This is a genomic window from Nocardiopsis sp. RV163 (genome assembly GCF_001029525.1).
GTDB classification, from domain to species: Bacteria; Actinomycetota; Actinomycetes; order Streptosporangiales; family Streptosporangiaceae; genus Nocardiopsis; species Nocardiopsis dassonvillei.
Window position 1 is genome coordinate 1 of sequence record NZ_LEKI01000021.1, and the last position, 53,031, is coordinate 53,031.

A 53,031-nucleotide genomic window follows, 5' to 3' on the forward strand; every position below is an offset into this window, starting at 1 on the left:
CCTACGTCCCCACCCGCGAGGCCGGAGCCATCCCGCCCGAGGTGCGCGACTACGACCCCGCCCCCGCGCTGTGGTCCGGTGAGGACGGCCTGGACATGATCCGCGCGTTGGAGGCGGTCGGCCGCAGGCTGCTGCGCCCCGGCGGCGCGATGGCCGTGGAGCACCACGACGGCCAGGGCATCGACATCCCCCGGCTCTTCCCCGAGGACAGGGGCTGGCGCGACGTCCTCAACCGCAAGGACCTGGCCCGGCGCGACCGTTTCGTGGTCATGCGCCGCGCCGACGGGGACGGCTGATCGCGTTGCCCGGTTCGCTTCGCTCACGCGCTCGGACGCCCGAAGGGCGGGAACGGGTCGCGGGAAAGACGGCGTCGTCCCCCGTGCCGGGCCCCTCCGCCGCCTCCAGAACCCCGCCGGCGCCCGAACGTCGCTGGCCCCCTATCCCGGGTCCGACCGCGAACCCGGTGGACTCCGTCAAAGATTGAGGTGAACGCAGGTGAGCCGCATCTACGACTGCGCGGACGAGACCGCCCGCAAGGACGGCATCGCCGACGCCGCGTCCGCGGTACGCCGAGGCGACCTTGTGGTGCTGCCCACGGACACCGTGTACGGCATCGGTACCGACGCCTTCAGCCCGACCGCCGTGGCCAGGCTGCTCGCCACCAAGGGCCGGGGCCGCGAGATGCCCCCGCCGGTACTGGTCGGCTCGATGCGCGCCGCCAACGCCCTCGTCGACGACCTGGGCAACCACGGCCGCGACCTCATGGAGGAGTTCTGGCCCGGCCCGCTCACCCTGGTCTGCACCGCCACCCCCAGCCTGTCCTGGGATCTGGGCGACACCAAGGGCACCGTGGGCGTGCGCATGCCGATGGACCCGGTCGCCCTGGACCTGCTCAAGGAGGTCGGGCCGATGGCGGTGAGCAGCGCGAACAAGTCCGGCCAGCCCTCCGCGACCCGCGTGGAGGAGGCCGTCGAGCAGCTCGGTGACGAGGACATCGCCGTCTACCTGGACGGCGGCGAGACGGAGTCCCGCGTCTCGTCCACCATCGTCGACCTGACCTACGCGGTTCCGCGAGTGCTGCGCGCGGGCGCCGTCTCCATCGAACAGCTGCGCGCGGTGTGCGGCACCGTGATCGGCGAGCTGCGCAGGGGGCCCCGCAAACCCGCGCGGTCGGAGGGCGCCGAGGCCGAGGACGCGGGGGAGGCCACGGATCCGGAGCCGCGGGCCCCGCGCGAGGAGGACCGGGGCGCTCCCGGGACCGCCCCCGACGGCGACAAGAACTAGAGGGGCCAGGACGTGCGTGAGTACGCGCTCACCTTCGTCATCGCCGCTGCGGTGACCTACCTGCTCGTTCCGCTGGTGCGCCGGTTCGCCATCGCCTTCGGCGCCACGCCGCCGGTGCGCGACCGCGACGTGCACACCGAGCCCATCCCGCGGCTGGGCGGGCTGGCCATCTACGGGGGGTTCGCCGCCGCCCTGCTGATCTCGGCCCAGCTACCCCACCTCCAGGACGTCTTCCTCGCCGACACCTGGATGGGCCTGCTGCTCGCGGGCGGGCTCATCACCATCGTCGGCGTCATCGACGACCGCTGGGGCATGGACGCGCTGAGCAAGCTCGCCGGGCAGACCGCCGCCGCGGGCATCCTGGTCTGGCAGGGGGTGCAGCTGCTGTGGCTGCCGCTGCCCGGCACCCAGCTCTCCCTCGGGCCGTGGCTGGGCGCGATGATCTCGATCCTGCTGATCGTGGTGACCATCAACGCGGTCAACTTCGCCGACGGCCTCGACGGCCTGGCGGCGGGCATCGTCGCCGTCTCCTCCCTGGCCTTCTTCGCCTACTACTACGTCGTCGCGGTGGAGCAGGGCTTCGTGCGCCAGTCCTATCCGGCGATGATCGCGATCATCCTCGCGGGCACGTGCGCCGGGTTCCTCTGCCACAACTTCCACCCGGCCAAGGTGTTCATGGGCGACACCGGGGCCATGCTGCTGGGCCTGCTGCTGACCTCGATCACCATCACGGTGACCGGGCAGTTCGACGCCAACACCGCGCGCGAGGGGTTCAACTCCGGCCTGGTGGTGTTCCTGCCGATCGCGCTGCCGCTGCTGGTCATCGCCCTTCCGCTGGCCGACCTGGTGCTGGCCGTCGTGCGCCGGACCCTGGCGGGCAAGTCCCCGTTCGCGCCGGACCGGGGCCACCTGCACCACCGCCTGCTGGACATGGGCCACAGCCACGTGCGCGCGGTCCTGCTGATGTACCTGTGGGCGGGGATCGTCGCCTTCGCCGCGGTCGCCCTGTCGGTGTTCGACTCCTGGGTCATCGTGCTCGCGGTGACCGCGCTGGTGGCCACGTGTGCGGTTGGCCTCATCGCACTGCCCCGCCTGCGGCGGCGCGGGCTGCTGTTCCCGCGGCGCAAGGAAAGCGTTAAGACGGCCCCAGGTCACGATTCGCCAACTGATGACTGACCGGGTACTCGCGTGCCGTGCTTTGGTGACGGAAGAAGGCGCTTCTGAACTGCGGATACGGTGGTCGGTCAGGTGTGGCGAAGGTGACACGGGCGCGGAAGGCCGCCTGGATCGGGTACTTCGCGGACCGTTAAGGTCGCGTTAAGGAACCCCCGGATTCAGCACCAAAAACCTTGTGATAGCTTTCACGAGCAGGCAACCACGACCCCAGACGGAGCTTCGCCATGCAGGAAAACGACGCCTGGAGGGCCTTCCGCGGTGCCGCGCTTCCGGGTGTGGCGTGCGCCCTTCTGGCCTTGGCGGTATCGGCGCTTCTCGCCGGCACGCCGGGCCTGGCCGGCTCCGCGCTGGCCTCGGTGGTCGTTCTCGGCTGCTTCGGTCTGGGACAGGCGGGCGTCATCCTCGTCACCCGCCGGAACAAGGACCTCTTCCTCGCGGCGAACCTCGTGGGCTTCGTGCTCAAGATGGCGGTGCTCGGCGTTGTCCTGGTCACCCTGGGCAACAGCTCGTTCGTGGCCAGCCTGAACAGCTCGGCCTTCGTGTACAGCGCGTTGGCCGTCGTCCTGGCCTGGCTGGGCGGCCAGACCTGGACGATCTCCAGGACGAGGACGCTCCACGTCGACCCGGTCGAGAGCGCGGAGAACGGGTGATGGAGTCCCCCCGCCGTGCCCCTCGAAGCGGGCGTAATACGATGCTCCCCGACGGCTGGGACTCAGAGTCCCCGTCCGAGCTCACATGCTATATTCCGGAGCGAGATGAGCAGCGAACCGACCAGGAAGACAGACGCGCACGAGGATTCGGTGCCGCGTCAGTCCGACGGGTGGGCCCTCTTCTCCACTCTGCTCTCGGGCGTGCTCGTCTGGAGCGCGATCGGCTGGGCCGCGGACGAGCTGTTGGGTTTCCAGGCACTGTTCCTGCCCATCGGGGCGGTTCTGGGAATGGCGGGCGCGATCTACCTGATCGTCGCCAAGTCCCGTCGCTCCTGAGTCCCCCAACCAGTCCGGCGTCGCGGTTCGCGCGACAACGCTCCGCAACAACCATCAACGAGGCTTTCTTGCGTCACGACGAAAGGATTCGCCGTGAGTGCTGACGTGCGCATTCTCGCGGCCGAACCGAATTGCCACTTGTTCGGTGACAACGGGTGCGGTTTCACGCCGCCCACTATCGGGATGTTCTTCCCCGAGCCGTGGTACACCAACGTTCCCGGCAGCGCGGGTATCGACCTCTACCTGGTCCTGCTGCTCGTCGCGGTCGGTGCCGTCCTGCTTCTGTGGTCGTGGTTCAGCCGCAAGCTGAGCCTCGTCCCCGGGCGCAGGCAGAGCGTCGGAGAGATGCTGGTCCTCTTCGTGCGCGACCAGATCACCCGGCCCACGATGGGCGCCAAGGGCGACCGGTTCCTGCCGTTCATGACGGCGGTGTTCACGCTCATCCTGGCCATGAACTTCACCGGCCTGATCCCCGGTATGTTGCCGGTCAACAGCAACCTGGCCTTCACGGCCATGCTGGCGGCGGTCATCTACGTCATGACCATCGTGATCGGCGTCCGCAACCAGGGCGGCTGGGGCTACTTCCGCAACCAGATCTTCCCCCCGGGGATGCCCAAGGTGATCTACATCCTGGTCACCCCCATCGAAATCCTCTCGGTGTTCCTCATCCGGCCGGTGACGCACGCCCTCCGTCTCTTCGCGACCATGTTCGCGGGCAGCCTGCTGCTCGCCGTGTTCGCCTACGGCGGCTGGTACATGCTGAACCTGACGGCCGGACCGGTCCTGAGTACGGTTTCGGTGCTCTTCTCCGGTGCCGCTCTGCTCGGCTACCTGGCCTTCTTCCTCTTCGAGATCCTGATCATGGCCGTCCAGGCGTTCATCTTCACGCTCCTGGCCAGCCTGTACATCAACCAGTCCCTCGAAGCGGCCCACTGATCCCCGCACACCCCCCGGTCCCCCCGGGCCGGACAGGGGTGCGGGAAGCCACAGATCCGTCCACACCGGCGAACTGACCCACTTGCGAAGCGCAACGCCGGACGTCGAGTAAAAGGAAACATCAATGGACATCGCTGCGATCACCGGCAACATCAACACCATCGGTTACGGCATCAGCGTCATCGGCGCCGGTATCGGTGTCGGTATCGTCTTCGGTCTCGGCATGCAGGCCATCGCCCGCCAGCCCGAGGCGCGCGGTCCGCTCCAGACCAACATCTACCTGGGCTTCGCCCTGATCGAGGCCCTGGCCATCCTGGGCTTCGTTCTCGCCTTCGCCGCCCCCACCGGTTCCTGACCCAGGTTCGCCGGCGGAATCTGATGGCAACTGACGCGAAGGAGGGCTGACCATGTTGGTGGAGTTGGCAGCCGATTACAACATTCTGCGGATCGACTGGGTGAAGTTCACCTTCGGTGCGATCGCGCTCGCCGTGGTCTACTTCTTTGTCGCCCGTAAGGCGGTGCCGAAGGTCATGGCGGTCCTCGACGAGCGTCACGACGCCATCGAGGGCGGCATCGAGCGCGCCAAGAAGGCCGAGGCCGAGGCCGAGGGGATCCGCCAGCAGTACCGGGAGAAGCTCGAGGAGGCGCACCGCGAGTACGCCCAGGAGCTGGAGAAGGCCAAGGAGCAGCGGGCCGCGATCGTCGCCGAGGCGCGCGAGGAGGCCCAGGCCGAGGCGCGTCGCATCGTCGAGGCGGCCCACGTCCAGATCGAGGCCGACCGCCAGCAGGCCCTGGTGCAGCTGCGCAACGAGGTCGGTGCGCTCTCCACCGAGCTGGCGAGCCGCATCGTCGGTGAGACCCTCAGCGACAGCGCCGCCCAGAACCGTGTCATCGACCGGTTCCTGGACGAGCTGGAGCAGAGCAACAGCACGCAGCAGGCAGAGGTGCGCTGATGCGTGGTATCAGCCGCACGTCGCTGGCCGAGGTGACCCGGCGCCTGGACGAGAACGTCCTGGCGTCGGCGGGCACCCCGCAGAGCGGCGTCTCCCTGGGCAGCGAGCTCTTCGAGGTCGTCGCCCTGCTGGGAGGCGAGCACTCGCTGCGCCGCTGGCTCGCCGACCAGGCGAACCCGGCCGGGGCCAAGACCGGCCTCATCGGGCAGCTCCTGGAGACCAGGGTGTCCCCGTCCGCGGTCATCGTGGCCGGTGACGTGGTCGCGGCCAAGTGGTCGGGCCCGCGCGACCTGATGGACGCGATGGAGCGGATGGCGGTCTACGCGACCGCCGCTCAGCTCCAGAGCGCCTCGGGGCTCGGCGAGCTGGAGGACGAGCTCTTCCGCTTCCAGCGGATCGTCATCGCCCAGCCCGAGCTCCGCGAGGCCCTCACCCGTGACGGGGCCGCCCCCGAGCTGCGCCTCTCCCTCGTGGAGAACCTGCTCTCGGGCAAGGTTCACCCCGCGACTCTGGTGCTGGTCGGCGAAGCGGTCGCCCGCCCCAGGGGCCGTACCCTGGAGCAGGCGCTGGACAACTACGGACAGCTCGTCGCCGAGCGCGCCAAGCGCTACGTCGCCGTGGTCCGCAGCGCCGTCGCCCTGAGCGAGCAACAGCAGTCCCGGCTCGGAGCCGCGCTCTCGCGCGCCTACGGCCGCGACATCCACCTCAACATCGAGGTCGCCCCCGAGATCGTGGGTGGCCTGTCCATCCAGGTGGGTGACGAGGTCATCGACGGGACCATCGCCGGGCGTATCGCCGAGGCCCAGCGCCGCCTGGCCGGCTGACAGAACGCAAGGCAAGCACGCACGGCGCCAGCCCGGCGCCATTTGAGAGCAAGGACAACGTAGAGATGGCGGAGCTGACGATCCGGCCGGACGAGATCCGGGACGCGCTACAGCGCTTCGTCCAGTCGTACGAGCCTGAAGCCACCCGCGCGGAAGAGGTCGGTACCGTCACCTACTCCGGTGACGGCATCGCCCGCGTCGGTGGCCTTCCCTCGGCGATGGCGAACGAGCTGCTCCAGTTCGAGGACGGCACCCTGGGCCTGGCCCAGAACCTCGAGATCGGTGAGATCGGTGTCGTCGTGCTGGGTGACTTCACCAGCATCGAGGAGGGCCAGAAGGTGCGCCGCACCGGCCAGCTCCTCTCGGTGCCGGTGGGCAACAACTTCCTCGGCCGCGTGGTGGACCCCCTGGGCGCCCCCATCGACGGCAAGGGCGAGATCGAGTCCACCGAACGCCGTGAGCTGGAGCTCCAGGCGGCGACCGTGATGGAGCGCAAGCCCGTCCACGAGCCGCTCCAGACGGGCATCAAGGCGATCGACTCGATGACCCCGGTCGGCCGCGGCCAGCGCCAGCTGGTCATCGGCGACCGCCAGACCGGCAAGACCGCGGTCTGCATCGACGCGATCATCAACCAGAAGGCCAACTGGGAGACGGGCGACCCCGACAAGCAGGTGCGCTGCATCTACGTCGCGATCGGCCAGAAGGGCTCGACCATCGCCGGTGTGCGTGGCGCCCTCGAAGAGGCCGGCGCGATGGAGTACACCACCATCGTCGCCGCCCCGGCGTCCGAGGCGGCCGGCTTCAAGTACCTGGCCCCCTACACCGGTTCGGCCCTGGGCCAGCACTGGATGTACGAGGGCAAGCACGTCCTCATCGTCTTCGACGACCTCACCAAGCAGGCCGAGGCCTACCGTGCGGTGTCGCTGCTGCTGCGCCGCCCGCCGGGCCGCGAGGCCTACCCCGGTGACGTCTTCTACCTGCACTCCCGGCTGCTGGAGCGCTGCGCCAAGCTCTCCGACGAGATGGGCAAGGGGTCGATGACCGCCCTGCCGATCATCGAGACCAAGGCGGGCGACGTCTCGGCGTACATCCCCACCAACGTCATCTCCATCACCGACGGCCAGGTCTTCCTGGAGGCCGACCTGTTCAACCAGGGCCAGCGCCCGGCGATCAACGTCGGTGTGTCGGTCTCCCGTGTCGGCGGCGCCGCGCAGACCAAGGCCATGAAGAAGGTCTCGGGCACCCTGCGGCTGGGCCTGGCCCAGTACCGCGAGCTGGAGGCGTTCTCCGCCTTCGGTTCGGACCTGGACGCCGTCTCCAAGCAGCAACTGGAGCGCGGTGCCCGCCTGATGGAGCTCCTCAAGCAGGGCCAGTACTCGCCGTTCTCCATGGAGAAGCAGGTCGTCTCGATCTGGGCCGGCACCACCGGCCGCGTCGACGACGTCCCGGTCGAGGACGTGCGCCGCTTCGAGGAGGACTTCCTGGACCACCTGAGCCGCGAGCACTCGGGCATCCTCGACACCATCCGCGAGAGCGGCAAGTTCGAGAGCGAGACCGAGAAGTCCCTCGACTCGGCGCTGGAGAAGTTCAAGCAGGGCTTCCAGACCTCCGCCGGAACCCTCCTGGGCACCGAGGCCGAGGCCGAGGCGCTGGACGAGGAGAAGGTCGGCCAGGAGACCATCAAGGTCGCCAAGGGCGGGAAGTAACCCATGGGTGCACAGCTTCGCGTCTATCGCCGGAGGATCCGCTCGACGAAGTCGATGGCGAAGATCACCCGAGCGATGGAGCTCATCGCCACGACGCGCATCACCAAGGCGCAGCGTGCGGCGGAGGCTGCTGGGCCCTACGCGCGGGAGATCACCCGGGCGGTCTCGGCCCTGGCCAGCCGGGTGACCGATCACCCGCTGCTGACCGAGGCCGAGAACCCCACCCGCGCCGCCGTCCTGGTCATCACCAGCGACAAGGGCCTGGCGGGCGCCTTCTCGACCAACGTGCTCAAGGAGGCGGACTCCCTCACCCAGCTCCTGCGCGAGCAGGGCAAGGAGGTCCTCACCTACATGGTGGGCCGCAAGGGCGTGGGCTTCTACAAGTTCCGCGACCGCCCCCTGGAGGCGCAGTGGGAGGGCTTCACCGAGCGCCCCACCTACGCGCACGCCCAGGAGATCGGCTCCGCCCTCATGGAGAAGTTCTCCGCCGACGCCGCCGACGGCGGCGTCGACGAGATCCACGTGGTCTCCACGGAGTTCGTCTCGATGCTGACCCAGCGCGCGGGGGCCGTCCGGGCCCTGCCGCTGGAGGTGGAGGAGGTCGACAGCTCCGAGCTGGAGGCCGTGCACGGGGGCGAACCGCTGCCGCTGTACGAGTTCGAGCCCTCGGCGGAGGAGGTCCTGGACCAGCTGCTGCCGCAGTACGTCGTCAACAGGATCTACTTCTCGCTCCTGGAGTCGTCCGCCTCCCAGCAGGCCTCCCGCCGCGCCGCCATGAAGGCGGCCACGGACAACGCCGAGGAACTCGCCAAGAACCTGACCCGTCTGGCCAACCAGGCACGTCAGGCTGAGATCACCAATGAGCTCAGTGAGATTGTCGGCGGTGCCGACGCGCTCGCTGCTGCCAGCGCGGGAAGTGAGTAACAAAAGTGACTGCGACAGTTGAAGGGACGGCTGGGGCCGGCACCGCCACCGGCCGGATCTCCCGGGTCACCGGCCCGGTCGTCGACGTGGAGTTCCCCGTCGGCTCCCTGCCTGCCATCTACAACGCCCTGCACACCGACGTGACCATCGGCGGCAAGGCCAAGACCATCACGTTGGAGGTCGCCCAGCACCTGGGTGACAACCTCGTGCGCACGGTCTCCCTGGCCCCCCAGGACGGCCTCGTCCGCGGCGCCGAGGTGCGCGACACCGGCGAGCCCATCAGCGTGCCCGTCGGCGACGTCGTCAAGGGCCACGTGTTCAACACTCTGGGCGAGTCCCTGGACGTGCCGACCGCGGAGCTGGGCGTCACCGAGCGCTGGCCGATCCACCGCAAGGCCCCGGCCTTCGACCAGCTCGAGTCCAAGACCGAGATGATGGTCACGGGCATCAAGGTCATCGACCTGCTCACCCCGTACGTGCGCGGTGGCAAGATCGGCCTGTTCGGCGGCGCCGGTGTGGGCAAGACCGTGCTCATCCAGGAGATGATCACGCGTATCGCCCGCAACTTCGGTGGTGTGTCCGTGTTCGCCGGTGTCGGCGAGCGCACCCGTGAGGGTACGGACCTCTTCCTGGAGATGGACGAGATGGAGGTCCTCCAGGACACCGCCCTCGTCTTCGGCCAGATGGACGAGCCCCCGGGCACCCGTCTGCGGGTGGCCCTGTCCGCTCTGACGATGGCGGAGTACTTCCGCGACGTCCAGAAGCAGGACGTGCTGCTCTTCATCGACAACATCTTCCGTTTCACCCAGGCGGGTTCGGAGGTCTCCACGCTGCTGGGCCGTATGCCCTCGGCCGTGGGCTACCAGCCCAACCTGGCGGACGAGATGGGCCAGCTCCAGGAGCGGATCACCTCGACCCGCGGCCACTCGATCACCTCGATGCAGGCGATCTACGTGCCCGCGGACGACTACACCGACCCGGCTCCGGCGACGACCTTCGCCCACCTGGACGCGACGACCGAGCTCTCCCGCCCGATCTCGCAGAAGGGCATCTACCCGGCGGTCGACCCGCTGACCTCCACCTCCCGTATCCTCGACCCGCAGTACGTGGGCGAGGAGCACTACCAGGTGGCCCAGCGCGTCAAGGAGATCCTCCAGCGCAACAACGACCTCCAGGACCAGATCGCCATCCTCGGTATGGACGAGCTGTCCGAGGAGGACAAGATCGTCGTCAACCGGGCGCGCCGGATCGAGCGCTTCCTGTCGCAGAACATGTTCGTGGCCGAGAAGTTCACCGGTACCCCGGGCGTGTTCGTTCCCCTGGAGGAGACCATCGCCTCCTTCAAGGGCCTGTGCGACGGTGAGTACGACCACCTGCCCGAGCAGGCTTTCCTCGACGTCGGCAACATCGACATGGCCGTCGAGAAGGCCAAGAAGCTACAGGGTTAGAACCGCGCGTAGCGTCCGTTGAGGGTGGTGGCGGGCGACGGGCGGGCTAGTTCTCCGGCCGGGCCGGTCCCCGACAGCGGTCGGGGACCGGCCCGGCCGAATCACCCGCTAGCCGAGGAGTTTGTGGCAGTGTCGAAGAAGCTTTTCGTCGAGATCGTCTCGCCCGAACGTGAGATTTGGGCGGGCGAGGGCGACATGGTCATCGCGAAGACCGTCGAGGGTGAGATGGGCGTCCAGCCCGGGCACGTCCCGGTGCTGTCGCTGCTCGCCCACGACGCGGTCGTCCGCGTGCTGGGCGGGCGCGAGACCGGCGAGGTCCGGGCCGCCGCGCACGGCGGGTTCGTCTCGGTCTCGGGTGAGGGACGCGTCTCCATCCTCGCCGAGACCGCCGAGCTCGCCGAGGACATCGATGTGGACCGCGCGCGCACGGCGCTGAAGGGCGCGGCCGAGTCCGGCGACAACGTCGCCCTGGGCCGTGCCCGCAGCCGTCTGCGGGCCGCGGGCGAGGAAGTCGCCTAGCGTAGGACGGCGGGACGAGTGGTGGGCATGCAAAGGCTCCGGCCCGGAGCACCCTGGTGGGATTCCGCGCTGTGGGTGTTCCTCGCCCTGCTCGTCGTCCTCCTGGCGCTGGCGCTCGCCGTCACCCTGCGCCGCTGGGTCCTGGTACGGCGCGGCGGCGCGGTGGAGTGCTACCTGCGCGCCGTCGGGGCGAAGGGCCGCCGGGGGTCCTGGCGCATCGGCTTCGGCCGGTACGGCACGGAGAACCTGGGCTGGTTCCCGATCTTCTCCCTCAGACCGCGGCCGACAGCGAAGCTGTCGCGCCGCGGTCTCGTCGTCGTCGGGCGGCGCGCCCCCGCCGGGGGCGAGGACCTGCCAGCCGACCTCACCGTGCTCCAGGTGGGCTGGCTGCTCGCCGACGGCTCCGATCCCCGCGACGCGGCCTACGAGATCGCGATGGGCGAGGGCGCCCAGACCGGCTTCCTGTCGTGGCTGGAGTCGATGCCCCCCGGAACGCACTGGGAGAGCTGAGATTCCGCGTGGGTGGTTCCCCGCGCGCCCCCTGTGTGCCTAGCATGGCCGACATGAGTACGATCGTCGCTTTCTCCGTCTCCCCTCTCGGAACCGGTGAGTCCGTCGCCCCCGCTGTCGCCCGCGCGGTGCGGGTGGTCCGGGAGAGCGGGCTGCCCAACGAGACCTCCGCCATGTTCACCAGCGTCGAGGGCGAGTGGGACGAGGTCATGGACGTCGTCAAGCGCGCAGTGCAGGCTGCGGGGGAGGGCGCCGCGCGCGTCAGCCTCACCCTCAAGGCCGACGTCCGCGAAGGCGTCACCGACGGCCTGCGCAGCAAGGTCGAGGCCGTCGAACGCGAACTCGGCGACGCCTGAGACCCGACCTTCCGCGGGGTGCGGCGCGACCGTGCCCCGTGTCCCCTTCCCCTGGGCGGCCGGACACGGCAGGATGCGGTTCCATGCTCGCCTCGCGACTTCCCCGGCTCCTGGGCACCGCCCTCCTCACACCCCTGCTCGCCGCCTGCCAACTCTCGGGCGGCCACGTCGGCGCCGTGGCCACCGGCCACTTCACCGCCGCGCACGAGTTCCCCGTGCTGCTCGTGGCCTGGTGCGGCGACGCCTCCCCGCGCCAGATCGACCTGACCGGCGGCGGACAGCGGATCCACCTGATCGCCACCCGCGACTTCGACGGCAACCGGACCGAGGTGGACCTGGCCGCCCCAGGCGACGCCTGGCGGCTCACCGACGGCGACGGACGGCAGGTCTACCGCCTGGTCCCCGAGTCCGAGCGCGAGGAGTACACCGCCGGGATCGGCTCGCGGGAGGCCCCGCCCGGGGAGGAGACCGAGCACGACATCGGCACGGTCGCTTTCACGACCGCGGTGCTGGCCGAGGAGGAGGGCGTATACGCCGCCTCCGGGGGATCGGCCGAGGCCGAGTTCGTCCCGCAGGAGGAGTTCCCGCCCGGTTGCTGAGGGGCCCGCGCCGTCGCCCCGCGGCCCCGGCCGCGAGCGCGACGCGTGTGGGCCTCCCCTGCCCGCGCGGCTGCCGCCGTGCCGACCGAGCGGTGCGGACAGGGGCGCGCCCGGCCCGTGGGAGGGTGCCGGGCCGGGCGCGGTCAGGGGGCGGTCAGCCGACCTGCGGGTGGGCGTGTCCGGACGGGACCGCGGCGCCGGAGAAGTACTCCCTGGCGGTCGCGGTGTTGGCCAGGGCAGCCACGGTGACGGCGAAGAGCGCCGCGACGACCTCTGGGACCCCGCTGACCGGGGTGGGCAGCAGGGCCAGGATCACGACGGCGTAGACCGCGTTGACCGCGGTCACCGAGGTGCGGACACCGCCGCGGTTCCGGTTGACCATGAGGGCGAGGCCGGCCGACAGCGCGCCGTAGGCCAGGCCGACGGCCGCGCCGGTCAGCACGGCCCAGGCGGGCACCCGCGCGCTCTCGGCGACCATCGGGACGGTGGCCATGGCGGTGGCGCCGGCGAGGGCCAGCAGGCTCATGACGATCTGGTAGACCGCGATCGGGACCAGCAGCACGAAGACCGCCTTGACGGTCGCCGGTCTGGTTCCGGTGGTCATCTGCGTTCCTTCCCTCGTCCGTTCCCGTGTCCGGAACCCATAACCCCAGTGCCGCGGAAGACACGCGTCCCAGCGGACGTTTTCCGTCCGCGCAGGTCGCGAACGCCCACTGGGACGGCGTTCCGGGGCGCGGGCGGTCCCGGGGAGGCTCAGGGGCGCGGAGGGGTCCCGCTCACGCGGAGCGGGACCCCTCGAAGGTGCGCACGGGCGACCGGACGCGGGCAGGGACCGCGGCGGGCTGGGGGCGCTAGCGTTCGCCGCCGGGCTTCCACAGGACCTCGTCGCCCTCCCGGGCGACGTACCGGCCGAGGATGAACAGCAGGTCGGAGAGCCGGTTGAGGTACTGGGCGGTGAGCGGGTTGACGGTCTGGCCGTGTTCCTCGACGGCCGCCCACACACTGCGCTCGGCCCGCCGGACCACGATCCGGGCGGTGTGCATGAGTGCCACGGTGGGGGAGCCTCCGGGCAGGATGAAGCTGCGCAGGGTGGGCAAGTCGGCGTTGTAGGCGTCGCAGGCCTCTTCCAGCCGTGTGACGTACTCGGGCAGGACCCGCAGCGGTGGGTACTCCGGGTCGGGCGCGATCGGCGTGGACAGGTCGGCGCCCAGATCGAACAGTTCGTTCTGGACCCGTCCGAGCAGGTCCCGGACGTCGTCGGGGAGTTCGCCCAGCGCCAAGGCGGTGCCGATCGCGGCGTTGGCCTCCTCGGTGTCGGCGTAGCCCACCAGGCGCGTGTCGTTCTTGCCGGTCCGGCTCATGTCGCCGAGCGCCGTCGTCCCGGCGTCGCCGGTGCGCGTATAGATCTTCGACAGCACGACCGGCTTGTCGGTGTCCCGTTTGGTCATGCCCTCCACCCTAGGGTTCGGCCGCGCTCCGGCGGATGCGGCGGTGGCCCGGAACACCAATCATGACGGAGGATAACTGTTCCATATCAGCGTGTGAAGGTGGCGCAGCTCACTGATACATTGGGGAATCAGGAGGCTACCGAAAGTAGTTCCCCGCGGTGTCCATGTGCGGTACCCGGATGCGAGAGGGGGGCATCCGGGAACCGCGGAGGGGAGACGCCGCGGCGGGCGGCGTGGAACCGGGGGGTTCACGCCGCCCGCTCTGTCGTAGGGCGGGACGCCCCTCATACGGACCGTGCGCGGACTATCTCAGCCAGCCGTCGCCCAGGCGCGGGAAGTCGGGCGCGGCCGTCGTTCGCAGCACCCCGTTCACCGGCAGGGTGCTCTCGGCGAAGAACTCCACACCGTGCGCACCGGCCGCCGACAGCTCGGCCACCGAGTCCCAGTCGACGTGCTCCATGGTGTCGTCGGCGGTGTGGTAGTACGGGTCGAACTGCTCACCCGCGGTACCGCCGTACCACTCGACCTGCTCCTCGGTCTTGACGCCGTCGGCGCCGCTGAACAGGCCGCCCGACGGGATGCCCTCGGTCATGAAGGCCTGGTAGTCGCTGCGCCCGCTCAGCACACCGGGCTCGCTGACCTGGTCCTGGGAGGCGAAGTAGTCCTCGAAGACCTTCGCGATCGCGCCGGAGCCCGACGGGGCGGCCACGGACCCGGGCAGCTCCATCCGGCCGTCCAGCACGAACCGGCCGTAGTTGTGCGAGCCGATCATGTCGAAGTTGAGGTAGAGGGCGATGTCCTCGACCTCCTGTGCGGTCAGGTCCTCCACGTACCGGGTGGAGCCGACCAGGCCCTCCTCCTCGGTACCCCAGAAGGCGAAACGCACCTTGTTGTTGGGCTCCTCCTGCTCGGCCAACTGGATCGCGGTCTCCAGCAGGAAGGCCGTGCCGCTGCCGTTGTCGTTGATGCCGGGGCCGTCCTCGACGCTGTCGAGGTGACCGCCCACGACCACCACGTTGTCGTCCCGGCCGCCCGGCGTCTCGGCCAGCACGCTGTAGGAGGTCTCGTTGCTGACCTCGGCGTCCACGCTCACCCGCAGTTCCAGGCCCTCGGCGGCCAGCAGCCCGGCGCCCAGCGTCCCGGACACGCCCAGGGCGGGGATGGCCGAGTGCTCGCCCACGGTGCCGAGGAAGACCTCGTCCTCGTTGTTGACCACCAGGGCGGCAGCGGCCCCCGCGGCGGCTGCGTTGTCCACCTTGTCCGAGAACGGGCAGGTGCCGCGCAGGGTGATCGCGATCGCGCCCTCGGGGAAGCCGGCGAAGTCGTCGGCGGAGCAGCCGCTCGCGGCGCTGTCGGCGTTGACGGCCACCGCCGGAGCGGTGACGTCGCCCGATCCGGAGTAGCTCATGGTCGAGTAGTCGGTCTCGGCCTCGTAGGCGACCTCCTCCGGGGCGGTCTGGGCGAGGACGGCCGGGGAGTTCTCCCGCCACAGCTCGTACTCGTACTCGTGCCGGTAGGGCTCGTACCCGGCGCGCTCAAGCTGGTCCTCGACGTACAGGGCGGCGACGTCGTAGCCGGGGGTGTTCGTGGCCCGGTTGCCGCCGTTGTACTCGGCGATGGTGTCGAGGTTCTCCAGGTGTTCGCGGATGGCCTCCGCGTCCACCCGCTCCGACAGCGGCGGGTCCTCGCTCGGCCTGCCCGCGTGCGCGGGCGCACCCGCGTGCTCGGGGGCCCCGGAGCGGTCCGGGGGGCCGGCGTGCCCGGGCTCGGCGTGGGCGGGGGAGGACGCCAGAGCGGCCACGGTCATCAGTACGGCCGCGGCGCCGGCCGTGGCGGCGCGGTGCCAGGAGGCGGGGGCGGCCGCTCCGCGCGGCGGTTTCCCTTCGTAACTGGTGCGCAAGGATCTTCCTCCGGAGTGCGGGGGTCCACCACTCCTGGGAGTCGGGGGATGGACACCTTGGGTAGGCGAAGTACCGGTGCAGCCTGACACCGCGGAGGCACTCCCGGCAAGGACCGATGACCACAATTGCCACAATCAGCCACAGACCTTACGCATAGGGTGGCAGTGTGGTTCCATGGACGGCCCCGCGCGAGCAGAACGTCTCGTCGGGGGACCCGTGTCCGACCGGGGAGGCGGGGCTACTCCTCGTCCTGGTGCTTGCGCGGCTTGTACTCGATGCCCACACCGCCCATCACGGCGATGCCCCGCACGTGCACGATCGGCGCGTCCGGCTCCACCACGCTGGGGGTGTTCTCGGAGATGCCGAAACCGCCCATGAGCGGCAGACCGTGCACCCGCACCTGCACGTCGTCGGGCACGATGATGCCCACCCCGCCCATGAGGGCGCAGACCCAGACGGTGGTCTCGCGCTGGGTGAACCGGGCCTCGCGCAGGTCCAGGTCGATCCCGCCCAGCGCCGCGAAGGCGGTGAAGGCGCCCGGCACGACCCAGTTGCCCGACCTGCTCGCACCGCCCAGGAGGACGACCGCGGCCCGGCTGGTGGGTTCCTGGTCCACGATCCGGCCGCCGCCGTAGAGCGGCCGGGGCGAACGGAAGTCGGTGGGGGCCACGGAGGCGCCGGGGCCGTTCGGCGCCGGGAGGTCCTCGGTGAGGGGGAGCAGTTCGCCGACGGTCTTGGCCCGGTACACCGCGTCGAGCCGCTCGCTGTGCTCGTCCGGGTCCAGGCGCCCCTCGGCGAGGGCTTCACGCAGGCGGTGCGCGACGGAGTCACGGTCGGCGTCGGAGGCGCGCATCCGACCGCGCTCGGGGGGAGTGATCTCGCTCATTGCTTCCACCATAGGACCATTCTTCCGGCGCCGCGCGGTGCGCCGCATCGGGGAGAACCCCCGATAGGTCCCTGAGACCCGCCCCCGCGGCCCGGGGTCAGCCCCCGGGGAGCGGCCCGCGGCGGGCTCTCCGCACCGGCGCACGCCGGTGAACGGCCTGCCCGACAACCGCCCGGCGGACAGGTAGTACACGGCCGCCACCGCGGCCATGAGCCCCACGAGCGGCCAACGCCGGGAGGGGGCGCCGGTGACCAGCGCGATGGCCGCCATCACGGAGGTGAAGTACACGTCCCACCACACGCCCAGGTCCCGGGCGTGCCTTGCGTCGCGCCCCTTCCCACCCGTTGGTCCGCCTTCGCCGGACGGGGAGCCGCCGGGCCCGGGGGACGGCGCGGGCGGGGCGGGGCCGCCCCGGAGCCCCTGCGGTCACGGCGATCACCCGTCCTTCCGCGTCTTCCACCGGAACGTCAGCACCACCAGCGCCAAGCCCACCACACACCACACGCCCAGCGCGAGGGCGACCGAGGGCAGGTCCCACGAACCACCGGGTTCGAGGGCGGCCATCTCGGTGGGGAAGAACGCCGCGCGCAGGCCCTGCGCCATCCACATCAGCGGGAAGAGCGCGGCGGCGTCGAGCACCCAGCCGGGCAGGGCGATGACCGGTACGAAGACGCCCGAGATGAACTGCAGGATCAGGAAGGGCACGACCACGACGCCGGAGGCGGAGCGGACGTTGCGGGCCAGGGAGCTGATCGCGATGCCCAGCAGTGAGCAGGATACGGTGCCCAGCGCGAACACCCAGGCCAGCGTCGCCCAGGCGGCGGGTTCGTCGGGCATGCGCGCGCCGAAGGCCAGGGCGCCCACCCCCAGCAGCAGGACCAGTTGGCCCAGGGCCAGGAACAGCACCACCACGGTCTTGCCCACGAAGTAGGCGGTCGGCGGCATCGGGGTGCCGCGCAGGCGGCGCAGACCGCCCCGCTCGCGCTCGTTGGCGATGTGCAGGCCCAGTTGCTGGAAGCTGACCGACATCAGGCCCATCGCCACCACGCCAGGCAGGTAGTAGTCCACTGCGGGCACGCCCATGTCGAACATGCCGTCGAAGATCGACGAGAACATGACCAGGATCAGCGCGGGCAGGGAGAAGGTGAAGATCACGCTCTCCCACTCGTGCGCGAACTCGCGGATCTCCAGCCAGCCCCGGGACAGCCCGACACGCAGCGCGCCCGGCGGACGTCCGCTTGAGGCCGGTGCGGCGGGGGAGCCGGGGGTGCTTTCGGGCTCGGTGCTCACGCGGACACCTCCCTCTCGACGGGACGGTCGTCCCCGTCTTCGCCTTCCCGGCCCTCCTCGTCCTGCCCGCCGATCAGGCCCAGGTAGACGTCTTCCAGCGTGGGACGGTGCACGCTCAGCCCCGGCACCTCACCGGAGAACAGGGCGGACAGCTCGCCCACCACCCGGGCGGGCTCGTCGGTGCGGGTCTCGCGGCGCCGCCCGTCGACCGTCCAACCGACGGTGGCCCGGGCCGAGGCGCGTCCGCCCAGGGTGGCGGGGGACCCCAGCGCGCGTACCCTGCCGCGCGCGACCACGCACACCCGGTCGGCGAGCGCCTCGGCCTCCTCCAGGTAGTGCGTGGTCAGGACGATGGTCGTGCCGCCCCGGGCCAGGTCGCCGACCAGCGTCCAGAAGTCGCGCCGGGCCCCGGGGTCGAAGCCGGTGGTGGGCTCGTCCAGGAACAGCAGTTCCGGCCTGCCGATGATGCCCAGGGCCACGTCCAGTCGGCGGCGCTGACCGCCGGACAGGGATGTGATCCGCGCCCGGGACTTCTCACCCAGGCCGACCAGGTCGACCACCGCGTCGGGGTCGCGCGGGTCGGGGTAGTAGCCCGCGAAGTGGCGGACAACAGCGCGCACGGACAACTGGGGGATCAGCGTCTCCCCCTGCCATACCACCCCGATGCGCGAGCGCCACCGGCGGTCGGCGGCGCCGGGGTCCTCGCCCAGCACGCGGACGGCGCCCCCGTCGCGGCGGCGGAAGCCCTCCAGGATCTCGACCGCGGTGGACTTGCCCGCGCCGTTGGGACCGAGGAGGGCGAAGACCTCGCCCCTCCGGACGCTCAGGTCGACTCCGGCGAGGGCCTCGTTGCCGCCGTACTTCTTGCGGAGGCCGTGGACCTCGATCGCTGTCTCGCTCATGCCAACGACTCTCCCGCGAGCGGGGCTCCCGGTGCATCGGCCGCCGGGCCGCACCAGTGTCCCCGCACGGAGGACGCCACCCCGACCAAAGGAGGGGGTGCCTCCGGGCGCGGGGACCCCAACGCGGACGCGGACCGGCCCCGGGCGCGCGCCCGGGGCCGGACGGGAGGGGGCCGTTCAGAACAGGCGGAGCACGTCCGGCTCGATCCCGCGCAGCTCGTCGTAGTCCAGCACCACACAGGCGATGCCGCGGTCCTCGGCGAGCACACGGGCCTGCGGTTTGATCTCCTGGGCGGCGAACACGCCGCGCACCGGCGCGAGCTGCGGGTCCCGGTTGAGCAGCTCCAGGTAGCGGGTGAGCTGTTCGACGCCGTCGATGTCGCCGCGGCGTTTGAGCTCCACCGCGACGGTGGCGTTGGCACCGTCCCGGCACAGGATGTCCACCGGGCCGATCGCCGTGGGGTACTCGCGGCGGATGAGGGTGTAGCCGTCGCCGAGGGTGGTGATGTGCTCGGCCAGCAGCTCCTGGAGGTGGGACTCCACGCCGTCCTTCTGCAGGCCGGGGTCCTTGCCCAGCTCGTGCGAGGAGTCGTGCAGCACCTCCTCCACGGTCAGCACCAGCTTCTCACCGGACTTGCCGTGGGTGACCGTCCACACGTCGGGCCCGTCGGCGACGGTCTCCTCGCGCAGTTTGCAGGGCGGGTTCATCCAGTTCAGCGGTTTGAACGCCCGGTCGTCGGCGTGGATGGACACGCTCCCGTCGGCCTTGATGAGGATCAGGCGGGGAGCCATGGGCAGGTGGGCGGTGAGGCGGCCGACGTAGTCGACACTGCACCGAGCGATGACGAGACGCACGAAACGTCACGTTACCGCCTCCGCCGGACGCGCGGGGCGCGACCGCGTATCGCCCGCCCGCCCCGTTCGGCGTTGACGACCGCGTCCACAGGGGTGTGCCTCCGGGGGCGGACAGGCGTGTCCCCCCGGTGCCATGACGGGGCGCGGACCGGCCCCTAACGTCGCCGGGGGCGCGCGGATGCGCGAACCCCCGGCGGCGAAGGGACTTCCATGCCGCTGACGCTCTCTCCCGACCTGTTGGGGAAGGCGAAGCACGGTCCGGTCGAGGGCGCCGACTTCATCGCCTGCATCAAGGACTCCCCGCCCCACGCCCGGGAGGTGGTCAGCCGGCTGGCCGAGGGCGCCAGGACCGCCGAGTTCACCTCCCCGCCCAACCAGTCGCCCGAGATCGTCGACCGCTGGGGACGGCCCCCGGCACGCGTGGTCGCACCCTCCGGGCAGGGAGCTGCGCCGCCCCGCCGCGACCGGGGCGCGGAGGCACCGCCCCGCCGGCCCCGGCGCACCGGATGGCACCGGGTGACCGACTCGGGCAGCCCGTGCGCGGGACGGCTCGGCCGGGCCCGTAGTCTGGGCGTATGGTGCAGGAATTTGACAAGGTCGGTGTCGTCGGACTCGGCGCGATGGGCGCGGGTATCGCCGAGGTGTTCGCCCGCGCGGGGTTCAACGTCACCGGGGTCGAGATCGACCAGGCCGCCGTCGACCGCGGCCGCGCCCACGTGGACCGGTCCCTCTCGAAGGCGGTGGACAAGGGCAAGCTCACCGAGGACGAACGCACCGGGATCGACGCCCGGCTGACGTTCACCACCTCGCGCGAGGACCTCGCCGACGCGGACTTCGTCGTCGAGGCCGTCCCCGAACGGATGGACATCAAGAAGGACGTCTTCGCGGACCTGGACCGGATCTGCCCGCCCGGCACGATCCTGGCCACCAACACGTCCTCGCTGTCGGTCACCGAGATCGCCGCGCTCACCGGCCGCTCGGACAAGGTCGTGGGGCTGCACTTCTTCAACCCCGCCCCGGTCATGAAGCTGGTCGAGGTCATCACCACGGTCTCCACCACCGCCGAGACCGTCGACGTGGTCACCGAGGTGGCCAAGCGCATCGGCAAGACCCCCGTGGCCGTCGGAGACCGCGCCGGGTTCGTGGCCAACGCCCTGCTCGTGCCCTACATCAACGACGCGATCCGCCTGTACGAGCGCAAGGTGGCCACCCGCGAGGAGATCGACGCCTCGGTGCAGAAGGCCGCGGGACTGCCCATGGGCCCGCTGGCCCTCGCCGACCTGGTCGGCCTCGACGTCTGCCTGGCCGTCATGGACGTCCTGTGGGAGGAGTACCGCGACAGGCGCTACGCCGCCTCGCCGCTGCTGCGCCGCATGGTGGCCGCGGGCCGTCTGGGCCGCAAGTCCGGCCAGGGCTTCTACGCCGGCACCGGCGAGGCCCCCGAGCCCCGCCCCACCGGTCGCTACGCGCAGATGATCCGGGAGGAGGAGACCCTGGACCTGGGCGAGGTCCTCCTCGCGCCGCAGATCGACGACGCGCTGCGCATGATCGGCGACGGCTACGCCTCCGCCAGGGACGTCGACACCGCCATGCGCTTCGGCTGCGGCTACCCCAAGGGCCCCACCGAACTGCTGGAGGAGCGCGGCGCCGAGTCCGTGGTCACCACCCTGGTCGCGATGGGCGAGTACGGCCTCACCGACATCCCGGTGCCCGCCCCGCTGCTCATGGACCAGCTGCCCGACGCCCCGGAGGGCGAGGGCCACGGCGGCTGCGCCTGCCACGCCTGACGCGCCGACCGGAGGCGTCGCCGCCGCGGGGCGCGGTTCCCGATCCGCGGCGACGCCTCCGAGCCGGAACCGCACCCGCCACGGGAGCGCCACTGCGCACGAGGCGGCTCCGGCAGCCGCGCCGGGCCGTCCGTCGCGCGGGGGGCGGAGCGGGCCGCCGCCGAGCGTATGGCGGCGGCCACTGCCGGTCCTCTTCTACCCTGGACGGTGTGAGCCCGCGCCGTAACTCTCCCCGCCGCACATCCGCCCGGGGCCGCAAGGCCCCCGGCGGCGCCCCCGACGACGAGGACGCCCTCATGCTGCGCGTCACCGGAGGACAGCGCCGCGAGACCGGCCCCGACGGCGAGTGGGTCACGCGCCGCATCCCCGGCGCCGCCGCCACCAAGGTCTACCGCTGCCCCGGCTGCGCCCAGGAGATCCCGACCGGCATGGCGCACGTCGTGGCCTGGCGCCCCTACGGCGACGGCGACGACCGGCGCCACTGGCACTCCTCCTGCTGGGACCGGCGCTCCCACCGGGCGCCGCGCTCCCCCCGCCGCTGAACCCCGGCCACCTACCCCGGACACGAGGAGCCATGGAGATCCGAGCCACCACGGTGCTGCCCGCCGTGAGACGACCCGTCACCCTGCACACCGCCGACGGCCTGGAGTTGGTCGGCGAGCTGGCCCTTCCCGAGGGCCGTGACCCCAAGGCCACACTGGTGTGCCTGCACCCCCTGCCCACCGCCGAGGGGATGATGGACAGCCACGTCCTGCGCAAGGCGTCGTTCCGGCTGCCCGCGCTGGCCGACATCGCGGTGCTGCGGTTCAACACCCGCGGTACCGGTTCGCGGCACGGCACCAGCCAGGGCGAGTTCGGCGAGGGCGAGACCGAGAAGCACGACGTGCTCGCCGCCATCGAGTTCACCGAGTTCGAGGGCCTGCCCGAACCCTGGCTGCTGGGCTGGTCCTTCGGCACCGAGCTGGCTCTCAAGTGGGGCGCGGACCCGCAGATCAAGGGTGCGATCCTGCTGTCGCCGCCGCTGCACCGCGCCGACGAGGCCGACATGGCGCTGTGGGCGCGCACGGGCAAGCCGGTGGTCGCCCTGGTCCCCGAACACGACGACTACCTGCGCCCCGACGAGGCCAGGGAGCGCTTCGAACCGCTCTCCCAGTGCGAGGTCGTCGGAGTCGAGGGCGCCAAGCACCTGTGGGTGGGCGAGCCCTACGTGCGCCGCGTGCTGGACGAGATCGTCAAGCGGGTCAACCCCGAGGCCCACCCCCTCCCCGTGGAGTGGGACGGCCCGTACGAGAAGGACGTCCAGACCCTCGGTTAGACCAGCGCGGGCCTGAACGTCGCGCCGCCGCCGTCCCACTGCCGTCCCCGCTGACGGTCCGGCGCCGCCGACCCGGCCCGGGGGCCGCCGCTGGAGGCGCCGTCCCGTGTCCGACACGACGAAGGGTCCTCCCTCCCCGGCGTCAGCCGGGGAGGGAGGACCCTCGCACGTGGGGGGAAGGCGTCAGCCCAGAACGGGCCGGGGCCCTACTCCTGCCACCAGTCCTCATCGTCGGCGCCCTTGCCGGAGTGCACCGGCTGCCGGGTCTCCTCGGCGGCCGGGGCGGGCTCCTGCGGGATCGCGGCCGGGGCCGGAGCCGCGGCGACCGGGGCGGCGGGAGCCGGGGCCGGGGCGGCCGGGCCGCCACCGCCGAGCAGCTGGCGCAGCTGCTGGAGGTGCGACTGGATGCTGTCGCGCTGGCGATTGAGCTCGTCGACCTCCTTCTTGGCGGCCGTCATGATCCGGTTGGCCTCGGACTTGGCGTCCCCGAGCTGGTGCTCGGCCTTGGACTTGGCCTCGGCCTCGATCTGGGCGGCGTTCTTCTTGGCGTTGCCGACCAGCTGCTTGGCGTGGTTCTCGGCGTCGCGGCGGGTCTGCTCGGCCTGCTGGCTCGCCTTGGTGGCGCGCTGCTCGGCGCTCGCGGCCCGCTCCTCCGCCTCGTTGACCATCTTCTGCGTGGCGGCCTGAGCGGCGGCGAGGCGCTCGGCGTCCTGGCGCTCGGCCTCGGCGCGGCGGTCGGCCAGCTGGAGCTCGAACTGGTCCTCGGCCTCGGTGCGCCGGGCCTCGGACTCGGCGTAGGCGCGCTCGGCGTTCTTGCGAAGCTCCTCGGCCTGACTCTTGGCCGACTGGATGGTCTCGTCGCGCTCGCGCTTGGCCGCGGCGCGGGCCTGGGCGCACTCGCGCTCGGTGGTGGTACGCAGCTTGGCGATCTCGCCCTCGAAGGTCGCCCGCTTCTCGGCGATCTCGTGGTCGACCGCGGAACGCTTCTTCTGCACCTCGCGCTCGGTGGTGGAGGCCAGCTCGTCGGCCTCGCGGCGGGCGGTGGTGGAGATCTCCTCCGCCTCGGACTCGGCGGTCTGGCGGGCCTCGTCGGCCTCGCGCTGGGCGAGGGTGCGCACCTCGGTGGCCTCGGACTCGGCGGCCGCGCGCATGTCGGCGGCCTCGATCTTGGCGGCCGAACGGATGTCGTTGGCGTCGATCTGCGCGCTCTGGACCAGCTCGTTGGCCTGCTCCTCGGCCAGGCGCAGCAGCTCCTCGATGCGCGAGCCCAGACCGGAGTAGGAGGGGCGCTCGCGCTCCTGGAGCTGGCGGTTCTTGGCGTTGAGCTCGGCCTTGAGCTTCTCGGTCTGCTTCGAGTACTGCTTGAGGTCGTTGCGCAGGCTGGCCGCGTAGTCATCCACCTGGGTGCGGTCATACCCACGCAGCACCACGTCGAATTCGTGCGGGGTGTTGTCCTCGTCGAAGATGTTGTTGAGCTGGGTGTCGATGTTGTTTGACGGCATGTGGCGGAATCCTGAACGGGTGCGAGACGGCTACTTGCAAGGGGCCGGGGACGGCGGGGAGGGCGGCAGCGCTGTCCCCGGGGACGGGTCCGGTCGCGAGCCGGGGGATGGGGCGGGCGGCGACGGGCGGTGAGCCCCTGACCGCTTCCGAGGTCCTCCGTGTGCGCCACGTCATCCGACACGACGGTACGGCCGACCCGACTCGGCTACCGGACTGCAAGACATGGACCAACGCCGGAATAGCGCATCCGGCAGCTAGCCGACTTTATCAAGCGCGGAACACCTGGGAAGGGGGTTCGGGGTAACTTCCGGTGGGCTCCGAGGCCAACTATGCCACTGGCGTTCAATCTGTGACTTGTCCGGAACTCGCCCGTGATGCTATCCGGAAATTCCGGGACGGTCGTCGTCCCTTTCCCCGTGCGCCGTATCCGGGCTCTGGACCAGCTCGGTGAGCACGCCGCCGCAGTCCTTGGGGTGCAGGAAGACGATCCTCGACCCCGCCGTCCCCCGCCGAGGCTCGGCGTCCAGCACGCGCACCCCGCTCCCGCCGACACCCGCCGCTGCGGCTGCCACGTCCGCGGTACCGAAGGCGACGTGGTGGACGCCCTCGCCGTTGCGCTCCAGGAACTTGGCCACCGGGGAGTCCGCGCGTGTGGGTTCGAGCAGCTGGAGGTAGGTGGCGCCGCCGTCGTCGGTGCCGTTGACCCGGAGCATGGCCTCGCGCACGCCCTGCTCCTCGTTCACTTCCTCGTGCTCCACTTCGAACCCGTACGTGGACCGGTAGAAGGCCACCGAGGCGTCCAGGTCGCGGCAGGCGATGCCCACGTGGTCGAGCCGGGTCAGGCCGGAGAACGGGACCGCGGGTGCGGACGAGGCCGGGGGAGCGGAGGGGACGGAGGAGGAAGGCGGGGTGATGAACTCGCTGGCCGAGTGCGGTGCGTCACTCATGGGGTGAACCTCCCGGGGATCGCTGACGGCGGTGTGGGTATCGTTGCAGACCAGGTGCGTCACCCATGCATTTGGAGGCCAGTTACGATGCCCGGTTCCGTCATCGTCGGTGGGGCGCGGACCCCCACCGGCAGACTCCTCGGCTCCCTCGCCGGGTTCTCCGCCGCCGACCTCGGAGGCTTCGCGATCAAGGCCGCCCTGGAGCGCGCCGGCGTCAGCGGCGAACAGGTCGGATACGTGGTCATGGGACAGGTGCTCCAGGCGGGCGCCGGCCAGATCCCGTCCCGCCAGGCCGCAGTCAAGGCGGGCATCCCCATGAGCGTGCCGTCGGTGACGATCAACAAGGTCTGCCTGTCCGGCCTGGACGCGATCGCCCTCGCCGACCAGCTCATCACCGCGGGCGAGTTCGACGTGGTCGTGGCCGGGGGCATGGAGTCCATGACCAACGCGCCGCACCTGCTGCCCAAGTCGCGCCGGGGCTACAAGTACGGGTCGGTCGAGGTCCTGGACGCGACCGCGCACGACGGCCTGACCGACGCCTTCGAGGGCGACTCCATGGGCGCCTCCACCGAGCGCCACAACGGCAAGCTCGGCATCGGGCGCGAGGAGCAGGACGCCTTCGCGGCCCGCTCCCACCAGCGCGCGGCCGCCGCGGCCGCCGCGGGGTACTTCGACGCCGAGATCGTCCCCGTCCGGATCCCGCAGCGCAAGGGCGACCCCGTCGTCCTCTCCGCGGACGAGGGCGTGCGGGCCGACACCACCGCTGAGAGCCTGGCCCGGCTGCGCCCCGCCTTCGACAGCGAGGGCACCATCACCGCGGGCTCGTCCTCGCAGATCTCCGACGGCGCCGCCGCGGTGGTCGTGATGAGCCGCGCCAAGGCGGAGGAACTGGGCGCCACGGTCCTGGCCGAGATCGGCGCGCACGGCAACGTCGCCGGTCCGGACAACTCGCTGCACTCCCAGCCCTCCAACGCCATCCGGCACGCGCTGGGCAAGGCGGGCCGCTCGGTCGAGGACCTGGACCTGATCGAGATCAACGAGGCCTTCGCCGCGGTGGGCCTGCAGTCCACCCGCGACCTGGGCGTCTCGGAGGACATCGTCAACGTCAACGGCGGAGCCATCGCGCTCGGCCACCCGATCGGCGCCTCCGGGGCCCGCATCGCCCTGCACCTGGTCCACGAGCTGCGCCGCCGCGGCGGCGGGTTCGGCGCGGCCGCCCTGTGCGGCGGCGGCGGCCAGGGCGACGCCCTGCTGTTCACGGTCCCCGCCGAGTAGCGCCGCCGGCGGTCCCCGCCCAGCGGTGCCGTTGACGACGACCGCCGAGCGGCGCCGCTCGGCGGGCTCTGCTCGGCGGGCCGCTCAGTGCCCCCGGCGACGCCGCCCGCGGACGCCGGGAGATCCCCGGACGTCCGCGCGGCGGACCGCGCGGGGGACCCGATCCGAAGACACTGTGACTCGAAGACACCGTGTACCCGGGAGAGCCCCGGGAACACGACGCACCTGACAGCCGCGGGGCGGGGGCCACGAGCCCTCGCCCCGTCCTGCTCCGCCCACACCGAGGAGTTCCATGGACGCCCCCCAACTGGTCGAACGGGTCCGCGAGGGCGACCGCCGGGCACTGGCCCGCGCGATCACCCTGGTCGAGAACGGGTCCGCGGCCCTGCGCGAGATCATGGCGGGTCTGGCCCCGCACACCGGCCGTGCCCGGGTGGTGGGTTTCACCGGATCCCCGGGGGTGGGCAAGTCCACCACCACCAACGCCGTCGTGCGCGCCGCCCGTGCGAAGGGGCTGACCGTCGCAGTGCTGGCCGTGGACCCGTCCTCGCCGTTCACCGGCGGCGCCCTGCTCGGCGACCGCGTACGGATGCAGGAGCACGCCACCGACCCGGGGGTGTTCATCCGCTCCATGGCCAACCGCGGGCACCTGGGCGGACTGTCCTGGGCCACGCCGCACGCCCTGCGGGTGCTCGACGCGGCCGGGTTCGACGTGATCCTGGTGGAGACGGTGGGCGTGGGCCAGGCCGAGGTGGAGATCGCCGGACAGGCCGACACCACCGTGGTGCTGTGCGCCCCGGGCATGGGCGACTCGGTGCAGGCCGCCAAGGCGGGCGTGCTGGAGGTCGCTGACGTCTTCGCGATCAACAAGGCCGACCGGGAGGGCGCCAAGTCCACCCTGCGCGAACTGCGCCAGATGATCGCCATGAAGGACCGCACCGACCGGGAGTGGAAGCCGCCGATCGTGATGACCGTCGCCTCCAGGGACGAGGGAGTCGAGGAACTGTGGGAGCGGATGGACCAGCACTTCGCCCATCTGGAGGCGAGTGGCGACCTGACCCGCCGCCGCCGCGTCCGCGCCCGGGACGAGGTGCAGGCGATCGTGCTGGACCTGCTGCGCTCGCGGATGGGCGGGGCGGGCGACGACACCGGCCTGGACTCACTGGCCGAGGACGTGGCGGAGGGGCGGAGGGATCCCTACGCCGCCGCTGACGTGGTGCTGAAGGAACTCGGTGCTGACCCGGGGTGAGGGTGGTGTCAGTGCCAATGACAGCCGTGTTTTCCACAGGTGGCCGGCTTTTCCACAGGCGGGATTCGGGACTGGTCGTGGGTGGTGCGGTGATGGTTTCCTGGAAATAGGGGGGACCCCACCCACGCAGGCTTCGGCGCGCACTGAAACACTCGGCGCTCGACAATAATGGTTCGAGGAGAAGGCAGGGGCCGCCCACAGGGCCCCTCCCCGCACTATTCCTGGCGGGGACCGCCGACGGCGACGAAAGCGCGCCAAGTGCCGCGAAAGGGCGCGGACGGCGAAAAACGATGGACGCCGTGCTTGGTACGGGCGACCGGCGAAAGCGGCACCGAAAGCGGGAGCGGCCACCGGGAGGCGACCGACGCCCGGCGCGCCGGGGTGGCCGGGCTCTGCTGCGTCGGCGCCAACGGCAAGCGTTGGCCGCCCTCCCGGGCCGCTACGCGGCAGCAGGCGCCGCCGCCGGAGCGGGGACCATCCCTGAACCCCGACCGTCGATCGCCCTCCCGCACCCCGCACCACTTCGCAGCAGCTTGTGCGCGCCCACCATCGCCACCCCCTTCCTCCCGGTGTTCGTCCGGAACAAGGGTCCTGGGAGAACCCGGCGCAGAAGCGGCCGGTGCGGACCGCTACGGTCCACACCGGCCTACTCCCGGACGGGCGCGCTTCCAACCGGGCCCACTTGCGACCGGACCCGCCTCCGGTCCGGCCTGCCGCCAGCCCGGTCCGCCTCCGGCCCGGCGCACGCCGGGCCGGAGACAGAGCTACCCGGCCAGCGCCGTGTCGATGGCGTTCATGAGGCTGCCGTCGGCGTCGTCGCCGTCAACGGACCAGATCATGACGCCGCCCAGGCCCTGGGCCTGGGCCCAGTCGCTCTTCTGGGCCATGGAGGTCTCGTCGTCGTAGGTCCAGAAGGTGTCGCCGTTGTACAGCCATGCGGTGCCCAGCGCGTCGTCGCGGTACAGCTCGTAGCCGCCGGTGCCCACCAGGTCCTTCAGGACCTTCCAGTCGTCGATCCCCGCCTCGTAGCTACCGGGAGCGGGTCCGGTAGCGCTCTGGAAGAGACCGTCGCCGTTCGGTCCGGGCTCCACGCCGGTCCAGCCGCGGCCGTAGAACGGCACGCCGAGCACCATGTCGGCGGGGGCGACGCCCCGGTCGAGGTAGGCCTGGACCGTGGTCTCGGTGGAGTACAGGTCCGGTCCGGGGTCGGCCGGGTCCGGGAGCAGGTTGGACTGGTGGTTGGCGGTGGTCTCCCAGCCGCCGTGGTAGTCGTAGCCCTGCACCGTGATGAAGTCGAAGTCGGTCATGAGCTGCGGCATCTCGAAGCCGAGCTCGATCTTCTCCGGGTCGGCGGGCAGGAACGCGGTCAGCTCGTACTGGCGGCTCGTCTCGGCCTCCAGTGCGTCCAGCTGGTCGCGGAACTCCTGCACCAGGGCGGTGAAGTTCTCCTTGTCCTCGGGGCGGACGGTGTTGTGCTCGTGGCCCGCCGATCCCGGCCACTCCCAGTCCAGGTCGATGCCGTCGAAGACCCCGTAGGCGGAGCCGGGGCCGCCCGCGCCGTCGAACACGGGCAGGTTGCCGCGCAGGAACTGGTCGATGCACGAGGAGACCATGCGCTCGCGGGACTCGGCGGTCAGCGCCGCGTCGGAGAAGTGCTCGGACCAGGTCCAGCCGCCCAGGGAGACGTTGACCTTGAGGCCGGGGTACATCTCCTTGAGCTCGCGCAGTTGGTTGAAGTTGCCGCGCAGGTCCTGGTCCCAGGTGTCGCCGACGCCGTCGACGCTGTCGGCGGCCCCGAACGAGCGGCCGTAGTCGGCCCAGGCGTCGCCCTGGCCGAGCTGGTTGGCCATGAAGCACTCGCCGTTCGCGTTGATGTTGCCGAAGGCGTAGTTGATGTGGGTGAGCTTCTCGGCGGTGCCCGAGGTGACCAGGTCGTTCACCAGGTAGTCGCGGCCGTAGATGCCCCACTGGGTGAAGTAGGCGACCCGGCGCTCCTGGGGCGGGTCGGTGGGGCCGCCGCCTTCCGCGTCGGTGGTGGCGGTGACTGCGCCGCTCTCGGGCCCCCTGTTGTTGGAGGTGTCGTAGGCACGCACGGTGAACGTGTGCTCGGTCTGGGGCGCCAGCCCGGTGACGGTGGCCGTGGTGCCGGTGACCGCACGGACGACCTCGCCGCCGGAGAGGACCTCGTAGCCCGCGATCCCAGCGTTGTCGCCCGCCGCGCCCCACTCCAGGGCCACGGTGGTCGAGGTGGTGCCGGTGACGGCCAGGCCGGTCGGCGCGGTGGGCGGCTCGCTGTCCTCCTCGCCGGGCTCGCCCGAGCAGCCGCCGCCGTTGACCGTGCAGTCCACGGGAGCGGTGTCGCCGCCGCCGTGGGTGCCGTTGAGCCCGATGGAGTAGCTCCCGCCCGCCGGGACGGAGGCGCCCCACGAGGGCGGGGTGATGGTGTAGGCGTCACCGGAGCGGCTGAGGGTGGCGTTCCACAGGCTGGTGATCGCGGTGCCCGAGGGGAGCCGGAAGCCGACGGTCCAGTCGGTCAGCGCCGAGCCCGAGCCGTTGGCGATGGTCAGCTGCCCGCCGTAGCCGGTCTCCCAGCGGCTGGTCTCCACGTAGGTGACGGTGACGCCCGCGGTGTCGGCCGACGCGGTCGGGGCGGGTGCCAGTGCCAGGGGTAGGACGACCGCGGCGGCCAGTGCCGCGATTCGTTGGCGAAGTCTTGCTCTCACGGTTGCTCCTGGTGCGTGAGCGGTGTGGGGGTTGGCCTTCCGCCGTTGGGGCGGAGGGCTGCGGGGTGTGCGCCCAGGGAGTGCGGTGTCGCGAGCTGACCGGTGGCGGGCCCGGCGGCGCGCGTGAGAGGTGGCGTGTGCGCGGCATGGGCACGGCGGGCCTCCGAATCGGGGGGATGGGGGAGGGCGGTGTGGTGGCCGGCGCGGACCGTCGCACATCGGTCCGCGCCGGCCGTGGCGGCGGTGCTCCCCGGATCAGAGCACCGACGCCGCTCGGTCCCGGTCCGGGATCGCCGGACCGGAAGTATGTCGGCTGCGGTCGCTGGCGCGTTCCGGGTGCCCGGACCGCGCACGGAGCCCGTCCCCGCCGCTCCCGTGCCCCCGGAGGGCGCACGGTCGCGGAGGGGCGGATGGCTCCTAGTCGCTCAGCGCCGTGTCGACGGCGGCCATGAGGCTGCCCTCGGCGTCGTCGCCGTCGATGGACCAGACCATGACCCCGCCGAGGCCGTTGCCCTGGGCCCAGTCGGTCTTCTGCGCCATGGCGGTCTCGTCGTCGTAGTTCCAGAGCGTGCTGCCGTCGTAGATCCAGGCGGTACCCGCCTCGTCGTTGCGGAACAGCTCGAACTCGCCGGACTCGACCTTCTCCTCGAGGACCTTCCAGTCCTCGGTGCCAGCCGCGTACGTCCCCTGCGCGGGGCCCGTCGCGGTCTGGAAGAGGCCGTCGCCGTCGGGGCCGGGCTCCACGCCCGTCCACCCCTGTCCGTAGAACGGCACGCCCAGGACGAGCTTGCCGGGGTCCACGCCCCGGTCCAGGTAGGCCCCGACGATGAGCTCGGTGGAGATCACCGGCTGGGGGTCGCGGGCGTCCACGACCAGGTTGGACTGGTGGTTGGTCGTGCTCTCCCAGGTGCCGTGGTAGTCGTAGCCCTGCACCGTGACGAAGTCGAAGTCGGTCATGAGCTCGTCCAGCTCGTACCCGGCGTCCAGGCGCCAGCCTCCCGCGGGCATGAACGCGGTCAGCTCGTAGCGGCGGTCGGTCTCCTCGCCGAGCGCGTCGAGCTGGTCGCGGAACTCCTGCACCAGGGCGGTGAAGTTCTCCTTGTCCTCGGGCCGGACGGTGTTGTGCGGGTGGCCGCCGGAGCCGGGCCACTCCCAGTCCAGGTCGATGCCGTCGAAGACCCCGTAGGCGGCGCCCTCGCCGCCCGCGCCGTCGACCTCGGGAAGGTCGCCCCGCAGGTACAGGTCGATGCAGGAGCTGACCAGCCTCTCGCGGGACTCGGCGGTCAGCGCCGCGTCGGAGAAGTACCGGGACCACTCCCAGCCGCCGAGGGAGATGTTGACCTTGAGGTCGGGGTACAGCTCCTTGAGCTCGCGCAGCTGGTTGAAGTTGCCGCGCAGCTCCTGGCCGGGGTCGTCGGCCGTTCCGTCCACGCTCTCCGCGGCGGGCACGGGGTGCGCGTAGTCGGCGACGGCGCCCTCCTGGCTGGTCCCCTCGTCCGTGGCGCACACGCCCTCGGCGGTGACGTTGCCGAACGCGTAGTTGATGTGCGTCAGCTTCTCCGCGCTGTCGCTGTCCACCAGGTCGCGGACGTGGTAGTCGCGCTCCCCCGCGCTCCACTGGGTGTAGTAGGCGACGCTGTAGCTGTCGTGCGAGGGGCCGCTCCCGTCGTCCCCGGCGCAGGGGGAGCCGTTGACCGTGCAGTCCACGGGGTCTGTGGCGCCCTCGGAGTGCAGCCCGTTGAAGCCGAACGAGTAGCTGCCGCCGGCCGGGACGCTGGCGCCCCAGTGCGGCGGGGTGATCGTGTATCCGCCGGGGGTGCCCGCGAGGGTGGCGTTCCACAACTCGTGGATGCGGCTGCCGTCGGGTAGCGAGAACTCGACGGCCCAGTCGTCGACGGGGGTGTCCGAGGCGTTGTGGACGGTGATCTGGCCGGTGTATCCGGTGTTCCACCTGGCCGACTCCGTGTAGGTGACCGTCAGGTCGGCGGGGGCGGTCTCCTCGGCGGCCGCAGCCGCGGCCGGGACCGCGGTCGCCGCGATCGGGGCGAGCAGCACGGCAGCCGCGGCGGCCGCGAGGCGGGTACTGAAACGTCGTGCTCTCACGTCGTGGCATCTCCTGGTGCGGGGGGCGGGGACGGACGACCGTGCTCCTGGAGCGGATGACCCTGCTCTCGAAGCGTGTGGGATGGGCTGCGGTCGTGTGCGGGGGATCGCGGGGGAGAGCCGCGGTCCGTCAGCGGGGTTCGGCGGCCTCCCTGGGTGGGTCCACGGGCCAAGTGAGGACAGGTCGTCACCTTGAGCCTCTGACGTGGGGGGATAAATTTTTAGGAAACTTAACTAATAATTACGCGCTCCGTCAAGACCCGGTGGTGCCTCTCCGCTCGCCCCTGCGTGCGCGGCGGCGGGCTCCACGCGCCCTTCTCCGGAGGGGCGGCGGATTTGCCGAGTTGGCGGGGTGGACCAGTTCCGGGCGCGGAACCTGTCCCCTTGTGGCCACGGAAAAGTCTTGTCTTCTTTCCCGTCCACTGTTATGGGCTCCGTGTGATTCTTGCTCCGGTCCTTCCCCCGGTCCCGTGAACCCCCCATGTCACGCCCGCCCCGGAGTGCCGGTTCCGTCACTTCGGCCGACCGGGTGGACGCGCGGTCCGTGCCCGGCGCGGCCCGCGGCGGCCGGGCCGCGCGGGAGCGGGGGCGGGCCCCGCCGGTCGGGCGGGCGGGCCCTCGCCTCTGGCTAGAGTGAACCCGTGGGTAACCCGTTGAATCTCCCGTTCGACCCGATCGAGCGGGCACACGACAACTGGACGCGCAGATGGGGGCCCTCGCCCGCCATGGCGGCGGTCACCTCGGTCATGCGCGCGCAGCAGATCCTGATCGGGGAGCTGGACGGCGCCCTCAAGCCGTTCGGCCTGACCTTCGCCCGCTACGAGGCGCTCGTCCTGCTCACCTTCAGCGGTTCCGGCTCGCTGCCCCTGGGCAAGATCGGTGAGCGCCTCATGGTGCACCCGACCAGCGTCACCAACACCATCGACCGGCTGGAGGGGCAGGGCTTCGTGCGCCGCCGTCCCAACCCGAGCGACGGTCGCGGCGTGCTGGCCGAGATCACCGACGCCGGGCGCCGGGTCACCGAGGAGGCGACCGGGGCGCTGCTGTCCATCGACTTCGGCCTGGGCTGCTACTCCGACGAGGAGCTGTGGCGCATGCACGAGATGTTCACCCGGCTCAGGGTGGATTTCGGCGACTTCCCCGAGCCCGTCGCGGAGGCCGCCGAGGGCCGCTGACCGTCCGCCGCGCCCCGGCGCCGCGGGCGCCCTCCCTGTACATCATTAGTTGGACGTCCTACTATCTCGGTATGGCGAACACCACGAGCGGACCCAGCGGCGGCGGGGCCCAGGAGATCGAGGCCGGGCGCGAGCGCTGGCAGCGCCGCTACGACTCGGCGCGCACGCGCGACGCCGACTTCACCTCCCTGTCCGGGCGCACCCTGGAACCCGTCTACGGCCCCCGTCCCGGCGCCGAGGTACCCGGTTTCGAGCGCATCGGCTGGCCGGGGGAGTACCCCTACACCCGCGGCCTCCACGCCACCGGCTACCGGGGACGGGCGTGGACCATCCGCCAGTTCGCCGGGTTCGGCAACGCGCGCCAGACCAACGAGCGCTACAAGATGATCCTGGCCTCGGGCGGGGGCGGGCTCTCGGTCGCCTTCGACATGCCCACCCTCATGGGCCACGACTCCGACTCCCCCCACGCGCTGGGCGAGGTCGGCCACTGCGGTGTGGCCATCGACTCCGTCGCCGACATGGACCTGCTCTTCGACGGGATCCCGCTCGGCGAGACCACCACCTCCATGACCATCAGCGGTCCGGCCGTCCCGGCCTTCTGCATGTACCTGGTGGCGGCCGAGCGCCAGGGGGTGGACATCCGCACCCTCAACGGCACGCTCCAGACCGACATCTTCAAGGAGTACATCGCCCAGAAGGAGTGGCTCTACCCGCCGGAGCCGCAACTGCGGCTGATCGGCGACCTCATGGAGTACTGCGCGGCCGAGATCCCCGCGTACAAGCCGCTCTCGGTGTCCGGCTACCACATCCGCGAGGCCGGGGCCACGGCCGCCCAGGAGCTCGCCTTCACCCTCGCCGACGGCTTCGGCTACGTCGAGCTCGGCCTCTCCCGAGGACTGGACGTCGACACCTTCGCGCCGGGACTGTCCTTCTTCTTCGACGCGCACATCGACTTCTTCGAGGAGATCGCCAAGTTCCGCGCCGCCCGCCGCATCTGGGCGCGCTGGCTCCGGGACGTCTACGGCGCCAGGACCGAGAAGGCGCAGTGGCTGCGGTTCCACACCCAGACCGCCGGGGTCTCCCTGACCGCCCAGCAGCCCTACAACAACGTCGTGCGCACCGCCGTGGAGGCGCTCTCGGCGGTCCTGGGCGGCACGAACTCGCTGCACACCAACGCCCTGGACGAGACCCTGGCGCTGCCGACCGAGAAGTCCGCCGAGATCGCCCTGCGCACCCAGCAGGTCCTCATGGAGGAGACCGGGATCGTCAACGTCGCCGACCCGCTCGGCGGGTCCTGGTACCTGGAGTCGCTCACCGACGAGCTGGAGGCCGAGGCGGAGCGGATCTTCGCGCACGTCCTGCGCATGGGCGGGGGCGAAGACGCCGAGCACGCGATCGGCCCGATGACCTCCGGCATCCTCGCCGGGATCGAGAACGGCTACTTCAGCGCCGAGATCGCCGAGTCCGCCTTCCAGTACCAGCAGGCACTGGAGAAGGGCGACAAGAGGATCGTGGGCGTCAACTGCCACACCAGCACCGTCTCCGGTGAACTGGACATCCTCCGGATCAGCCACGAGGTCGAGCACGAGCAGAAGCGCGCGCTCGCCGAGCGCCGCGCCGCCCGCGACGGCGCCGCCGTGGACCGGGCCCTGGCCGCCCTGCTGGCGGGCGTGCGCTCGGACGGTGGCAACCTCATCCCGCTGATCATGGACGCGGCCCGCGCCGAGGCCACGCTGGGCGAGATCTGCGCGACCATGGGGGAGGAGTTCGGGACCTACACCGAGGACCCGCGCTTCTGACCCGCGTGGGGCGGCCCGGGGCGCGGACCACCCCCGCCGGGCCCCGGGCCGCCCGGGCGGTGCCCCCGGCCTCCCCGCCCGCGGGCGCCCCGCGACGCGGGCGCCGGGATCCGCGCCCGTTCGCACCGACTCGTCCACAGCCGGTCCACGTCCCGCCCGCGCATACGGCAGGATGGAGGCATGCAGCCTTCGGACTTTTCACCGAACAGTGCCGTGGACCTCGGCGCGCGCAAGGCGGCCATGGAACGCGAGGCCAAACAGCGCGCGGCGGAGTCCGCGGGTCGATCCAACCCCTACGCCGTCAACGTCGACGAGGCCACCTTCCAGGCCCAGGTCCTGGAGCGGTCGATGTCGACCCCGGTCGTGCTGGCCGTCCTCGCGGGCTGGTCCGAGCAGTCCAAGCAGGTCGAGGACGCCCTGGACAGTATCTCCGCGGCCTCCGGCGGCACCTGGTTCCTGGCCAAGGTCGACAGCGAGGCCAGCCCGCAGCTGGTCCAGGCCCTGCGTGTGCCCACCACCCCGATGATCGTCGTGGTGGTCCAGGGCCAGCTCCTGCCCGGCCCGGCGGGCCCGGCCACCGAGGAGCAGCTCACCGCCTGGCTGGTCGAGGCCTTCGCCGCCCTCAAGGAACAGGGCGCGCTGCCCCCGGACCACCCCGGCACCATCACCGGTGAGCACGGCGCCGAGGGCGCGCAGGCGGCCCAGCCCGAGGAGCCCCAGGGCCGCCCCGTGGACGTCGAGGCACAGGAGGCCCTGGACCGCGGCGACTTCGAGGCCGCCGCGGCCGTCTACGCCAAGGCCGTGGAGGCCGACCCCGGCGACGCCGAGTCCAAGGCCAAGCTCGCCCAGGTCCGGCTGGTCGGCCGCCTCCAGGAAGTGGACGCGGGCGCCGCCCTCCAGGCCGCGGCCGACCGGCCCGAGGACGTCGCCGCACAGACCACCGCGGCCGACGTCGAGATGTACGGCGGCAGGTTCGAGGACGCCTTCGGCCGCCTCGTCGACACGGTCAGGCGCACCGCCGACGAGGACCGCGACAGGGCGCGCAGCCACCTGCTCGGCCTCTTCGAGCTGCTGCCCCCGGGCGACCCGCGGGTCAACGCCGCCCGCCGCAAGCTCACCTCCGCGCTGTTCTAGGGGCCGTGGTCGGCGGGAGTGCCGCCGACCACGGCTCTCCCGCCGACCACGGGACATAACCCGCGCACAACGGGTACAACCCGGTCAGGAGACGGGCTCACGGCCCGTCGCGGAACTGACAGGTTTACCCCATGGCGACCGACGACACCCCCGACAGGCGCGGCGAACCCCTGGTCACGATCTCGGCCACCTACGGCGCGGGAGGCAGCGCGGTGGGACCCGCCGTCGCCGCCCGGCTCGGCGTGGCCTTCCTCGACCGGGCCGTGCCCAGCGCGGTGGCCGCCCGCATCGGCTGCTCGCTCGCCGAGGCGCTCCAACGCGACGACCGCGCCCCGGGCAGGCTCGAACGCCTGCTCTCCAGCGCCGCGCGCCTGCCCACCGTCACCCTCGGCAGTGTGGACACCGCCCTCATCGGCAGTACCGACGAGGAGGGCCGCCTCCTCTACGACCACGAGTTCGTGGAGCAGACCGAACGGGTCCTGGGCGAGGTGGCCAGGCAGGGCGGCGTCGTCCTCGGCCGAGCCGGGGCCGTGGTCCTGCGCGACCGTCCCGGCGCCCTGCACGTGCGTCTGGACGGTGCCCCCGACGCCCGCCTGCGCCGGGCCCGCAGGCTGTGGGAGTCCGGCGACCACGGCGAGTGGACGGGCGTCGACTCCGACGAGCCGCCCAGCGCGCGCCTGCTCGACGACAACGACCGCGCCCGGGCGGCCTACGTGCGGCGCTTCTACCGCACCGACCCCGCCGACCCCAGCCACTACCACCTGGTGCTGGACGCGGTGTCGCTGTCGCTGGAGGCCTGTGTGGACCTCGTCGTGCGGGCGGCCCGCGACCGAGCGGCCGCCCCCTCCGCCGGCACCTGAGCCGGCGCCGATCCGCCGCGCATTGCCCGCCGTGACACCCGCGCGCTGGCGTAATTTATGCGATTTTTTACCAGCGCGGTAATTGTCACCTTGTGCTGACGGTTGGGGCTTGACTCAGGTAAGGTGAGGCGACTCGGTCACGGGTCATCCCCCCCGCCCGGAACCGGGGTCCGAGTGACGGTGCGCGAGCACCGCGCCCACAGGACACACGGCACCCCCCATCCCGCGTACGCGCGCAGGCGGCGCCGTGCACCGGCGAGCGCCCCGGCGGGCCGCCCCGGACGCACCACACCAGCCAGAGCCAAGGAGCAACACGTGGCCACCCTTCCCAGCGTTTCCTACTCCATCACCGTCCGCCTCGAACTGGACGCTGGGGGCAGTGCGGTCGGCAGTCTCACCAACGCCGTCGAGCAGGCGGGCGGCATGATCACCGCGCTGGACGTGGCCGCCGCCGGACACGAACGCATCCGAATCGACGTCACCTGCGCCGCCCGCGACACCGAGCACGCCCAGGCCATCGTCGACGCCTTGGGCGCGGTCGAGGGCGTGGCCGTGCACAAGGTCAGCGACCGCACCTTCCTCATGCACCTGGGCGGCAAGATCGAGATGAAGTCCAAGGTGCCGCTGCGCAACCGCGACGAGCTCTCCATGGCCTACACCCCCGGCGTCGCCCGCGTCTCCCAGGCCATCGCCGCCAACAAGGAAGACGCCCGGCGTCTGACCATCAAGCGCAACAGCGTCGCCGTGGTCACCGACGGCTCCGCGGTCCTCGGCCTGGGCAACATCGGCCCCGAGGCCGCCATGCCCGTTATGGAGGGCAAGGCAGCCCTGTTCAAACGCTTCGCCGACATCGACGCCTGGCCCATCGCCCTGGACACCCAGGACGTGGACGAGATCGTGCGCACCGTGCAGGTGCTGGCCCCCGGGTTCGGCGGCATCAACCTGGAGGACATCTCCGCCCCCCGCTGCTTCGAGGTCGAGGCCCGCCTGCGCGAGCTGCTCGACATCCCCGTCTTCCACGACGACCAGCACGGCACCGCCATCGTCGTGCTCGCCGCCCTGCGCAACGCGCTGCGCGTGGTGGGCAAGAAGCTCGGCGAGGTCCGCATCGCCATGTCCGGCGCGGGCGCGGCCGGAACCGCCATCCTCAAGCTGCTCATGCACGCCGGGGCGCGCGACGTCATCGTCAGCGACGTGCACGGCGCCGTGCACGCAGGGCGCGAGGACCTGGACGCCAACCTGCGGTGGATCGCCGAGCACACCAACCCCGCGGGCTACAGCGGCGACCTGCGCGGTGCCGTGGCCGGGGCGGACGTCTTCATCGGCGTCTCGGCCCCCAACCTCCTCGACGGCGACGACGTCGCCGAGATGAACGAGGACGCCATCATCTTCGCGCTGGCCAACCCCGACCCCGAGGTCGACCCGGACGTGGCCCGCCTGCACGCCTCAGTCGTGGCCACCGGCCGCAGCGACTACCCCAACCAGATCAACAACGTGCTGGTCTTCCCCGGCTTCTTCCGCGGCCTGCTGGACGCCCAGAGCCACGACGTCACCTCGGACATGATGGTCGCCGCGGCGGAGGCACTGGCCGACGTCGTCACCGAGGACGAGCTGGGCCCCAACTACATCATCCCCAGCGTGTTCCACTCCGACCTGTCCACCCACGTGGCCACGGCCGTGCGCGAGGTCGCCCAGCGCGGCCAGGCGGCCGCACAGGCATAACGGCCCGGAAACACCCGCGCTCGGCCCGTCGTTCCGGGGTAGGTGGGAGGGCATGGACCAGCCGATGACAGGGCGCCTCCTGGTGGCCGCCCCCATGCTCCAGGAGGATTCCTTCCGCCGCTCGGTGGTGTTCGTCGTGGACGACGCCGCCGACGGCACCCTCGGGGTGATCCTCAACCGCCCCCTGGATACGGCCGTGGACGAGGCCGTCACCGACTGGGGCGCCTACGCCAGCGAACCGGCGGTGGTGTTCTCCGGGGGACCCGTGGGTCTGGGCTCCGGTATCGCCCTGGGGGAGGTCGCTCCCGGCGCTCCTCCCCCCGGCTGGTCCCCGCTGGAGGGCCTGGATCCGGAGCTGGGCCTGGAGGGGATCGGCGTGGTCGACCTCGACGTCCCCGCCCGAGTGCCCGGCGGAGCGCTCGGCGCGTTCCGGGTCTTCGCGGGTTACGCGGGGTGGAGCTCGGGCCAACTGGCCGGGGAGGTCGAGGAGGGGGCCTGGTACGTCGTGGACGCGGTCGCCGACGACGTCTTCACCACCGCGCCCGAGGGGCTGTGGTCGCGGGTGCTGCGCCGCCAGGGCGGGGACATGGCGCTCCTGTCCACCTTTCCCGACGACCCCACCATGAACTGAGCAGCCGGGACGGGGCGCGGCACCCTATACCGTGGAACGCAGACGTCGAAAGGTGTGAGGCACTATGGCGATGGACATCCTCAACAAGGTCCTCCCGGACAGCGAGACCAAACCGGACATCTCCCACGACGGCGGGGACCGGGAGCGGTTCGCCCACTACGTGCAGAAGGACAAGATCACCGCGAGCGCCGTGACCGGCGATCCCGTGATCGCCCTGTGCGGCAAGGTGTGGGTGCCCAACCGCGACCCCAAGAAGTTCCCCGTGTGCCCCGAGTGCAAGAAGGTCTACGAGGAGATGATGAAGTAGCCCTCCCGCCCGGACGGCCGACGCCCCGGGGGAGCTGCCGCGTCTGCGGCGCGGACCCCGCCGTGCCCGGTAACCGCGCGCGGCGGGCACGGCGAAGGCCTTGACACACCGAGTGTGCCAGGGCCCCCGTGTCGCCCGGGGAGCCTGTCGGTCCCCAGGCGGGCCCCGAGGACCCCGCCCCGCGCGGGCGCGCTGGAACCGTTCAGGTCGGCACACCTGATGCGTAGGGCCTCCGTGTCAAGATCGCGGCTTTGACCTGCGGTGATGGTTAGGGCCTCATCGCCGGGGCGGACCCGCGCCTGCGGGCCGCGTACACCGCCCCGCCGCCAGCGCCGACGGCATCGTGTCCATGGGCCGCGCCCCGGGCGGGGCTGGCCGCCGCGGCCGAGGACGAAGCCGTCACCGCCGCCGCGACGGAGGGCCCGGGCGTTCCCGACCTGGCCGAACGGCGCTTTCCCGTCCTCTCGGGGGAGAGCGCACGGGGGCGCCCGCCCGAGTCCCGGCCCTGGAAACCCAGCCGCTCCCGCTGGATGAGCCGACCGCCGCCCCGGACATCCGGCACCGGGAACTCGTACTGGATCCGGCTTCCCAACTCGCGGAGCGCGGCGGTGCGGTTATCGTGGTCCTGCACGATTTGGGGCTTGCGGCAGCCTACGCCCATCGTGTGGCGATACCCTCCCGAGGGCGGGTCGCCGCTCAGGGCTCCCCCGCCGACGTGTTCACCGCGTCGCTGCTCGGCTCCTTCTACCAGCACGAGGTCGAAGTCCTACCGCACCCGCGTACCGGAGTCCCGCTGGCCGTCCCTCTCAGACAGGGGACGGGTGCACACGGAAGCGTCCACAGGAGTAGGTCGTATTGGTGTCCACAACTGAACGGCAGTTCCACGAGGGTCCCCGGCGCGGACGCGGGGAGGGGCGTGGACGTCGGGCCTCCGGCGGCCGACGGCGCCGCCCCAGGCCCAGGGCCACCCCCGGCGACGTCGTGCGCGGCATCGTCCGGTTCTTCGGCGAGATCATGCTGACCGCCGGTCTGCTCATGCTCTTCTACGCCGGATACGAGGTGTACGGCTCCCAGTGGGAGACCGACCGCGAACAGCAGGACCTGGCCCAGGGACTGGAGGAGGCCTGGTCCGCCGAACAGGCGGCCGCGCAGGCCGGCCCGGACTCCGAGCCCCTGCCGGGCAGCGCCGACAGCCGCCTGTACGTGCCGAGCCTGGACCTGGACTGGGTGGTGGTCAACGGGACCACGCAGGACGACATCCGCTACAGCCCGGGCCACTACACCGATTACCCCAGCGCCCCCGGCGGCGAGGGCAACTACGCCGTGGCCGCCCACCGCACCCCCGGCCTGTTCTGGGACCTGGACCTGCTCCGCAACGGCGACGTCATGGTGCTGGAGGACGGGGAGAACTTCTACACCTACGAGGTCTTCCGCGACGAGACGGTCCTGCCCACCGACGTGTGGGTGATCGAGCCGGACCCGTTCGACGACGCCACCGACGAGGAACCGGGCAGGTCCCTGCTCACCCTCACCACGTGCGCGCCCAAGCTGAACAACACGCACCGCCTCATCGTCTGGGCGGAGCTGGTGGAGACCACGCCCAAGTCCGAGGGGATGCCCGACTCGATCGCGCACATGGCTCCCCAGGCCAGCGAGTAAGGAACGCGAATGTACGGTCTGATCTGGCGTGTCCTGCCCGGTCCGTGGGTCTCCAAGCTCATCCTGGCGCTCGGACTGGTGGTGGGCGCCGCCCTGCTGCTGTGGTTCTTCGCCTTCCCGGCGATCTCGCCGCACATGCCCTTCAACGACGGCGCCGTCGACGTGGAGGGCTCCCAGACCGGGAGCGGCGCGGAGTCCGGGGGCGGCGGGGAAGCGGTGACGGGCGGGGCGTCCGGGTAGTCCGGGACGCGTGTGGACGACGGGGCGACCGGCGGGAACCGGCGGCCTTCCGGGCGGCCGGGACACGCCGTGTGCGCGGCGCCACTGGCCTGCCTCCCGGAACGGTCCACGGTGCCCGCTAACCTCGTGGGGGTGATTAACGGGGGACGGTTCGCAGCATGACGGTGACGCAGACCACGACGGAGGACCGGCTCAGAGGCCTCCGCGCATGGCAGAGGGAGGCGTTCGAGGAGTACTTCCGCCGGGAACCGCGGGACTTCCTCGCCGTGGCCACCCCCGGTGCGGGCAAGACCACCTTCGCCCTCACGCTGGCCAGCGAACTCCTCCAGCGGCACACGGTGCGCGCCATCACCATCGTGTGTCCCACCGACCACCTCAAGAAGCAGTGGGCCGAGGCGGCCGCCCGGTTCGGCATCGCCATCGACCCCGACTTCCGCAACGGGCAGGGCGCGCTGGGCCGCCAGTACGTCGGCGTGGCCGTCACCTACGCCCAGGTAGCCGCCCACCCGATGCTGCACCGCAACCGGACCGAGGCGCGCAAGACCCTCGTCATCTTCGACGAGGTGCACCACGCCGGGGACGCCCTGTCCTGGGGCGACGCGGCCCGCGAGGCCTTCGACCCGGCGGCGCGCCGCCTCTCCCTGACCGGAACCCCGTTCCGGTCCGACATCAACCCCATCCCCTTCGTCGACTACGTCCAGGACGGCGCCGGGGTTCGCCGCTGCTCCTGGGACTACAGCTACGGGTACGGGCCCGCCCTGTCCGACGGGGTCGTGCGCCCCGTCATCTTCATGGCCTACTCCGGCGAGATGCGCTGGCGCACCCGCGCGGGCGACGAGCTCGCCGCCAGGCTGGGCGAACCCCTCACCCAGGACGCGCTGTCCCAGGCGTGGCGGGCCGCCCTGGACCCCAAGGGCGACTGGATCAAGCGGGTGCTCCAGGCAGCCGACCGCCGCCTGACCGAGGTCCGCAAGACCCACCCCGACGCGGGGGCCCTGGTCATCGCCAGCGATCACGAGAACGCCCGCGCCTACTCGCGCATCCTGCGCCAGATCACCGGCAAGGGCGCCACGGTCATCCTGTCCGACGACCCCGGGGCCTCCAAGAAGATCTCCCGGTTCGCCGCGGGCGACGACCGCTGGATGGTCGCGGTGCGCATGGTCTCCGAGGGAGTGGACGTGCCCCGGCTGATGGTGGGCGTGTACGCCACCTCCACCAGCACCGCGCTGTTCTTCGCCCAGGCCATCGGCCGTTTCGTGCGCGTGCGCCAGCGCGGCGAGGTCGCCTCGGTCTTCCTGCCCTCGGTGCCCACCCTGCTGGAGTACGCGGGCGAGATGGAGCGCGAGCGCGACCACGTGCTCGACCGGACTCCGGGGGAGGGGGACGAGTACCCGGAGGAGGACCTGCTCCGGGAGGCCAACAAGAAGCGGGACACCCCCGACGCCGGGGAGGAACTGCCTTTCGAGACCATGGAGTCGGCGGCGGAGTTCGACCGCGCCCTCTACGACGGGGCCGAGTACGGCGGCGCGCCGGGCTCCACCGAGGAGGAGGACTTCCTGGGCCTGCCCGGTCTGCTCGACCCGCAGCAGGTCTCCCAGCTCCTGCGCAAGCGCAAGGCCGACCTCAAGGCGAGCGAGATCAAGGCCCGCAAGGTGGAGGAGCCCGTCGAGGAGGACGGGCCCACCCACCAGGTCCTGGCCGACCTGCGCCGCGAGTTGAGCGGCCTCGTGGGCGCCTGGCACCACCGCACCGGCAAGCCGCACGGGGTGATCCACAACGAGCTGCGCCGCGCCTGCGGCGGGCCGCCCGTCGCGCAGGCCACCCCGGCGCAGATCCGGGAGCGGATCGCCAAGATCCGCGTCTGGGCCGTCGGCGGGCGGTAGACCACCCGAAACGGCAAAAACTTCGCAAGCTCGCGCATGTCCCATAAGCCCTTCGTGTCCGCTTAATTACCTTCTGTGAGATGAGTGGACACAGCCCTCGCGGCGGCTCAGCCGCGCTCTGCACCGGACTGCTGATGTGCGGGTTCGCCCTGGCCGGAATGGTCGCGGCCACGGCACCCGGCACCGTAGCGACCGACTCCCCGCGCTCCCGGGCGGCGCAGGGGGAGGCCGAAACGCTTGATCCCTGCCTGCCCGGCGCCGCCAGGGTCACCGACCCGGACGCGGCCGGTCGGTCAGCCGGCGGCAGCGAGGTGACGCCGCGCCAGGCGGCCCTGTACGAACAGCAGCTCCAGGAGGCACTCGGCCCCCTGCGGGGACAGGAACTCCAGCCGCCCCACACCGTCCCGGTCGTGGTGCACGTCATCTCTGCCGAGGACGGCCGCGGCGAAGTCAGCGACGAACGCGTCCGAAGGCAGATCGACGTCCTCAACGCCGCCTACGGCGGCGACACCGCCGCGAGCCCGGCCCAGGCCGCCGAGGCGGCCCGCCGGGCAGGGGGCGCGGTCACCGCCGCACCCACCGACACCGGCTTCCGCTTCGAGCTCAGCGAGGTCACCCGCACCACCAACGAGGAGTGGTTCACCAGCTTCGCCGAACACCGCGACACCGTCCACGCCGAACTGCGCAAGGGTGACGCGGCGACCCTCAACATCTACACCTCGAACCTGGGCTCCGGCCTGCTCGGCTACTCCTCCTTCCCCCAGGACTACGAGGACGCGCCCGAACAGGACGGCGTGGTCATCTCCCACGACACCCTGCCCGGCGGCGACCGCGACCGGTTCAACCTCGGCCACACCGGTACCCACGAGGTCGGCCACTGGCTCGGGCTCTTCCACACCTTCCAGAACGGCTGCTCCTCGCCCGGCGACTACGTGGACGACACCGCCTACGAGCGCGAGGCCGCCTCCGGCTGCCCCGAGGGCCGCGACACCTGCCCCGAGCAGGAGGGCGAGGACCCCGTCACCAACTTCATGAACTACAGCGACGACGCCTGCATGACCCACTTCACCGAGGGCCAGGCCGCGCGCATGGTCGAGCACTGGGCGGCCTTCCGCGCCTGACGCGGCGGCGCCCGGAGGCGCGTGGCCGGGACCGTGCGCGGGCCCGGCCGACGCTAGGCTTGGTCCCATGGCAGCGAATACGTACCTGACCGGGATCAAGCCCACCGGCGACTTCCACCTGGGCAACTACATCGGCGCGATCAAGCCCGCCCTGAGCGCGGCCACGGCCTACGACACCTACTACTTCATCGCCGACTACCACGCGCTCAACACCATCAAGGACGCCGACGAGCTCCGCCACAGCATCCGGTCAGGCGCTGCCACCTGGCTCGCGTGCGGGCTCGACCCCGAGCGGACGATCGTCTACCAGCAGTCCCGGGTTCCCGAGACCTTCGAGCTCACCACCATCCTGAGCGCACTGACCCCCAAGGGCCTCATGAACCGCGCGCACGCCTACAAGGCCGCCCGCGACCGCAACAACGAGGCCGGGATCACCGACCTGGACGCCGGGATCAACATGGGGCTGTACAACTACCCCATCCTCATGGCCGCCGACATCCTCGTCATGGAGGGCACCCGCGTTCCCGTGGGCCGCGACCAGTCCCAGCACATCGAGTACACCGCCGACATCGCCGGGTACTTCAACCACCGCTTCGGCGGCGCCTACAGCTTCCCCGTCCCCAAGGGCGTCATCGACGACAGCGACGCGAGCATCCTGCCCGGCGTCGACGGCCGCAAGATGAGCAAGTCCTACGACAACCACATCCCGCTCTTCCTGCCGGAGAACAAGCTCAAGAAGGCCGTGCGCCGCATCCCCACCGACTCCACGCCGGTCGAGGACCCCAAGGACCCCGACAGCTCGGTGCCCTTCCAGCTGCTCACGCACTTCGCCGACGCCCAGAAGGTCTCCGAGGTGCGCAAGCGCCTGGAAGCGGGCGGTATGGGCTGGGGCGACCTCAAGAACGAGCTGTTCGAGGCGATCAACGCCGAGCTGGGCCCCAAACGGGAGCGCTACGAGGAGCTGATGGCCGACCCGGCCCGGATCGACGCCGTCCTGGCGGCCGGGTCCGAGCGCGCCCGCGAGCGCGCCCGCGCCACCCTGGAGCGCGTGCGAGCCGCCGTCGGCGTCGTCTGACACGCGGGGCGGCGGCGCGCGCCGCCGCCCCCCGCCCGCGCACGGGGTGCCTCAGCCGACCAGCGGCTCGCCCTCCAGCTCCACGCCCGCCTCGCGCAGCCGCTCCAGCGCCGCGTCCACGGTCGGGCGCGACACCCCGGCGGTCAGCCCGAGCAGCACCCGCGTGCGCAGGCCCTCGGCCGCCGCGTCCAGGGCGGTCGCCTTCACGCAGTGGTCCATGGCGATGCCCACCACGTCCACCTCGTCCACGCCGCGCTCGCGCAGCCACGAACCCAGCGTGACCCCGTTCTCCCCGGTCACGCCCTCGAAACCGCTGTAGGCGGCCGTGTAGTGCCCCTTGTCGAAGACCTCCTCGGCCAACGAGGCGTCGAAGCCGGGATGGAACTCCACCCCTGGCGTGCCCGCCTCGCAGTGGCGCGGCCAGCTGTCCACGAAGTCGGGTTCCTCCGAGAAGTGCTTCCCCGGGTCGATGTGGAAGTCGCGCGTGGCCACCACGTGGTCGTAGTCGCTCGCACGGGCGTACTCGGTGACGGCGGCCGCTGTGCTGGCCCCGCCCGCCACCGCCAGGTTCCCTCCCTCGCAGAAGTCCTTCTGCACGTCCACCACGATGAGCGCCCTCACAGCGGCACCCCTTTCCTCGTCGTCGGATCCGCCCGGGTCCGTGCACCACCGCCGGTCCGGCCCGCACCGCCCCCTGTCGGAGGCCGCCCGGGCGGCCGTTCGCCGGTGCGCGGGCCCTCACGCGACATCCTCTAGTGGAACACCGTCGGCAGCGCGGCTTCGCCGCGCGACATCCGCAGGGCTTCCTCGGGAAGCTCCGCCACCGCCGCCCGGTGCCGCTCCCGGGCCTCGTGCACGCTCTCGTGCCCCACCACCACGCCGTCGGCGACCAGGGGCCGCAGCAGCGGGCGCGTTCCCACCTGCGGGGACGGAGGGTGGGGGTAGACGTCCTCGGACACTGCCGTCCCCTTGTCGTCCAGCCGCCGCGACGCCCACTTGCGCCCGCCCCGGCTCGGCTTGCCCACCGAGCGCTTGGCCACCGGCTCCAGCGGTGCGTCCTCCTCCAGGCCGCGCGCCCGCGCCACCAGCTTGTACACCAGGGACACCGTCGGCGCGCCCGAACCGGTCACCAGGGAGGTGCCCACCCCGTAGCCGTCCACCGGCGCCACCGCCAGGGCCTGGATGGAGTGCTCGTCCAGGTCCCCGGTCACCACGATGCGGGTGTCCGTCGCGCCCAGGGAGTCGAGCTGCTCCCGCACGCGTCCGGCCTGGGCGGCCAGGTCGCCCGAGTCGATCCGCACCGCGCCCAGCCCGGGCCCGGCCAGCTCCACGGCGGTGCGCACCGCGCGCTCCACGTCGTAGGTGTCCACCAGCAGGGTCGTCCCATCGCCCAGGGACTCCAGTTGCGCCTTGAACGCGTGCCGCTCGCTGTCGTGCAGCAGAGTGAACGCGTGCGCGGCCGTTCCGCCGGTGGGCACACCGTGGGAGCGCCCGGCCTCCAGGTTGGAGGAGGTGGCGAACCCCGCGACGTAGGCCGCTCGGGCCGCGGCGACCGCGGACCGCTCGTGCGTGCGCCGCGAGCCCATCTCGATCAGCGGCCGACCGCCCGCAGCCACCGCCATCCGCGTCGCGGCCGAGGCGATCGCGCTGTCGTGGTTGTACACCGACAGGGCCAGCGTCTCCAGGAGCACGGCCTCGGCGAAGGAGGCCTCCACCACCAGGATCGGCGAGCCGGGGAAGTACGCCTCGCCCTCGCCGTAGCCCCACACGTTGCCCGAGAACCGGTAGTCGGCCAGCCACTCCACGGTGCGCTCGTCCACGACCCCGTTGTCGGACAGGAAGTCGAGTTCCTCCGTGCCGAACCGGAAGCGCTCCAGCAGCTCCAGGAACCGGCCCGTTCCGGCCACGACTCCGTACCTGCGCCCCTCCGGCAGTCGTCGGGCGAACATCTCGAACACCGAGTGACGGGCGGCGGCTCCGCTGTGCAGCGCCCCCTGGAGCATCGTCAGTTCGTAGTGGTCGGTGAGCAGCGCGCTGCTGCTGTCCTCGCTCATGCGCACGAGCCTAATCCGTGCCGGGTGGGACGGATGAGGTCGCCCCCACCAGCACCTGGCCGCCGCGGCCTCGGTGTTCGCCAACAATACCCATTTGGTTGGTAGGGAACCGGATGTAGGTACCCTGGTGGGCATGCTGAGGATTGATCGCGCGATCTACGACAGGATCGTCGCACACGCCCGCCGCGACCACCCGGACGAGGCGTGCGGCGTCGTGGCCGGACCCGAGGGCTCCGACAGCCCCGAACGCCTCGTGGAGATGGCCAACGCCGAACGGTCGCCGACCTTCTACCGGTTCGACTCCCTCGAACAGCTCAAGGTCTGGCGTGAGATGGACGACCGCGACGAGGAACCCGTCGTGATCTACCACTCCCACACCGCCACCGAGGCCTACCCCTCGCGCACCGACATCTCCTACGCGTCCGAGCCGGGCGCCCACTACGTGCTCGTGTCCACGCGCGAGCCCGACAGCGTCGAGTTCCGCTCCTACCGGATCGTCGACGGCCAGGTCACCGAGGAACCGGTGGAGGTCACCGGGCCCGGCGACGGCGCCGCGACCGCCCCTTAGGTTCCACACCACACCGGGCGGCGCCCAGGAATGGGCACCGCGCGCCCCCTGTTGGCAATGAACGCACACCAACGACCGCTAACGGAGAAACCCTCATGGCCATCAAGGTCCGTATCCCGACCATCCTGCGCAACCTGACCGGCGACGCCAAGGAGGTCGAGGGGTCCGGCGACACCCTCGCCGAGCTGTTCGCCGACCTGGACAGCCGTTACCCCGGCATCGCCGAGCGCCTGGTGAACGATGGCAAGCTGCGCCGCTTCGTCAACGTCTACCTCAACGACGAGGACGTGCGCTTCGTCGGCGGTCTGGAGGCCAAGCTCTCCGACGGCGACGACGTGACGATCCTGCCGGCCGTGGCCGGCGGAAGCCGCTAGGCCGCACATGCGCTACGACTCCCTGCTCGACTCCCTCGGCGGTACGCCGCTCGTCGGCCTGCCCCGGCTCTCGCCCTCGCCGCAGGTCCGGCTATGGGCGAAACTGGAGGACCGCAACCCCACCGGCTCGATCAAGGACCGCGCCGCGTTCTTCATGATCGAACAGGCCGAGAAGGACGGGCTGCTCTCCCCGGGGTGCACCATCCTGGAGCCGACGTCGGGGAACACCGGCATCTCGCTGGCCATGGTCGCCAAGCTGCGCGGCTACCGCATGGTCTGCGTCATGCCGGAGAACACCTCCGCCGAGCGCAAGCAACTGCTGGCCATGTGGGGGGCCGAGGTCCACTTCTCCGAAGCCGCGGGCGGCTCCAACGAGGCCGTCCGCGTCGCCAAGGAGATGGCCGCGGCCCACCCCGACTGGGTGATGCTCTACCAGTACGGCAACCCGGCCAACGCCCGGGCCCACTACGAGACCACCGGGCCCGAGATCCTCGCCGACCTGCCGGGGATCACCCACTTCGTGGCGGGGCTGGGCACCACCGGCACCCTCATGGGGGTGGGCCGCTACCTGCGGGAACACCGGCCCGACGTGCAGATCGTGGCGGCCGAGCCCCGGTACGGCGAGCTGGTGTACGGGCTGCGCAACCTCGACGAGGGGTTCGTGCCCGAGCTCTACGACGAGTCCGTGCTCACCACCCGCTTCTCAGTGCCCTCCGAAGCCGCCCTCAGGCGGACCCGGGAACTCCTGGACAAGGAGGGCATCTTCGCGGGAGTCTCCACCGGCGGTGCCCTGCACGCCGCGCTGGGCATGGCCCGCAAGGCCGAGAAGGCGGGGGAGAGCGCCGACATCGCCTTCGTCATCGCCGACGCCGGTTGGAAGTACCTGTCCACCGGCGCCTACGAGGGCACGCTGGAGGAGGCCGAGGAGCGCCTCGACGGCCAGCTCTGGGCCTAGGCTCAAAGCCTGGACGGGCCCGCCCGGCGCCCGCCGCGACCCTTGCGGGAGCGGCGGTCCGGGCCCGGCGGAGGCCGGCACCCTCGGGCGCCGGCCTCCGCGCCGTTCTGAACACCGGGGAAACACGGCTCGAACAAACAAGACATACTTCGTCAAGCGGTGTGAAAAATTCACACGTGATCGAGGTCGCGTGAGACGCGGGCCACATTTTGTACCACCCGGGCGGGCATTGGGGTACACCCGTAACAACGGGACATCCGCAGAACCAGCCGCCATCCGCACTCCGCACAGACTCTCGGCGGGGGTGCCACGGACGCCGCGCGGCCCATCGAGAAGGCGACGACGACGTGCGACTCACGATTATCGGGTCCTCGGGGAGCTTCCCCGGGCCGGACAGCCCGGCTTCCTCCTACATGCTCGAAGCGGACGGCTACCGCCTCCTGCTCGACATGGGCAACGGCGCGCTCGGAACTCTCCAGCGGCACGTCGACATCTACTCCGTCGACGCCGTCTACCTGAGCCACCTGCACGCCGACCACTGCTTCGACCTGTGCTCGTACTGGGTGGCCAGGGCCTACCACCCGGGCGGCGCCAAACCCCGCATCCCGGTCTACGGGCCCGGCGGCGTGGCCCGGCGGATGGCCGAGGCCTACGGTCTGGAGCCCGACCCTGGGATGACCGAGGTGTTCGAGTTCCACGAGCTCTCCCCCGGCCCGTTCCGGATCGGCCCCTTCCAGGCCCGTGTCGACCACGTCAACCACCCGGTGGAGGCCTTCGGCATCCGCTTGGAGCACGGCGGCGCCTCCATGGCCTACTCCGGTGACACCGGGGTGTGCGACTCCCTGGTGGACCTGGCCGCCGACACCGACCTGTTCCTGTGCGAGGCCGCTTTCCAGGACCACCTCGACCACCCCAAGGACATGCACCTGACGGGCAGCGAGGCGGGCGAACACGCCAGCCGGGCCCGCGCCCGCAGCCTGCTGCTGACCCATCTGGTGCCGTGGAACGACGACGGCGTCACCCTCAACGAGGCGCGCTCCACCTACGACGGGCCCATCGGCCTGGCCCGCAGCGGCCAGGTGCACACGGTCGGCGGCTGACAGGGGAAGGGCGTCGGCCGCGCGGTCGCGCACTCCAGCACCGCGGGGCACGCCACGGATATACGCTCTTGTCCATGGCCCGACCTGACGGACGCGTTCCGACCCAACTCCGCCCTGTGACCATCACCCGCAACTGGCTCCGCCACGCGGAAGGCTCCGTACTCGTCGAGTTCGGGGACACCCGCGTGCTCTGCGCCGCCAGCGTCGAGGACGGCGTCCCGCGCTGGCGCCGTGGCACCGGAGAGGGGTGGGTCACCGCCGAGTACGCGATGCTGCCCCGCTCCACAGACACCCGCGGCTCGCGCGAGTCGGTCCGCGGCAAGATCGGCGGCCGCACCCACGAGATCTCCCGCCTGGTCGGCCGCTCCCTGCGCGCCGTCGTGGACTTCAAGGCGATGGGCGAGCACACCATCACGCTGGACTGCGACGTGCTCCAGGCCGACGGCGGTACCCGCACCGCCGCGATCACCGGCGCCTACGTGGCGCTCGCCGACGCGATGAAGTGGCTGCGCAAGCGCCGCAAGCTCAAGAACAACCCCCTGACGGGCTCCCTGGCCGCGGTAAGCGTCGGCGTGGTCCAGGGCCAGCCCCGGCTGGACCTGAACTACCTGGAGGACTCGGTCGCCGACACCGACATGAACGTCGTCATCACCGGCGACGGCAAGTTCATCGAGGTACAGGGCACCGCCGAGGGCGCCCCCTTCGACCGGGACCTGCTCAACCAACTGCTCGACCTCGCGGTCTCCGGCTGCGGGGAACTGACCGCGATCCAGAAGAAGGCGCTGTCGGAGTGACCGCCGCCCCACGGGCCAGTGCCCGTACCGGCGGTGCGCCCCGGGGAGGGGGAACCGTGAAGATCGTCCTGGCCACGCGCAACGCGAAGAAGGTCCCGGAGATGCGTGCCATCCTGGCCGACGCCGGGGTGGAGGCGGAGGTGCTCTCCCTCGACGCCTTCCCTGACGCGCCGGAGGTACCCGAGACCGAGGCGACCTTCCTTGGCAACGCGCTGCTTAAGGCGCGGGCCATCGCCGAGCACGCCGGGCTGCCCGCCGTCGCAGACGACTCCGGCATCGCCGTGGACGAACTGCGCGGGATGCCCGGAGTGCTGTCCGCGCGTTGGGCCGGCCGCTTCGGCGCGGGCGACCAGGACCGGGCCAACCTGGATCTGGTCCTGGACCAGATGGCCGACACCCCCGCCGAGCGCAGGGGCGCCGCGTTCGTGTGCGCGGCGGTGCTGGTGATGCCGGACGGGACCGAGGCCGTCGCAGAGGGCGTGCTGCGCGGCCGTCTGGTGCGCGAGCGCCGCGGGGAGAACGGCTTCGGGTACGACCCGGTGTTCGTCCCCGAGGGGGAGAGCCGCACCACGGCGGAGCTGTCCCCCGAGGAGAAGAACGCGATCAGCCATCGGGGGATCGCCTTCCGCAAGCTCGCCCGGGAGCTGGCGGACATCCTCTGAGGCCCCGGACGTGTTCCGGGGCCACGTCGGCCCCCGTCCCCGGGGCGGCTCCGCCCCGGGGACAAAAAATCTCGACCTCCCGTGTTTGGGCCCGCGGGCCGCGGGAAGGGTCAGTGACAGACGACAAGCAAGCCGACGAACGACCAGGCCCCGGACTGGAGTCCCCTCCGCGTCCAGGCGGATTTGACGCCGCCGCTGAGGTTGCCTACTATCGATCGGGTCGCTGCGGGACGGCGAGACGCCCAATTGGGTCGACTCGGAACCGGACCGCTGTCCTGACCTCCTCTCCAGAGCTTCAATGGTTCGAGCATGTGCTCGGGGCGTGTACGCTCGGGGAGTTGCCTCGAAAGAGGAACTGGTCTTCTTGATCCGGTGCAATTTCGCAGAAACCGCCGATTTGGCGGGGCGCGGAACACCTGATAAAGTAAAGACACAACAAAGCGGAAACGCACAACGCCTTCGGCGGAAAAGCTCACAGCAGCTTGTACACGAAGAGCGGTTGTTTCTTGAGAA

Annotated in this window: 51 protein-coding genes and 2 pseudogenes; 40 read left to right on the plus strand and 13 right to left on the minus strand. The window is 71.5% G+C overall.

Translation table 11 applies throughout. The features are described 5' to 3' along the window. The 16 genes and pseudogenes from ABD54_RS06275 to ABD54_RS06350 form a co-directional block, all read left to right on the plus strand. Positions 1-296, plus strand: a pseudogene (locus ABD54_RS06275) (peptide chain release factor N(5)-glutamine methyltransferase); the annotation flags it as partial. A 199-nt stretch (positions 297-495) separates the two neighbouring features. Next, positions 496-1,284, plus strand: a complete 789-nt coding sequence (locus tag ABD54_RS06280; RefSeq protein WP_047868483.1) for an L-threonylcarbamoyladenylate synthase — start codon at positions 496-498, stop codon at positions 1,282-1,284. Between the two features lie 12 nt (positions 1,285-1,296). After that, the gene (locus tag ABD54_RS06285; RefSeq protein WP_047868484.1) at positions 1,297-2,460 is read left to right on the plus strand and encodes an MraY family glycosyltransferase; all 1,164 of its coding nucleotides are present in this window, start codon (positions 1,297-1,299) and stop codon (positions 2,458-2,460) included. Between the two features lie 224 nt (positions 2,461-2,684). Continuing rightward, entirely contained in the window at positions 2,685-3,110 is a 426-nt protein-coding gene (locus ABD54_RS06290) for a hypothetical protein (protein WP_047868485.1), read from the plus strand. Positions 3,111-3,215: 105 nt separating this feature from the next. Beyond that, the gene (locus ABD54_RS06295; RefSeq protein ID WP_019608761.1) at positions 3,216-3,446 is read left to right on the plus strand and encodes an AtpZ/AtpI family protein; all 231 of its coding nucleotides are present in this window, start codon (positions 3,216-3,218) and stop codon (positions 3,444-3,446) included. Positions 3,447-3,551: 105 nt separating this feature from the next. Beyond that, positions 3,552-4,382, plus strand: coding sequence for a F0F1 ATP synthase subunit A (gene atpB, locus ABD54_RS06300; protein WP_047868486.1), 831 nt, complete (start codon positions 3,552-3,554; stop codon positions 4,380-4,382). Positions 4,383-4,506: 124 nt separating this feature from the next. Further along, entirely contained in the window at positions 4,507-4,737 is a 231-nt protein-coding gene (gene atpE, locus ABD54_RS06305; RefSeq protein ID WP_013151386.1) for an ATP synthase F0 subunit C, read from the plus strand. Between the two features lie 55 nt (positions 4,738-4,792). After that, positions 4,793-5,335: a F0F1 ATP synthase subunit B gene (locus tag ABD54_RS06310; RefSeq protein ID WP_200904054.1), complete on the plus strand. Its 543-nt coding sequence runs from the start codon at positions 4,793-4,795 to the stop codon at positions 5,333-5,335. Next, positions 5,335-6,159, plus strand: coding sequence for a F0F1 ATP synthase subunit delta (locus tag ABD54_RS06315; protein ID WP_047868488.1), 825 nt, complete (start codon positions 5,335-5,337; stop codon positions 6,157-6,159). The genes ABD54_RS06310 and ABD54_RS06315 overlap by 1 nt, the downstream gene beginning before the upstream one ends. A 65-nt stretch (positions 6,160-6,224) precedes the next feature. Then, a complete protein-coding gene (gene atpA, locus ABD54_RS06320; protein WP_047868489.1) occupies positions 6,225-7,865 on the plus strand; it encodes a F0F1 ATP synthase subunit alpha in 1,641 nt (546 codons plus the stop codon). A 3-nt stretch (positions 7,866-7,868) separates the two neighbouring features. Beyond that, positions 7,869-8,789: a F0F1 ATP synthase subunit gamma gene (locus ABD54_RS06325; RefSeq protein WP_047868490.1), complete on the plus strand. Its 921-nt coding sequence runs from the start codon at positions 7,869-7,871 to the stop codon at positions 8,787-8,789. Positions 8,790-8,794: 5 nt separating this feature from the next. Continuing rightward, positions 8,795-10,237 carry a F0F1 ATP synthase subunit beta gene (atpD, locus tag ABD54_RS06330; RefSeq protein WP_047868491.1) on the plus strand — a complete coding sequence of 481 codons (1,443 nt, stop codon included), beginning with the start codon at positions 8,795-8,797 and terminating at the stop codon, positions 10,235-10,237. 129 nt (positions 10,238-10,366) lie between these two features. After that, on the plus strand, positions 10,367-10,756 hold the full coding sequence (locus ABD54_RS06335) for a F0F1 ATP synthase subunit epsilon (protein ID WP_047868492.1): 390 nt from the start codon (positions 10,367-10,369) through the stop codon (positions 10,754-10,756). A 27-nt stretch (positions 10,757-10,783) separates the two neighbouring features. Further along, positions 10,784-11,266: a DUF2550 domain-containing protein gene (locus tag ABD54_RS06340; RefSeq protein WP_200904052.1), complete on the plus strand. Its 483-nt coding sequence runs from the start codon at positions 10,784-10,786 to the stop codon at positions 11,264-11,266. Between the two features lie 44 nt (positions 11,267-11,310). Continuing rightward, complete coding sequence (locus tag ABD54_RS06345; protein WP_047868494.1) at positions 11,311-11,622, plus strand: MTH1187 family thiamine-binding protein; 312 nt, start codon at positions 11,311-11,313, stop codon at positions 11,620-11,622. A gap of 83 nt (positions 11,623-11,705) precedes the next feature. Next, positions 11,706-12,221, plus strand: coding sequence for a hypothetical protein (locus tag ABD54_RS06350; RefSeq protein WP_047868495.1), 516 nt, complete (start codon positions 11,706-11,708; stop codon positions 12,219-12,221). A 154-nt stretch (positions 12,222-12,375) separates the two neighbouring features. On the opposite strand, the gene ABD54_RS06355 is transcribed toward ABD54_RS06350, so the two are convergent. The 7 genes from ABD54_RS06355 to nucS all read right to left on the minus strand — a co-directional run bounded on the left by ABD54_RS06355 (position 12,376) and on the right by nucS (position 19,503). Next, on the minus strand, positions 12,376-12,825 hold the full coding sequence (locus ABD54_RS06355) for a hypothetical protein (protein WP_047868496.1): 450 nt from the start codon (positions 12,823-12,825) through the stop codon (positions 12,376-12,378). A 247-nt stretch (positions 12,826-13,072) separates the two neighbouring features. After that, a complete protein-coding gene (locus tag ABD54_RS06360) occupies positions 13,073-13,669 on the minus strand; it encodes a cob(I)yrinic acid a,c-diamide adenosyltransferase (protein WP_047868497.1) in 597 nt (198 codons plus the stop codon). A 304-nt stretch (positions 13,670-13,973) separates the two neighbouring features. After that, positions 13,974-15,569, minus strand: a complete 1,596-nt coding sequence (locus tag ABD54_RS06365) for a M28 family peptidase (protein ID WP_047868498.1) — start codon at positions 15,567-15,569, stop codon at positions 13,974-13,976. Between the two features lie 239 nt (positions 15,570-15,808). Next, positions 15,809-16,468: a DUF1707 domain-containing protein gene (locus tag ABD54_RS06370; RefSeq protein ID WP_047868527.1), complete on the minus strand. Its 660-nt coding sequence runs from the start codon at positions 16,466-16,468 to the stop codon at positions 15,809-15,811. A 423-nt stretch (positions 16,469-16,891) separates the two neighbouring features. Continuing rightward, positions 16,892-17,746 carry an ABC transporter permease gene (locus tag ABD54_RS06375; protein WP_047868499.1) on the minus strand — a complete coding sequence of 285 codons (855 nt, stop codon included), beginning with the start codon at positions 17,744-17,746 and terminating at the stop codon, positions 16,892-16,894. Then, positions 17,743-18,648 carry an ABC transporter ATP-binding protein gene (locus ABD54_RS06380; protein ID WP_047868500.1) on the minus strand — a complete coding sequence of 302 codons (906 nt, stop codon included), beginning with the start codon at positions 18,646-18,648 and terminating at the stop codon, positions 17,743-17,745. The genes ABD54_RS06375 and ABD54_RS06380 overlap by 4 nt, the downstream gene beginning before the upstream one ends. Before the next feature lie 177 nt (positions 18,649-18,825). Continuing rightward, the gene (gene nucS, locus ABD54_RS06385; protein ID WP_047868501.1) at positions 18,826-19,503 is read right to left on the minus strand and encodes an endonuclease NucS; all 678 of its coding nucleotides are present in this window, start codon (positions 19,501-19,503) and stop codon (positions 18,826-18,828) included. Positions 19,504-19,713: 210 nt separating this feature from the next. On the opposite strand from nucS, the pseudogene ABD54_RS29470 reads away from it, so the two are divergent. The 4 genes and pseudogenes from ABD54_RS29470 to ABD54_RS06400 form a co-directional block, all read left to right on the plus strand. Beyond that, positions 19,714-19,857: pseudogene (locus ABD54_RS29470) on the plus strand (hypothetical protein); the annotation flags it as partial. 221 nt (positions 19,858-20,078) lie between these two features. Beyond that, positions 20,079-21,290, plus strand: a complete 1,212-nt coding sequence (locus tag ABD54_RS06390) for a 3-hydroxybutyryl-CoA dehydrogenase (RefSeq protein WP_082166711.1) — start codon at positions 20,079-20,081, stop codon at positions 21,288-21,290. A 209-nt stretch (positions 21,291-21,499) separates the two neighbouring features. After that, the gene (locus ABD54_RS06395) at positions 21,500-21,832 is read left to right on the plus strand and encodes a hypothetical protein (protein WP_013151408.1); all 333 of its coding nucleotides are present in this window, start codon (positions 21,500-21,502) and stop codon (positions 21,830-21,832) included. Positions 21,833-21,864: 32 nt separating this feature from the next. Then, complete coding sequence (locus ABD54_RS06400) at positions 21,865-22,605, plus strand: alpha/beta hydrolase (protein ID WP_047868502.1); 741 nt, start codon at positions 21,865-21,867, stop codon at positions 22,603-22,605. A 206-nt stretch (positions 22,606-22,811) separates the two neighbouring features. On the opposite strand, the gene ABD54_RS06405 is transcribed toward ABD54_RS06400, so the two are convergent. Then, positions 22,812-24,107, minus strand: coding sequence for a DivIVA domain-containing protein (locus tag ABD54_RS06405; RefSeq protein ID WP_047868503.1), 1,296 nt, complete (start codon positions 24,105-24,107; stop codon positions 22,812-22,814). Positions 24,108-24,485: 378 nt separating this feature from the next. After that, positions 24,486-25,055, minus strand: a complete 570-nt coding sequence (mce, locus tag ABD54_RS06410) for a methylmalonyl-CoA epimerase (RefSeq protein ID WP_047868504.1) — start codon at positions 25,053-25,055, stop codon at positions 24,486-24,488. An 87-nt stretch (positions 25,056-25,142) separates the two neighbouring features. Between mce and ABD54_RS06415 the strand changes: the two genes are divergently transcribed. Further along, a complete protein-coding gene (locus tag ABD54_RS06415) occupies positions 25,143-26,330 on the plus strand; it encodes an acetyl-CoA C-acetyltransferase (RefSeq protein WP_047868505.1) in 1,188 nt (395 codons plus the stop codon). Positions 26,331-26,622: 292 nt separating this feature from the next. Continuing rightward, positions 26,623-27,579: a methylmalonyl Co-A mutase-associated GTPase MeaB gene (gene meaB, locus ABD54_RS06420; RefSeq protein ID WP_047868506.1), complete on the plus strand. Its 957-nt coding sequence runs from the start codon at positions 26,623-26,625 to the stop codon at positions 27,577-27,579. A gap of 764 nt (positions 27,580-28,343) precedes the next feature. Here meaB and ABD54_RS06425 read toward each other — a convergent pair. Beyond that, positions 28,344-30,302, minus strand: coding sequence for a glycoside hydrolase family 18 chitinase (locus ABD54_RS06425; RefSeq protein ID WP_047868507.1), 1,959 nt, complete (start codon positions 30,300-30,302; stop codon positions 28,344-28,346). Between the two features lie 417 nt (positions 30,303-30,719). Then, positions 30,720-32,405, minus strand: coding sequence for a glycosyl hydrolase family 18 protein (locus tag ABD54_RS06430; protein WP_047868508.1), 1,686 nt, complete (start codon positions 32,403-32,405; stop codon positions 30,720-30,722). Positions 32,406-33,058: 653 nt separating this feature from the next. On the opposite strand from ABD54_RS06430, the gene ABD54_RS06435 reads away from it, so the two are divergent. The 12 genes from ABD54_RS06435 (at position 33,059) to ABD54_RS06495 (ending at position 46,011) form a co-directional block, all read left to right on the plus strand. Continuing rightward, entirely contained in the window at positions 33,059-33,580 is a 522-nt protein-coding gene (locus tag ABD54_RS06435; protein WP_047868509.1) for a MarR family winged helix-turn-helix transcriptional regulator, read from the plus strand. A gap of 71 nt (positions 33,581-33,651) precedes the next feature. Next, entirely contained in the window at positions 33,652-35,379 is a 1,728-nt protein-coding gene (locus ABD54_RS06440; RefSeq protein ID WP_047868510.1) for a methylmalonyl-CoA mutase, read from the plus strand. A gap of 180 nt (positions 35,380-35,559) precedes the next feature. Continuing rightward, positions 35,560-36,513, plus strand: coding sequence for a tetratricopeptide repeat protein (locus tag ABD54_RS06445; RefSeq protein WP_047868511.1), 954 nt, complete (start codon positions 35,560-35,562; stop codon positions 36,511-36,513). A 131-nt stretch (positions 36,514-36,644) separates the two neighbouring features. After that, complete coding sequence (locus ABD54_RS06450; protein WP_047868512.1) at positions 36,645-37,373, plus strand: AAA family ATPase; 729 nt, start codon at positions 36,645-36,647, stop codon at positions 37,371-37,373. Positions 37,374-37,688: 315 nt separating this feature from the next. After that, entirely contained in the window at positions 37,689-39,095 is a 1,407-nt protein-coding gene (locus ABD54_RS06455) for an NAD-dependent malic enzyme (RefSeq protein ID WP_047868513.1), read from the plus strand. Positions 39,096-39,147: 52 nt separating this feature from the next. Then, positions 39,148-39,726, plus strand: coding sequence for a YqgE/AlgH family protein (locus ABD54_RS06460; RefSeq protein ID WP_047868514.1), 579 nt, complete (start codon positions 39,148-39,150; stop codon positions 39,724-39,726). 64 nt (positions 39,727-39,790) lie between these two features. Then, positions 39,791-40,033 carry a DUF3039 domain-containing protein gene (locus ABD54_RS06465; RefSeq protein ID WP_019611444.1) on the plus strand — a complete coding sequence of 81 codons (243 nt, stop codon included), beginning with the start codon at positions 39,791-39,793 and terminating at the stop codon, positions 40,031-40,033. Positions 40,034-40,888: 855 nt separating this feature from the next. After that, the gene (locus tag ABD54_RS06475) at positions 40,889-41,692 is read left to right on the plus strand and encodes a class E sortase (protein WP_047868516.1); all 804 of its coding nucleotides are present in this window, start codon (positions 40,889-40,891) and stop codon (positions 41,690-41,692) included. 9 nt (positions 41,693-41,701) lie between these two features. After that, positions 41,702-41,932, plus strand: a complete 231-nt coding sequence (locus tag ABD54_RS06480; RefSeq protein ID WP_047868517.1) for a hypothetical protein — start codon at positions 41,702-41,704, stop codon at positions 41,930-41,932. 158 nt (positions 41,933-42,090) lie between these two features. Further along, a complete protein-coding gene (locus ABD54_RS06485) occupies positions 42,091-43,815 on the plus strand; it encodes a DEAD/DEAH box helicase (protein WP_047868518.1) in 1,725 nt (574 codons plus the stop codon). Positions 43,816-43,949: 134 nt separating this feature from the next. Next, a complete protein-coding gene (locus tag ABD54_RS06490) occupies positions 43,950-44,936 on the plus strand; it encodes a zinc metalloprotease (protein WP_047868519.1) in 987 nt (328 codons plus the stop codon). 67 nt (positions 44,937-45,003) lie between these two features. Beyond that, positions 45,004-46,011: a tryptophan--tRNA ligase gene (locus ABD54_RS06495; protein ID WP_047868520.1), complete on the plus strand. Its 1,008-nt coding sequence runs from the start codon at positions 45,004-45,006 to the stop codon at positions 46,009-46,011. A 51-nt stretch (positions 46,012-46,062) separates the two neighbouring features. On the opposite strand, the gene ABD54_RS06500 is transcribed toward ABD54_RS06495, so the two are convergent. Then, entirely contained in the window at positions 46,063-46,632 is a 570-nt protein-coding gene (locus ABD54_RS06500; RefSeq protein ID WP_047868521.1) for a nicotinamidase, read from the minus strand. A gap of 131 nt (positions 46,633-46,763) precedes the next feature. Further along, entirely contained in the window at positions 46,764-48,065 is a 1,302-nt protein-coding gene (locus ABD54_RS06505; RefSeq protein ID WP_047868522.1) for a nicotinate phosphoribosyltransferase, read from the minus strand. Between the two features lie 133 nt (positions 48,066-48,198). On the opposite strand from ABD54_RS06505, the gene ABD54_RS06510 reads away from it, so the two are divergent. The 6 genes from ABD54_RS06510 (at position 48,199) to rdgB (ending at position 52,518) form a co-directional block, all read left to right on the plus strand. Then, a complete protein-coding gene (locus ABD54_RS06510; RefSeq protein ID WP_047868529.1) occupies positions 48,199-48,633 on the plus strand; it encodes a Mov34/MPN/PAD-1 family protein in 435 nt (144 codons plus the stop codon). Positions 48,634-48,728: 95 nt separating this feature from the next. Beyond that, complete coding sequence (locus tag ABD54_RS06515) at positions 48,729-49,007, plus strand: MoaD/ThiS family protein (protein WP_047868523.1); 279 nt, start codon at positions 48,729-48,731, stop codon at positions 49,005-49,007. A 7-nt stretch (positions 49,008-49,014) separates the two neighbouring features. Next, positions 49,015-49,962 (plus strand): PLP-dependent cysteine synthase family protein, encoded by a 948-nt coding sequence (locus ABD54_RS06520; RefSeq protein WP_047868524.1) that lies wholly within the window; start codon positions 49,015-49,017, stop codon positions 49,960-49,962. Between the two features lie 347 nt (positions 49,963-50,309). After that, complete coding sequence (locus ABD54_RS06525; protein ID WP_047868525.1) at positions 50,310-51,062, plus strand: MBL fold metallo-hydrolase; 753 nt, start codon at positions 50,310-50,312, stop codon at positions 51,060-51,062. Between the two features lie 74 nt (positions 51,063-51,136). Beyond that, complete coding sequence (gene rph / locus ABD54_RS06530; RefSeq protein WP_013151440.1) at positions 51,137-51,856, plus strand: ribonuclease PH; 720 nt, start codon at positions 51,137-51,139, stop codon at positions 51,854-51,856. 56 nt (positions 51,857-51,912) lie between these two features. Next, positions 51,913-52,518: an RdgB/HAM1 family non-canonical purine NTP pyrophosphatase gene (rdgB, locus tag ABD54_RS06535; RefSeq protein WP_047868526.1), complete on the plus strand. Its 606-nt coding sequence runs from the start codon at positions 51,913-51,915 to the stop codon at positions 52,516-52,518. Positions 52,519-53,031 lie beyond the last annotated feature (513 nt).

Excerpts from the sequence above, each read along its gene's own strand:
- ABD54_RS06515 (WP_047868523.1), top strand. The coding sequence starts at position 48,729 with ATGGCCATCAAGGTCCGTATCCCGACCATCCTGCGCAACCTGACCGGC.
- ABD54_RS06400 (WP_047868502.1), top strand. The coding sequence starts at position 21,865 with ATGGAGATCCGAGCCACCACGGTGCTGCCCGCCGTGAGACGACCCGTC.
- ABD54_RS06370 (WP_047868527.1), bottom strand. The coding sequence starts at position 16,468 with ATGGTGGAAGCAATGAGCGAGATCACTCCCCCCGAGCGCGGTCGGATG.
- ABD54_RS06510 (WP_047868529.1), top strand. The coding sequence starts at position 48,199 with ATGCTGAGGATTGATCGCGCGATCTACGACAGGATCGTCGCACACGCC.
- ABD54_RS06485 (WP_047868518.1), top strand. The coding sequence starts at position 42,091 with ATGACGGTGACGCAGACCACGACGGAGGACCGGCTCAGAGGCCTCCGC.
- ABD54_RS06390 (WP_082166711.1), top strand. The coding sequence starts at position 20,079 with ATGGTGCAGGAATTTGACAAGGTCGGTGTCGTCGGACTCGGCGCGATG.
- ABD54_RS06295 (WP_019608761.1), top strand. The coding sequence starts at position 3,216 with ATGAGCAGCGAACCGACCAGGAAGACAGACGCGCACGAGGATTCGGTG.
- ABD54_RS06350 (WP_047868495.1), top strand. The coding sequence starts at position 11,706 with ATGCTCGCCTCGCGACTTCCCCGGCTCCTGGGCACCGCCCTCCTCACA.
- meaB (WP_047868506.1), top strand. The coding sequence starts at position 26,623 with ATGGACGCCCCCCAACTGGTCGAACGGGTCCGCGAGGGCGACCGCCGG.
- ABD54_RS06445 (WP_047868511.1), top strand. The coding sequence starts at position 35,560 with ATGCAGCCTTCGGACTTTTCACCGAACAGTGCCGTGGACCTCGGCGCG.
- ABD54_RS06405 (WP_047868503.1), bottom strand. The coding sequence starts at position 24,107 with ATGCCGTCAAACAACATCGACACCCAGCTCAACAACATCTTCGACGAG.
- ABD54_RS06495 (WP_047868520.1), top strand. The coding sequence starts at position 45,004 with ATGGCAGCGAATACGTACCTGACCGGGATCAAGCCCACCGGCGACTTC.
- ABD54_RS06360 (WP_047868497.1), bottom strand. The coding sequence starts at position 13,669 with ATGACCAAACGGGACACCGACAAGCCGGTCGTGCTGTCGAAGATCTAT.
- rph (WP_013151440.1), top strand. The coding sequence starts at position 51,137 with ATGGCCCGACCTGACGGACGCGTTCCGACCCAACTCCGCCCTGTGACC.
- ABD54_RS06315 (WP_047868488.1), top strand. The coding sequence starts at position 5,335 with ATGCGTGGTATCAGCCGCACGTCGCTGGCCGAGGTGACCCGGCGCCTG.
- ABD54_RS06325 (WP_047868490.1), top strand. The coding sequence starts at position 7,869 with ATGGGTGCACAGCTTCGCGTCTATCGCCGGAGGATCCGCTCGACGAAG.
- ABD54_RS06490 (WP_047868519.1), top strand. The coding sequence starts at position 43,950 with ATGTGCGGGTTCGCCCTGGCCGGAATGGTCGCGGCCACGGCACCCGGC.
- ABD54_RS06355 (WP_047868496.1), bottom strand. The coding sequence starts at position 12,825 with ATGACCACCGGAACCAGACCGGCGACCGTCAAGGCGGTCTTCGTGCTG.
- ABD54_RS06415 (WP_047868505.1), top strand. The coding sequence starts at position 25,143 with ATGCCCGGTTCCGTCATCGTCGGTGGGGCGCGGACCCCCACCGGCAGA.
- ABD54_RS06460 (WP_047868514.1), top strand. The coding sequence starts at position 39,148 with ATGGACCAGCCGATGACAGGGCGCCTCCTGGTGGCCGCCCCCATGCTC.
- atpA (WP_047868489.1), top strand. The coding sequence starts at position 6,225 with ATGGCGGAGCTGACGATCCGGCCGGACGAGATCCGGGACGCGCTACAG.
- ABD54_RS06340 (WP_200904052.1), top strand. The coding sequence starts at position 10,784 with ATGCAAAGGCTCCGGCCCGGAGCACCCTGGTGGGATTCCGCGCTGTGG.
- ABD54_RS06520 (WP_047868524.1), top strand. The coding sequence starts at position 49,015 with ATGCGCTACGACTCCCTGCTCGACTCCCTCGGCGGTACGCCGCTCGTC.
- ABD54_RS06440 (WP_047868510.1), top strand. The coding sequence starts at position 33,652 with ATGGCGAACACCACGAGCGGACCCAGCGGCGGCGGGGCCCAGGAGATC.
- ABD54_RS06505 (WP_047868522.1), bottom strand. The coding sequence starts at position 48,065 with ATGAGCGAGGACAGCAGCAGCGCGCTGCTCACCGACCACTACGAACTG.
- ABD54_RS06480 (WP_047868517.1), top strand. The coding sequence starts at position 41,702 with ATGTACGGTCTGATCTGGCGTGTCCTGCCCGGTCCGTGGGTCTCCAAG.
- ABD54_RS06450 (WP_047868512.1), top strand. The coding sequence starts at position 36,645 with ATGGCGACCGACGACACCCCCGACAGGCGCGGCGAACCCCTGGTCACG.
- atpE (WP_013151386.1), top strand. The coding sequence starts at position 4,507 with ATGGACATCGCTGCGATCACCGGCAACATCAACACCATCGGTTACGGC.
- ABD54_RS06465 (WP_019611444.1), top strand. The coding sequence starts at position 39,791 with ATGGCGATGGACATCCTCAACAAGGTCCTCCCGGACAGCGAGACCAAA.
- mce (WP_047868504.1), bottom strand. The coding sequence starts at position 25,055 with ATGAGTGACGCACCGCACTCGGCCAGCGAGTTCATCACCCCGCCTTCC.
- ABD54_RS06290 (WP_047868485.1), top strand. The coding sequence starts at position 2,685 with ATGCAGGAAAACGACGCCTGGAGGGCCTTCCGCGGTGCCGCGCTTCCG.
- ABD54_RS06345 (WP_047868494.1), top strand. The coding sequence starts at position 11,311 with ATGGCCGACATGAGTACGATCGTCGCTTTCTCCGTCTCCCCTCTCGGA.
- ABD54_RS06380 (WP_047868500.1), bottom strand. The coding sequence starts at position 18,648 with ATGAGCGAGACAGCGATCGAGGTCCACGGCCTCCGCAAGAAGTACGGC.